Below are 49,066 nucleotides of genomic sequence, written 5' to 3'. Positions count from 1 at the left end.
GCCGCCGGGCGCGTGCGCCGGACGGCCCGCCGGTGCGGCGGCGCGCCCATCGGCCTGTTCATCGGCCTGCTCCACGGTCGGCGGCGGCGGGTGCCGCCTGTCCCGCCACCCTCCGGGCGGCCGCGGCCGGGGCGCAACCGCAGAGGGCCGATCGGGCGGGCCCGAGACTCGGCAAAGACGCTGGTCGGAGGGGCTGTGTAGGCTCAACGGTCATGGCGAGGGTGACACGGGACGATGTGGCGCGGGTGGCGGGGACGTCCACGGCGGTCGTGAGTTATGTGATCAACGACGGGCCGCGGCCGGTGGCGGCGGCGACCCGGGCGCGGGTGCTCGCGGCGGTCGAGGAGCTCGGCTACCGGCCGAACCGGGTCGCCCAGGCGATGGCCCGGCGGCGGACCGACCTGCTCGGGATGGTCGTCCCGGACGCCCGCCAGCCCTTCTTCGCCGGGCTCGCGCACGCCGTCGAGCAGGCCGCCGCCGAGCACGGCCGGCTGCTGCTGATCGGCAACTCCGACTACGCCGACGAGCGCGAGGCGCACTACATCCGCGCCTTCCTCGGGATGCAGGTGGACGGTCTGGTCCTGGTCACCCAGGACCCGGCCACCCCCGGGCTGACCGGCTTCGACGTGGCCGACGGCACCCCGGTCGTGCTGCTGCACCACCGGGCGGAGAGCACCGGCGGCGTCGCCGTGGTCGCGGACGACCAGGGCGGCGCCCGCGAGGTGGTCCGCCACCTGCTCGGGCACGGGCACGCCGAGGTGCACTGCTTCGGCGGCACCCTCGCGCTCAGCCCGCACGACCCGGTCACCGGGCGGACGGCCGGCTGGCTCGCCGCGCTGGAGGAGGCCGGGCTGCCCACCGAGGGACGGCTCACCCCGGCGCCGTTCGACCGGGTCCGGGCGCACGCCGAGGCACTCGCCCTGCTCGCCCGTCCCGACCGGCCGTCCGCCGTGTTCTGCACGACGGACGACCAGGCGATCGGCCTGCTGCGGGCCGCCGACGACCTCGGCATCCGGGTGCCGGAGGACCTCGCGGTGGCCGGCTTCGACGACATCGCCGAGGCGGTGATCGCCGGGCCCGCGCTGACCACCGTCACCACGGCGCAGGACGAGATGGCCCGGGCGGCGGTGGAACTGGTCCTCGGCGGGCCGGAGCACCGCGCCCAGGGCGCCCGCACCTTTCCGGCCCAGCTGGTGGTCCGGCGCTCCTGCGGCTGCCCGCCGGGGACGGCACGGGGCTGAGGCCGGGGGGGCGACCCCGGACCGGCCGGGCAGCGGCGCGGGGCTGGTGTCGGGGACGGCGCGGGCGCCTCAGCCTTCGAGCAGTTCGTCCGCGAGCAGGTCCATCAGCAGGTTGTCGTGCCAGGTGCCGTCCGGCCCGCGCTCGTACTGGCGCATGGTGCCGACGGTGCGGAAGCCGACCTTGGTGTAGCAGCGGATCGCGGCGAGGTTGTCCGCGGCCGGGTCGATCACCAGCCGGTGGTAGTGGTGGTCGTGCACCAGGTACCGGGCCATCGTGCGCACGGCGTCGGTGCCCAGGCCCAGGCCGTGCACCGTCGGGTCTAGGTAGAGGTCCATCCCGGCGTGCCGGTACTCGTCGTCGTTGTTGGCGTACCACTGGATGGCGCCGACCACCTTGCCGCCGAGGTCGATCGCGAAGGTCTCGGTGCCGGGCGACTCCAGGTCGTTGGCGACCTCGTCGGCCAGGTCGTCACCGCCACGCCAGCGTTCGAACACCTCGGGCGTGCCGCGGATGGCCGCCAGCGCCGGGATGTCGTCGCCGGTGGCCGGGCGGAGCGTGACCAAGGTGCCGTGCAGAATCGTCCCCATATGGGGCATGTTGGCACGGAAACCCGGCTCCGGCGAGTGTTTTCGACCCGCCGTCCGGCCCCTTCCGGCGTGCGGCCTCGGGGCCGGGGCCGCACGCGCGCGAGGCGGGTGCCCGGGCGTCAGGCGGTGGGGCGCGCCGGGTCGCCGAGCGGGCCGAGCCAGACGGCCGTGACGGCGCTGACGTAGCGGGCGCCGCAGTGGTCGCCGGGGACGACGAGCTGCGGACCGGCGGCGTCCAGCGGGGCGCCGTCCATGCTGGTGGCGAGCAGGATCTCCTGACCGCCGAAGTCCGGATCGATCTCGGCCCAGGAGACCACCGCCCGGTGGCCGTCCGCGCCGGCCACCGAGAGCAGGAAGCGCAGCCGCTGCTTGCGGCCGGAGAAGTCGATCCGGGGCCGGGCCGCGCGCAGCACGTCCAGCAGCGCCGGGCCCTCGTAGCCGTGGCGCTGCTCGCCCGCGGTCCGGCAGTCGAAGCTGACCTCGACCCGGCGGGCGGGGAGGGCTCGCAGCTGCGCCACCGTCAGCTCGGCGGGGCGGTCGAGGTGGCCGTGCAGTCGGACGGTGGGTCTCGCCGGGGTCATGGGTGCTCCCTCCTCCCGGGCCACGGCGCCGCGGCCCGGGAGGAGGAGTACCCGAGCAGCGGCCGGAGCATTCGCAGATGCGATGGATCGGGCGGACTTCCACTCGCAGGTGCGGGCCCTGGGCCCGGGTGGCGGCTGTCGGCGGGGCCGGTCCTACGGGGTCTCGTCCTGGCGCAGCCGGGCGCTGACGGCACCGAGCCCCTCGGCGAGCACCGCGAGCTGCTCGCGGCTGAGCACGTCGATCAGCAGCTCGCGCACCAGGGCGACGTGCCCGGGCGCGGCCTGGCGCAGCGCCTCGCGGCCCTGGTCGGTGAGTTCGGCGATGACGCCGCGCACGTCGCTGGGGCAGGAGCGGCGGGCGACCAGGCCGGCCCGCTCCAGCTGGGTGACCTGGTAGGTCAGGCCGCTCTTGGAGGTGACCAGCCTGTCGGCGAGCTCGGTCATCCGCAGCGAGTCGCCGGGGGCGGCGGACAGGTGCACCAGGATCTCGTACTGCTGGTGGGAGAGTCCGGAGTCGTCCTTGAGCTGGCGTTCCAGCCGCCGGTTCAGCAGGTTGCTCGCGACGACGAAGCCCCGCCAGGCGGCCGCCTCGTCCGGGTCCAGCCAGCGGGGTTCGTTCAGTGTGGACATGGGGTGAAGCCTACTCCTGTTGTTCAAATTCGAACGAAGGTGTACCGTCGGTTCCGTAAAGGTTCAAATTTGAACTACCTGTCGGACTACCTGCCGGTCGAACGGCCCCGAGGAGGACGCCATGAGCACCGCGGCCCCTGAGCGCATGCCCGCCCTGTACCTGTCGCACGGCGCGCCGCCGCTGGCCGACGACCCGGTCTGGCCGGGCGAGCTGGCCGCCTGGTCCGCCGACCTGCCCCGGCCCAAGGCCGTCCTGATGGTCTCCGCCCACTGGGAGGAGGCCCCGCTCGCCCTCGGCGCCGTCACCACCGTCCCGCTGGTCTACGACTTCTGGGGCTTCCCCGAGCACTACTACCGGGTCCGGTACGCCGCCCCCGGCGCGCCGGACCTCGCCGAGCGCGTGCGCAAGCTGCTGCGCGCCCCCGGCACGCCCGTCCAGGACATCCCCGACCGCGGGCTCGACCACGGCGCGTACGTCCCGCTGGTGGAGATGTACCCGGACGCCGACATCCCGGTGCTCCAGGTCTCGCTGCCCACCCTCGACCCGCAGCGGCTGATGGAGATCGGCCGCAAGCTCGCCCCGCTGCGCGACGAGGGCGTGCTGATCGTCGGCAGCGGCTTCTTCACCCACAACCTGCGGGCGCTCAGCAGCGACGGCCGGATCACCTCGGTGATGGCCGAGTTCGACGACTGGGGCCGGCACGCCCTGGAGGCCCACGACCTCGACGCGCTGCTCGACTTCGAGCACAAGGCCCCGGCCGGACGCCTGGCCCACCCGCGCACCGAGCACTTCGCCCCGCTGTTCGTCACCCTCGGCGCCGGCGAGGCCGACCTGGACAGCCAGCGCAGCGTCATCGACGGATTCTGGATGGGCCTGGCCAAGCGCTCGATCCAGCTGGGGTGAACCCCTCACCTTCGAACGCCCCGCCTGCCGGACCCCTCACAGGGAGCAGCAGGTGAACCGCTCGCCGATGTGCTCGGGCTGCTCGATCTCGTCCACCAGGGCGACCGCGTAGTCCGCCACCGAGATCCGGCTCTGCCCCTCGGCATCGGTGAGCAGCTGGTCCAGGCCGGTGCGGTAGCGGCCGGTCCGCTCCCCCGGGCCGATCTCGGCGGCCGGGCTGAGCACCGTCCAGCGCAGGTCGGAGACCGTCCGGTAGTAGTCCAGCGCCGCACCGTGGGCGTGCATGATCTGGAGGAGCGGCTCCGGCAGGCCCGGGGCGTCCCAGACCCGCACGCCCGGCGCGGTCTCCAGGTTGCCCGCCCCGCCGACCGCGATCAGCCTGGGGGCCGCGCCGCCCAGCGTGCGCAGGCCTTCGACCAGGGAGCGGGCGGCGGGCTCGACCAGCGCCTGGTGGCCCGGGCCGTCGCCGCCGCCGACGGCGCTCACCAGGACGTCCCGGCCGGCCGCGACCCGGGCCACGTCCGCCGGGTCCAGCACGTCCGCGCGCTCCACGGCGGCGGCCGCGCCCCGGTAACGGTCCGGGTCCCGGACCACCGCGGTGACCTCGTGCCCGCGCGCCGCCGCCTCCCTGACGACCGCGCTGCCGATGGTGCCGCCGGCTCCGATCACGGCGATTCTGGCCATGGGTACCTGCCTGGGTGCTCGCGGGTGGGGCGGCGTCGGACCGCGGGGCGCTGGATCACAGGGCGCCGGACGCCGGACGCGCCGGACAGGACCGATTATCGGACGAACTCCCGGCGCGAGCCGGGGCACTGGGCCTATCGTGTGACGCCCCGGACGCCCCGGACGCCCCGGACACCCCGTCGAAGGAGTGGTCATGCGCAACGGCGACGCCGTACGAACCGCCCTGGACGCCGCCCTGGCCGTCCTCGCCCCGCACACCGGGAACCGCGACTGGGACGCCCCCGCCGGGCTCCTGGAGTGGAGCTGCCGCGACACCGCCGTCCACATCGCCCACGACCTGCTCGCCTACGCCGGCCAGCTCGCCGCCCGCCCCCGCGACCGCTACCTGCCGCTGGACCTCACCGTCCGGCCCGAGGCCGACCCGGCCCAGGTGCTCACCGTGGTCACCGCCGCCGGACACCTCCTCGCCACCGCCCTGGACGCCGCCCCGCCCGAGCTGCGCGCCTACCACCACGGCCCCTGCGACCCGCTCGGCTTCGCCGCGATGGGCGTCGCCGAGACCCTGCTGCACACCCACGACATCACCCGCGGCCTCGGCCTGCCCTGGCAGCCGCCCGCCGAACCGTGCCGCTTCGCGCTCGACCGGCTCTTCCCGCACGCACCGCGGGAGCCGGATGCCCACCCGGCGGAGGTCCTGCTCTGGTGCACCGGGCGCGGGGAACTGAACGGCCGCCCGCGCAAGTCCTCGTGGACCTGGCGGGCGGCCATGGGCGAGTGGCCGGACTGATCCGACCGGTCAGGCGCTCCCGGTGGCGATCCGCTCGGCCTGGCTGCGCTCGATGCAGAACTCGTTGCCCTCCGGGTCCCCGAGGGTGACCCAGCCCTTGCCGTCCGGGAGGCGGTGGTCCGCCAGCACGGTCGCCCCGAGGGCGACCAGGCGCTCCACCTCCTCGTCCCGGCTGCGGTCCTGCGGCTGGAGGTCGAGGTGGACCCGGTTCTTCGCCGCCTTGCCCTCGGGCACCCGGATGAAGAGCAGCGAGGCGCCGGCGGAGTTCACCACCGCCTCCTCGTCGCACGGGTTGTCGTCCTCGCCCAGGGTGCCGTCCAGCGCCTGCGCCCAGAAGGAGGCCAGGGCGTGCGCGTCGCCGCAATCGATCGTCACATGTCGTACCAGAGATGCCATCCGCCTACTCTGACCTGCGCGGTTCGGGTTCGTCCAGCCATTTGCGGGAGTGCCGGTGGCCGTCCAGCGGAAAGGGCGGGAAGGGCGGGAGCAGTTCCACGAACGGGTAGCCGGCCTTCTCCGCGACCCGGCAGGAGGCGGGGTTGTCCACCTGGTGCAGCAGGTCGATCCGGCGCAGGCCGCCCTCGGCGAAGGTGGCGAAGGCCCAGGCGGTGAGGGCCTCCACCGCGCGCGGGGCCACCCCCCGGCCACGGGCCGGGGCCGCCGTCCAGTACCCCACCTCGGCCGTCTCCCCGCCGGGAGTGGGGTACTTGAGAGCGACGTTGGCGACGAGCTCGGCGCCGTCCAGGACGGCGAAGCTGTACCGGGTGCCCGCCGCCCGGCCCTCCTCCTGGAGGCGCAGCCAGTGCGCGGCCTCCTCGGCGTCGCCGACCGGGGTCCGGGTGAAGCGGCGCAGGGTCGCGTCCCGGTAGGCCTCGATCAGGGCCGGCGCGTCGGCGTCCTCGAAGGGGCGCAGCAGCAGGCCGTCGGCCGTCAGGGCGGCGGTCACTTGAGGCCCTCCCAGCCCCAGCGCGGGGTCGGGCCGGGATCGCCGAGGTCGGTGCCGGCCGGGGAGCCGGAGACGTCCTCGGCGATCCGGGTGCCCCAGTCGAAGTACTCCAGCACCCGGCGGCGCAGCAGTTCGTCCCCGGGCAGCTCCGCGCGGACGGCCTCGGCCATCAGCTCCATCCAGCGCAGCCGCTGCTCCTCGGTGACGGCCAGGCCCAGGTGGGCGCGGAGCAGCGCCTGGTGGCCGCCCAGTCGGTCGGTGTAGCCGGTAGGGCCGCCGAACACCTCGGCCAGCCAGACCGCGACGTGCTCGATGTGGGTGGGGGTGAAGTCGGCGAAGACCGGCGCGAGCAGGGGGTCGGCGAGGGCGCCCCGGTAGAAGGTCCGGCTGAGCCGGCGCAGGACGTCGATGCCGCCGACGGCCTCGTAGAGCGTGCCGGGCCGTTGGTCGTTCATGGCTGTGCTCCCCGTGGGTGAACCGTACGTTGCGACCTTCCTAGCAGCCGGAGGGCCCGGTCGGCGAGGCCCCGGGCCCGCTGTTCGCGCCGGGCTCGGCGGGCGGAGGCCCGGGCTCCCCCGCCCGGGCCCGGGTGGCGGGCGGGGTGGGCCCGGGTGCGCGGTGTCCTGGCGGACCGACCCGACGGCTCCGCCGTTCCCGCTTGACCCTGACGCTGACGGCAGGGTCGGAGGGTGGGCCCATGGACGACGAGAGCGGGACGCGGAGCCGGGTCGTGGTGGTCACGGGGGCCGGGACGGGGATCGGGCGGGAGACGGCGCTGGCCTTCGCCGCCGAGGGGGCGCGGGTGCTGGCGGTGGGGCGGCGGCCGGAGCCGCTGGCCGCGACGGCCGCCGCGTACCCGGCGCTGATCGAGCCGCTGGCCGCGGACGTGACCGGGCCGGGCGCGCCGGAGGAGATCGTCCGGGCGGCACTGGAGCGGTTCGGGCGGCTGGACGTGCTGGTCAACAACGCGGCGATCGTACGGAGCGGGCAGGGGATCGGCGGCTTCGACCGCGCGGGCGTCGAGGCGCTGCTGGCGACCAACCTGGTCGCCCCGGTGCTGCTCGGCCAGGCCGCGGTGCCGGCGCTGAGCGGGAGCCGGGGCGTGGTGGTCAACGTCAGCACCGCCGTCGGGCAGCGCGGCTGGCCGAGCAACTCGGTGTACGCGGCGACCAAGGCGGCGCTGGAGACGGTCACCCGCAGCTGGGCGGTGGAGCTGGCGCCGCGCGGGATCCGGGTGGTGGCGGTGGCGCCCGGGGCGATCGACACCCCGATCGGCGACCACTCCGGGTACGGCCCCGAGCAGCGGGCGGCGATCCGGACGTGGCAGATCGAGCACACCCCGCTGGGCCGGATCGGCCGCCCCGAGGAGGTCGCCTGGGCGATCACCCGACTCGCCTCGCCGCAGGCCTCGTTCGTGACCGGCGTAGTGTTGCCGGTGGACGGCGGCGCGCTGGTGGGCTGACCGGGAGGGGACGGGTGGCGGTGCGGATCGGCGAGCTGGCGGCCCGGACCGGCAGTACCGCGCGCGCTCTGCGGCACTACGAGCAGGCCGGGTTGATCGACTCCGAGCGCGCGCCGAACGGCTACCGCGAGTACGGCGAGCCGGCGGTCGTCCGGGTGCGCAACATCCGTGCGCTGGTGGCCGCCGGGCTCACCCTGGAGGACGTCCGCCCGCTGCTGGGCTGCCTGGACGGGGACGTGCTGGCGGTCCGGCCGTCCGAACAGGTGCTGGGGATCGCCCGGCGGCGGCTGGCGGTGCTGGAGCGCCGGATCGCCGCCCAGACGGAGGCCCGGGACCGGCTGGCGGCGGCGCTGGCGGCGGCCGGGGTGGTGGCGGACGGGGTGAGCGCGGACGGGTGACACCCCCGATCGGGGGTGTGCAGGGGGCGGGTGGGGGAGGACAGTGGCCCCATGCAGATTCCACTCTCCGTGATGGACTTCCTCGACCGGGCCGAGCTGGTCTACGGCGACCGGGTCGGCATCGTCGACGAGCCCGTGCAGCCGGCCGAATCCTGGGGCGAGCTGAGCTACCGCCGGGTCGCCGAACTGGCCCGGGCCCAGGCCGCCGGGCTGGACCGGCTCGGTGTCGGGCCGGGCGAGCGGGTCGCGGTCGTCTCGCACAACTCGGCCCGGCTGCTGACCTCCTTCTTCGGGGTGAGCGGGTACGGCCGGGTGCTGGTGCCGGTGAACTTCCGGCTGAAGGCCGAGGAGGTGTCGTACATCGTCGAGCAGAGCGGCGCCTCCGTGCTGCTGGTCGACCCCGAGGTCGCCGACGCCCTGGACGGGGTGGTGGCCAAGCACAAGTTCGTGCTGGGCGCGGACAGCGACGCCGTGCTGTACGACACCGACGCCACCCCGCGGCGGTACGCGGTGGACGAGAACGACACCGCCACCATCAACTACACCAGCGGAACCACCGCCCGCCCCAAGGGCGTTCAGCTCACCCACCGCAACGTCTGGCTGAACGCGACGCTGATGGCCCTGCACTACGGGGCCGGCGACCGGGACGTCTACCTGCACACCCTGCCGATGTTCCACGCCAACGGCTGGGGCCTGCCGTTCTCGCTCACCGGCCTGGGCGCCCGGCACATCGTGCTGCGCAAGGTGGACGGCGCGGAGATCCTGCGCCGGGTCGAGCGGCACGGGGTGACCTTCCTGTCCGGCGCGCCCGCCGTGGTCCAGATGGTGCTGGACGCGGCCGCCGACTGGGACGGCCCGGTGCCCGGCCGGGACCGGGTGCGGCTGGTGGTGGCCGGCGCCCCGCCGCCGACCTCGGTGATCCAGCAGGTCGAGGAGCAGCTGGGCTGGGAGTTCATGCAGCTCTACGGCCTGACCGAGACCTCCCCGGTGGTCACGGTCAACCGCTCGCGGGCCGAGTGGGACGCACTGCCGGCCGCCGAGCGGGCCGAGAAGCTGGTGCAGGCCGGCTCCCCCGCGCTCGGCACCCGGCTGCGGGTGGACGCGTCCGGCGAGGTGCTGGTGCGCTCCAACACCGTGCTGGACGGCTACTGGCAGCAGCCGGAGGCCTCGGCCGAGGCGCTGCGGGACGGCTGGTTCCACACCGGCGACGGCGGCACCCTCACGGACGGCCTGCTGACCATCTCCGACCGCAAGAAGGACGTCATCATCAGCGGCGGGGAGAACGTCTCCTCGATCGAGGTGGAGGACTGCCTGTACGACCACCCGGCGGTCGCCGAGACGGCGGTGATCGGGGTGCCGCACGAGAAGTGGGGCGAGACGGTGAAGGCGCTGGTGGTGCTCCGGGAGGGCCACGAGGCCGTCACCGAGGCCGAGTTGATCGCGCACTGCAAGCAGCGGCTGGCCGGCTACAAGTCGCCCACCACGGTGGAGTTCCGGGACGCCCTGCCGCGCACCGCCACCGGGAAGCTGCAGAAGTTCCGGCTGCGCGAGCCGTACTGGACCGGGCGGGAGCGCCGGGTCAACTGAGGCCGCGCCGGGGGCCCGTCACCCGACGAGCCCCGACTCCCGCGCCGCGAGGGCGAGTTCGGTCCGGTTGCGGACGCCGAGCTTGTGCATCGCGGACTTGAGGTAGCCCGTCACCGTGTTGCAGGTCAGGCCCAGTCGGGCGGCGATCTCCGGGTTGGTCCGGCCGGTCGCCGCCCAGCGCAGCACCTCGTGCTCGCGCGGGGTCAACGGCGGTACGGGGGCGGCCGTCCGGGGCTTGTCGAAGGGCTTGTCGAAGGGCTTTCCACAGGACTGCTCGCAGGGCTTTCCGCCGGGCCGTTCGCGGCTCCAGGCGGCGGCCCCGGCCAGTGCCCGGGTCGCCGCCTTCGCCAGCGTGCCGACCGCGGAGATCCGCACGTCCCCGAACGGGACGACGGCGCGCAGCGAGGCGTACACCACGCCGTGCACGGTGTCGCCGTCCATCAGCGGGACGGTGAGCATCGCGTACAGGTCCTCGGCGGCCACGGCCGCGTCGTAGTGGTGCGAAATGGTCGTCGCCGCGCGGTAGTCGGGCACCCAGCTGGGCGCGCGTTCGGCGAGCGCCCGGCCGCCGAGGCCGAGTCCGGCCGGGACGGGAACGTCGTGCAGCAGGTCGGCCCGGGTGCCGGCCCAGTGCCGCAGCACCATGCCCTCACTGCCGGGACGGCTGCCGGGCAGCGGCTCGGGCACGCCGACCAGGCCGACGTCGGCGCCGCACTCGGCCACCACCCGGCGGGCGAGGTCGCCGAGCACGGCGTCCCGCACCAGCTCGGCGGCGCGCGCGGCGAGTTCGGGGTCCTCGGGTCGCGCGGCGTCGGCGACGGGGTGCGCAGGATGGGGGTCCGCAGCCCTGGTCATCGCGGAATTGTCACACGCGGTGCGGCCGGTGGCGAGAGTCCTGACGTGCGTGTTTCGTGGAGTGGCGGACGCCGCCGCCGGGCCGGGCGTAGTGTGCGGCCGTAGGCTACCGGCGGGTAGCAACTGCCGTGACCGGAAAGGGAGCCGATGACCGAGCCGAACGCGCCGGGCGACGTGCTGGGCGGCCTGCTGGCGGACCTGCGGGCCGAGAGCGCGGTGCTGGACGACCTGGTCGCCGGGCTGCCGGCCGAGGAGTGGGCCCGCCCGACCCCCGCCGAGGGCTGGACGGTGGCGCACCAGATCGCCCACCTGGCCTGGACCGACGACTGGACGGCCCTGGCCGCGCGCGACCCGGAGGGCTTCGGCGCGTCGCTCGGCGGGCACTTCACCGAGCTGCTGGCGGCCGGCGCCGACCCGGTCGAGGACGGCGCCCGCGCCGGACTGTCCGCCGGGCCCGCGGCGCTCCTCGCCCGCTGGCGGGCCGGGCGGGCGGAGGTGCTGGCCGCGCTCGGCGCCGCTCCGGCCGACGTCCGGCTGCCCTGGTTCGGCCCGCCGATGAAGCCCGCCTCGATGGCGACCGCCCGGCTGATGGAGACCTGGGCGCACGGCCAGGACGTCGCGGACGCGCTCGGCGCCACCCGCGAGCCCACCGACCGGCTGCGGCACATCGCCCACCTGGGGCTGCGCACCCTGGGCTTCGCCTTCACCCTGCACGGACTGCCCGTGCCCGAGCGCCCGGTCCGGCTCGACCTGACCGCGCCCGACGGCGGGTCCTGGTCCATCGGCCCGGTCGGGGCGCGGGACGTGGTGGCCGGCCCCGCCCTGGACTTCTGCCTGCTGGTGACCCAGCGCCGGCACCGGGACGACCTCGCCCTCACCGCCACCGGGCCCGTCGCCACCGCCTGGCTCCCGATCGCCCAGGTCTTCGCCGGGGCGCCGGGCAAGGGACGGCAGCCCGGGGCGTAGGGCGGCGCACCAGGCAAGGGGGGGCGGCCCGGGGCGCGGGCGGACCGCCGGGGTTGGTTGAATGGCGCCCATGGACGACCTGCTCAACCGACTGCCCGCCATCCCCGACCTGCGCGACCGCTGCCGCGCCCTCGCCACGCTCGACGCGATCCTCAGCCCCGACGACTGGGAGGCGCGGTACCACTCCTTCGACGCCTCCTGGGACGAGGGCGAGGAGTTGGCCTCGATGCGCGACGGCGAGGGCGACGACTGGTGCCTGGTCTTCTCCCCCGTCGGCGCCTACGGGCGCGGCTTCGACCACGAGGCGCCCAACGCCCCGGAGCTGCTCGCGGCCGTGCCCGAGGAGTTCCGCCGCTTCGCCGAGGAGCCCGCCTTCGGGGACGAGGACGGGCCGACGGTCACCCGCTGCTTCTGGCGCGCCCACGAGGACGGCGCCTGGCGGGGCGCGGCCGCCGAGCGGGGCGCGGAGGGCCTCTTCGACCTGCCGCTGGACGGCTCGGCCGCCGGGTACCGGGCCTGGGCCACGGAGTACTTCGAGCCGGAGCACGAGCTGGACCTCGCCGCGATCGAGCACGTCCTGGCGCTGCGCCCGCTCACCCCGGCCGTGCTGGCGGCGCTCAACCCGGACATCGACGAGGAGGAGCTCGCCGTCGACCTCGCGGAGATCGGCTACCCCGCCGCCTGACGTATCGTCACATCTGTTGGGCAGTACGGGTACACCACTCCTTCCGGCGATGGGCCGGAGCCTTCCGGGGTGGTGGAATGCCCGCATGATCCGTACACGTGCCATGCGCACCGCACTGTCCTTCACCGCCGCCCTGCTCGCCGTCGGCGGCCTGGCCGCCGCCCCCGCCCAGGCCGCCGTCGCGGCGCCCGCCCCCGTGGTCGCCGGGGCCCAGGTCCGGGCGGCCACCCCGGCCGCCCAGCAGGTGCTCACCTTCCTGGCGGCGTACCGCGACGCCGTGGAGGGCGGGGGCGGCACCGAGAGCCCGCGGCAGGTCCGCGAGCAGTACCTCTCCCCGTACCTGAACTACCGGCTGGACCAGTGGGCGATGCGGAACGACGCCGATCCGGTGTTCCGCGCGCAGAACGTCCCGGCGAGCTGGTCGGCCCAGCAGGTCAAGGAGGAGGAGGGCTACGCCTCCGTCCGGCTGACCGAGTTCTGGAGCGGCGGGGGCAGCCAGGACGTCTGGTACACCGTCCGCCTCACCGACCTGCGGATCTTCGACCTCGGCGACCAGCCCGCCTTCTAGCCGCACCCCGACGCTTCAACGCGCGCCGCCTCACAGGCACACGCCGGCCCGCCCCGCTCAGAGGCCGATCCGGAGCGGGGTGAGCCGGGTGGCGACCAGGTTGGTCGCGCCCCGGTCGCGCTCGACGCGGCCGTGCACCAGCAGCCCGGCCCGGTCCAGGGCGGTGCGGCGCTGGGACTCCCAGACCGGACGGTTGCAGATCACGTTGATCAGCCCGGTCTCGTCCTCCAGACTGAGGAAGAGCACCCCGCCGGCCGTCGGCGGCCGCTGCCGGTGGGTGACCAGGCCGCCGACCACCACCTCCGTTCCCGGTGGCACATCCGGGAGTTGGGCGGCGCTGAGCGCGCCGCCGTGCTCCAGCCTGGCGCGCAGGTGCTGGAGCGGGTGGCTGGTGGCGGAGGTGCCGGTGGCCCACAGGTCGGCGATGGTCTCCTCGACCGGGCTCATGCCGGGCAGCTCCGGCGCCTCGGTCCCGGGGGTGGTGCCGGGGATCAGGCCGTCCGAGATCCCGGCGAACGCCCCTGCGGCCCACAGTGCCTGACGTCTCGTCAGTTCGAAGCAGTCGAATGCCCCCGCCGTCGCCAGTGCCTCCAGGGCGGGCCCGGGCAGGCCGGTGCGGCGGGCGAAGTCCTCCAGGTCGGCGTACGGCTGCCCGGCCACGATCGCCTCGGCCTGCGGGGTGCCGATGCCGCGCACCGTCTCCAGGCCGAGCCGGATCGCCGGCTGCGGGCGTCCGGCGGTCAGCGGCGGTTTCGGGGTCGGCCCCCGGTACGGCTCCAGGGTCGGCCGCGCCCCACTGGCGTTGACGTCCACCCCGCGCACCCGCACGCCGTGCCGCCGGACGTCCGCGACCAGGCTGAGCGGCGAGTAGAAGCCCATCGGCTGGTTGGCCAGCAGGGCGCAGGTGAAGGCCGCCGGGAAGTGGTGCTTCAACCAGGCGCTGGCGTACACCAGGTAGGCGAAGCTGATCGCGTGGCTCTCCGGGAAGCCGTAGTTGGAGAAGGCCTCGATCTTGCCGTAGACGTCCTCCGCCACCTCGGCCGGGATGCCGCGCTCGGCCATCCCGGTGAGCAGCCGCTCGCGCAGCCGGGCGACCCGCTCGTGCGAGCGCTTGGCGCCCATCGCCTGGCGCAGCCGGTCGGCCTCTTCCGGGGTGAACCCGGCGCAGTCGATGGCGAGTTGCATCATCTGCTCCTGGAACAGCGGCACCCCGAGGGTCTTGCCGAGGGCGTTCTCCATCAGCGGGTGCGGGCAGCCGGGCGGTTCCGCCCCGGCGCGGCGGCGCAGGTACGGGTGGACGGAGCCGCCCTGGATCGGGCCGGGGCGGATCAGCGCCACCTCGACCACCAGGTCGTAGAAGTGGTCCGGCTTGAGCCGGGGCAGGGTCGCCATCTGGGCCCGGGACTCGACCTGGAACACCCCGACGGTGTCCGCCCGGCGCAGCATCGCGTACACGCCCTTGTCGTCGTCCGGGATGGTGGCCAGGTCGTAGCGCAGGCCGTGGTGCTCCGCGACCAGGTCGCAGGCGTCGTGCAGGGCGGCGAGCATGCCCAGGCCGAGCAGGTCGATCTTCACCAGCCCGGCGCCGGCGGTGGACTCCTTGTCCCACTGGAGCACGGAGCGCCCGGGCATCCGGGCCCACTCGGTGGGGCAGATCTCGCCGATCGGCTCCTTGGTGAGCACCATGCCGCCCGAGTGGATGCCCAGGTGGCGGGGCAGGCCGTGGAGCTGGGCGGCGAGTCGGAGCACGTCGGCGGGGATGACCGCGTCCGCGCCGGGGGCGGAGCGGAAGTCGGTCTGCCGGCTGAACGCGTCCACCTGCCCCTGCGGGTAGCCGAGCACCCGGGCGGCGTCGCGGATCGCCAGCCGGGGCCGGTAGGTGATCACGTTGGCGACCTGGGCGGCGTGCTCGCGCCCGTAGCGGCGGTAGACGTACTGGATGACCTCCTCGCGGCGGCGGTTCTCGATGTCCAGGTCGATGTCGGGCGGCCCGTCCCGGGCGGTGGAGAGGAAGCGTTCGAACAGCAGCTTGTAGTGGACCGGGTCGACGGCGGTGATCCCGAGGGCGTAGCAGACCGCCGAGTTGGCGGCCGAGCCGCGGCCCTGGCACCAGATGTCCCGGCTCCGGCAGAAGTCCACGATGTCGTGCACGATCAGGAAGTAGCCGGCCAGGTCGAGGTCCTCGATCACGTCCAGCTCCTTGGCGAGCTGACGGCGGGCGGCCGCGTTGCCGGAGCCGAAGCGGGCCGGGCCGCCGGCCGCGACCAGGGCGCGCAGGTGGCCGATCTCGGTCCCGCCCGCGGGGACGGGGAAGCCGGGCAGCTCCGGGTCCAGCCGGGCGAAGTCGAAGGCGCAGGCCCGGCCGAGTTCGACGGTGGCCCGCTGCACCCCGGGGAAGCGGGCCAGCCGGCCGGCCATCTCGCGGCCCGAACGCAGGTGCGCGGTGCCGGCCGCGCTGGTCCAGCCGACCGCGTCCTGGAGGGTGCGGCGCTCGTGCAGGGCGGCGAGGCTCTGCGCGAGGCGGCCCTGGGCGGGGCCGGCGTGGTGGGCGTTGGTGGAGGCGACGACGGGGAGCCGCGCCTTCGCCGCGAGGGCGGCGAGGGCGTCGTTGCGCCGGTCGTCGCCGGGCAGCCACTGGTCGATCAGCTCGACGTGGACGTTCTCCGGGCCGAACGCCTCGGCGAGGGTGCGGAGCCTGCGCTCGGCCTCGCCCTGGTCCGGGCCGTGCCTCCCGGCGAGCGCGGCGGGGACCCGGCCGAGGCGGCAGCCGGTGAGCACCGCCCAGTGGCCGTCGTGCGCACCGGCGAGCGCCCCGAGGTCGTACACCGGGTTGCCCTTGGCGCCGCCGGCCAGCTGGGCGGCGGCGATCGCGGCGGAGAGGCGCCGGTAGCCGGCCGGGTCGCGGGCGAGGACCAGGAGGTGCTCCTCCGTCCCGCCGTCGCGGCCCGTCCCGCCGTCGCGGATCGTCAGCTCGGCGCCGAACACGGTGGCCAGGCCCGTGCCCCGGGCCGCCTCGGCGAGCCGGACGGCGGCGTACAGGCCGTCGTGGTCGGTGATCGCGAGGGTCTCCACGCCGAGCCGGACCGCCTCGGCGACCAGGTCCTCCGGGTCGCTGGCGCCGTCCAGGAAGCTGAAGGCGGAGTGGACGTGCAGTTCGGCCCAGGGGGTGGCGGGCTGCTCCGGTGCGGCGGGCTTCTCCGGTGCGGCGCGTTCGGGAGCCGGGGCGGGGCGGCGCAGCGGGACGACCGTACGGTCCGGCGCCGCGCCGGTCAGCCGGCGGTGCAGCTCGCTCCAGGGGAGCGTGGGGTGGCTGGTGAAGCCCATCGGGGGTTGCCTTCGTCGTTCTCGTGCTCGTCCTGCTCCCCCCTGCTCGCCTACTCGGCCTTCTCGGTCTTCTCGGCCTGCTCCCTTCGGCCCTGCCCTTGCGGGCCTGCTCCGTTCGGGTGCCGGGGCCGCTAGTCGTAGCCGGCCTCCAGGTACCAGGCACCCCCCTCCACGGTGAGCAGCAGCGCCCGGCCGCCCTCCACCACGACCTGGAACCGTGCCCGGCGCCGGGCCAGCGACTGGTCCCACCAGTACTCGACCGCCGGCCAGGGCCCGGTCCAACCGTCCACCCGCTCCTCCCGGCCCCGGACCACGACCAGGGCCGGCCGGGCCGACACCCCCGCCCGGCCATCCACCGTGACCGGCCGCCCGGCCCCGTCCAGCACCCGCACCGGCGCCGGCTCCCGCAGCACCACGGCGGGCCACACCTCCGGCAGCCGCCCCGGCCACGGCGCGTCGGCCGGCACCGCCGCCTCGTACGGCTCGCCCCACGGCACCTTCACCGCCTGCTCGCCCGGGCCGCGCCCGCCGGCCGGCTCGATCCGGCGCAGCCCGGCGTGGCCGAGCACCGCCTGCACCCGGGCGACCGCCCGCTCCACCCGGTCGTCCGCGACGGCCTGGCCCCACAGCGCGAGCTGGCGGCCCTGGTCCGGGGAGAGGCCGTCGGGGGCGAGCCGGAGCAGGGTGAAGCCGGTGTCCTCCCTGCCCTCCCCGTTACCGTCGCCGTCGCCGTCGCCTGTGCCGGTGAAGGTGCCGGTGAAGGTGCCCGCGCCCTGCCAGGCCTGGAGCTGCCAGCGGACCCGCTCGGCCAGCGCCGTCGCGGACAGCCGGCCCTCGTGCCGCCACAGCCGGGAGGCCGTCCGGCCGTCCGCGCAGGCCACCTCGACGGCCACCCGGCGGCAGGTCAGCCCGGCCCCGGCCAGCCGCTGGTGCAGCTGCTCGGCCAGCGCGCGGGCGACGAACACCAGCGGTTCGGCCGACGGCTCCGGCGGGTCGAAGCGCTGCTCGACGGCGAGGTCCGGCTCCTCGTCGCGGGGCACCAGCGGACGCGGCTGCAAGCCGCGGGCCAGCCGGTGCGCGACCGTCCCGGACGGGCCGAAGCGGTCCGCGACCGACTCGGCCGGCAGCGCGGCGAAGGCCCCGACGGTGGGCAGGCCGAGCCGCCCGAGCAGTTCGGCCAGCGCCTCGTCGCCCAGCGCGCTCACCGGGTACGGGGCGAGGAACTCCGCCGTCCGTCCGGCCGGGACCAGCACCCCGGCCCGGGCGGCGAGCACGGCGGCGAACAGGCCGTCGGCGACACCGACCCGGGCCCGGGGGGCGGTGGTGGCCGATGGAGGGGCGGTGGCGGCCGGTGGAGGGGTGGTGGGCTGCCGCTCTTCGACGGCCGGCGCGCCCGGAACGGCGTCCGGGACGAGCGGCTGCCCGAGGGCGTCCGCCACCGCCCTGCCGACCTTGGCGGCCAGTGCCTCCTCGCCGCCGAAGTAGCGGCCCGGGCCCTTCACCGGGATCGCGCACAGGCCCGGGCGGATCACCTCCACCCGGGGCGTGAACGCCTCCACCGCCGCGACCACCGGCTCGAAACGGCGGGTCTCCGCCTCCGGGTCGCGGTCGCGCAACTCCAGCTCCGGGCAGAGCCGTTGGGCCAGCTTGAGCCGCTGCCCCTGCCGCACCCCGGCCGCCCGGGCGCCCTCCGAGCAGGCGAGGATCCGCCCGCCCTCGGTCACCGCGACCGGGTCGTCGCCGGTGACGGCCACCACCGGCCAGTCCGGGCACCAGACCACCAGCACCCGGGGGGTCCTGTCGTCCGCCGTCCCGGATGCCATCGCTGTCTCGGCCGTCACCTCAGACCACCGCCGCCACGCGGGGTGCCATCGGCTCCGCCGCCGGTATCACCGTGGGTTCCGCCACCGGCTGCGGCTGCTCCTGGAGCGGACGCACCGCGCCGTACTCGTCCGGCAGCCAGAGCCGGGCCGTCCGGCCGCGCACCGCCGAGCCGCGGCCCTCGGCCACCACCTCCACCTGTCGGCCGACGAGTTGTCCGTGGCCGTCGCCCAGTCCGAACCAGCGCCCGGAGCGCACCGCCAGCCGCAGTGCCGCGCCCGGCCACGGTCCGGCGACCAGCAGCACGCAGCCGCTGCGCCGCAGCACCGCCGCCAGCCGGGCGGCCAGCTTCGGCGGCACCGGCCCGTCCGGGCGCAGCATGATCAGCTCGACCGCGCCGGCCAGCACCGAGACCACCTCGGCCCAGTGCGGCCCCGGGTCGTCCGCGACCAGCAGCCGGCGCAGGTCCAGCCCGTACCCCTCGGCGGCGGCCAGCCCCAGGTCCGGCAGTCCGACCGCCGCGGCCCAGCCGCCCCCGGTCTCCTTCACCCCGGCGGCGAGCGCCAGCAGCAGCCCGGTGTCCCCGCCCGCCACCGACACCGCCGTCCCCCGGCGCAGCCCGGCCTCGGGCAGCACCTCCCGGAGGGCGGACGGCACCGGCAGCAGCCCCCGCCCCGCCCTCTGCTCCCTGCCCTCCCTCTGTTGCTCCCGTTTTCCCGGCACGGCAGCCGGGGACGCCACCGGGCGGAGCACGGGGCGTGCGGTCTGCTCGGCGGTTGATTCGAAAAAAGGTTCGAAAACGGGCACACCCCCAGGATCGAACATTCGTTCGCAAAGATTCAAGTCCGATCCGTCCACCCCACCCGTCACTCTCCGCTGTCCCGCCTCGGCGGGGCCGCGCGGATCGCGGCGCGGGGCTGCGCACCTCGGCGCGGCCGCCGGAGGCTCCGGCACCGGACGGGCGACACCGTTCGTCCGACCGGACTACCGACAAACCTTCTTTCCTTGACAAATTTTTTTGTCGGATGGATGCTGGAACGGTGCTGGAAGTCGCCGTGATCGAAGAACCCGCCGCGGCCGAGGCCTCGCTGGACCCCCTGCGGTCACGCCTCCTCGCCGCCCTGACCGAGCCCGCCTCGGCCGCCATGCTGGCCGCCCGGCTGGGCCTGCCCCGGCAGAAGGTCAACTACCACCTGAAGGAACTGGAGCGGCACGGCCTCGTCGAACTCGACGAGGAACGCCGCAAGGGCAACGTCACCGAACGGGTGTACCGCGCCACCGCGGCCTCCTACGTGATCTCCCCCAGCGTCCTGGCCGCCGTGAGCCCGGACCCCGCCCGCTCCCCCGACCAGCTCTCCGCCCGCTGGCTGCTGGCGCTCGGCTCCCGGCTGGTGCAGGAGGTCGGGGCCCTGCTGACCGGAGCCTCCCGGGCCCGGCGCCGGGTCGCCAGCTTCGGCATCGACGCGCAGGTGCGGTTCGCCTCCGCCGCCGACCGGGCCGCCTTCGCCGAGGAACTGGCCCAGTCCGTGGCCACCCTCGTCAGCCGCTACCACGACGAGTCCGCCCCCGGGGGCCGCAGCCACCGGGTGATCGTCGGACTCCACCAGATCCCCGCCGCCCAGCCCGGCCCCGGGGCGGAGCAGGACGGGACCGGGGCGGAGCAGGACATGACCGGCACGGAACAGGACGGGACCGGCACGGAACAGGCCGTCACCCGGGCGGACCAGGAGGACCCACGATGACCCACCCGTTCGAGATCGAGCTGGAGACCTCCCTGCCGGCGAGCCCGGAACAGGTCTGGGAGGCGATCGCCACCGGACCGGGGATCGACTCCTGGTTCATGGGCCGCAACGAGCTGGACCCGCGCGAGGGCGGCACCGCCGTCATGGAGACCGGGGGCCACCGCGCGGAGGCGGTCGTCACCGCCTACGAGCCCGGCAAGCGCCTGGCCACCCGTACGGCCACCGGCGAGGACGGCCGGTTCATGGCCTTCGAGTACCTGATCGAGGGCCGGGACGGCGGCGCCACCGTGCTCCGCGTCGTCCACAGTGGCCTGCTCGGTGACGACTGGCAGGACGAGTACGACGCGCTGCGCCGCGGCTGGCCCTTCCACCTCCACACGCTCCGCGAGTACCTCACCCACTTCCCCGGCCGTACCGCCGTCCCCGTCTTCGCCGCCGCACCGTCGGGCGGCCGGACGGAACCGGAGGTCCGGGCCCTCCTCGCCCGCGCCCTGTCGCTGCCGCTCCCGGTCGCCGCGGGCACCCGGGTCCACGGCGAACCGGCGGGCCTGCCGCCGCTGGACGGCGAGGTGGTCTGGGCGGACGACGAGCGCTTCGAGGTCCGCACCGCCGACGGGCTCTACACCTTCCACCACGGCTCCGGCCTGGTGCTGATGTTCCACCACCTCTTCGGCCCGACTCCGGGCGGGGCCGGGGGCGAAGCCGGGACCGGGACCGGGGCCGAGGCCGAGGCCGAGGCCGCCTGGCAGCGGTGGCTGACCGGCGCCCTCACCTGACCTTTCGGGCCTTCGGGCCATCGGACCTTCAGACCTTCAGATCTCCTTGAGACCTCCTTCAGACCCGACAGAAGCAGAACCGCACGAGAACCGAGGTACCACCCATGCGCACCCTGATCAGCACCGCCTTCATCTCGCTCGACGGCGTCGTCGAGGGCCCCGGCGGCGAACCCGGCTACCGCAACTCCGGCTGGACCTTCAAGGACATCGAGTTCCTCCCCGAGGCGTTCGAGATCAAGGGGCGGGAGCAGGAGGAGGCCACCGCGATGCTGCTCGGCCGGGCCAGCTACCAGGCGTTCAGCCCGGTGTGGCCGGACATGGCGGAGTTCGCCCACTACAAGACGCTGCCGAAGTACGTCGTCTCCACCACCCTCGCCGAGGCCGACCTGGTGTCGAACTGGGGCGAGACCAGCATCCTGCGCTCGCTCGACGAGGTCGCCGCACTGAAGGAGACCGAGGGCGGCCCGATCATCGTCCACGGCAGCGCCACCCTGAACCACGCCCTCTCGGACGCCGGCCTGATCGACCGCTACCACCTGCTCGTCTTCCCGCTGCTGCTCGGCGCCGGCAAGCGCCTGTTCAGCACGACGGACAAGGACGCCCAGAAGCTGAAGCTGGTCGAGTACGGGGCCTACGGGAACGGCATCCAGAAGCAGGTCCTCGACGTGGTCCGCTGACCGCTCTCCACTCCTCCTCTCCGTCCTCCCCGTGGGAGCGTTGACGGCCCTGGACCTTCAACGCTCTTCCGTGGTGCGCCAGATGAACACCTCACTGCTCGGCTGCCGCTCCGAGAAGAGCCCCGACGGCGAGGTCCGGGCGAGGAGGCGGAGGAGGTCCGCCTCGAAGGCCGGACGGCGCTCGGCGAAGAGGTGCGGGGCCGAGGAGGAGAGCGCGAAGACGCCCGCGACCGCGTCGTCGGCCGTGCGCTCCAGCGGTCGTCCGCCCGGGACGACGATCCGCTGCGGGCCGGCGAAGCCCGCCCGGGCGAGGACGGCGGCCTCGTCGCCCGGCGTGCCGTGCGGCAGCAGCCCCTGCCCGGCGCGGCGGACCGGGCCGAGGTAGCGCCGGACCAGCCCGTCGATCGCGGCGTACGGGACCGGCGGGTGCGGCAGCCCCTCGGTGGGACGCGGTTCGCCCTTCAGGTCCGAGACGTGCGCCAGGGCGCCGCCGGGCCGCAGCATGCGCCGTACGGTCGCCGCCACCAGGTCGCGGTCCATCCAGTGGAAGGACTGGCCGAAGACCGCCAGTGTGAAGGTGCCGAGGCCCGGCGGCAGTTCCTCGGCCCGGGCCCGCACCCAGGTGGCCTTGGGCTCCTCGGCGCCCACGCGGCGCGCCTCGGCGATCATCCCGGCGTCCGGATCCACCCCGACGACCTCGTCGAACAGGTGGGCCAGCCCCAGCGCCAGCGCGCCCGGCCCGCACCCCACGTCGAGCAGCCGCCCCCGCCCGTCGAGCCCCAGCGCCCCGGCCAGCGCCTCCGCCAGTCCGGGGGCGTACGGGAGCCTGCCCCGGGTGTAGTGGGCGGCCGTTCCGGCGAACAGCGTCTCGTCCCAGGACCAGGCGTCGCCGGTCATGGCTGCTCCTCACAGGTCTGTTTCGGGTGAACAGGCTTGATCGTGGCACGGGTTGACGCCTGGTCGGGGCGGGTGGGACCGGAAATCAATGGACAGGCATCATGCGATCAACAGACTGATCCCATGACCGCTGCAGATGACAAGAACGACCTCCGGATCTACATCCAGGACGCCCGCGACGCCCTGCTCTGGAAGCTCGAAGGCCTCTCCGAGTACGACCTGCGCCGCCCGCTCACCCCCACCGGAACCAACCTGCTGGGCCTGGTCAAGCACGTCACCGGCGCCGAGGCGCTGTACTTCGGCGACACCTTCGGCCGCCCCTTCCCCGAGCCGGCCCCGGTGTGGATCACCGGCCAGACCGAGCCGAACGGCGACCTGTGGGCGCGGGCCGACGAGAGCACCGACGAGGTCATCGGGCGCTACCGGCGGGTCTGGGCGCACTCCGACGCCACCATCGAGGCCCTGCCGCTGGACGCCGTCGGCAAGGTGCCGTTCGGCGCCCGCCACGAGCAGACCCTGCACCGGGTGCTCGTCCACATGATCGCCGAGACCCACCGCCACGTCGGCCACGCCGACCTGGTCCGCGAACTCGTCGACGGCGCCACCGGCCAGCGCTCCGACGGCGCCAACACCGCCCCCGGCGACACCGACTGGTGGCGGGCCCACCACGACCGCGTGGAGCGGGCGGCCCGGGAGGCCGGCGGCCTCGCCTGAGCCGGAGAGCGCCGGGAGGGCGGCGGCCTCGCCTGAGCCGGAGAGCGCCGGGAGGACGGAGGAGCGGCCGGGGATCTCAGCCTCCGTGCCGGGCGGGCGCGCCGACGTGCCGCACGACGGCCGCCGCCCGGTCGGCGAGCGGCCCCGGGGCGATCGGGACGCACACGTACCCGAACCCGGCATAGGCCTCCCGGTGGATCCGCTCGAACCGCAGCGACTCCTCGTACGAGATGCGCCGCGCCTCGGTCGGGGTGACGAAGCCCGGGCTCTCCACGAAGAACACCTCGCGTTCGTACACCTCCTCCGCCCGGATGCGATTCAACTCCCGGGCGAGGAAAGGGGTCACGGGATGACCGAGGTACACCGCCAGGGCGTACGTGCACACCGGCGAGCGGTCGAAGAACCGCACCTCCCCCGGCCCGCCGACGGCCCCCTCCTGCCGCTGCCGCTGCAGGGAGACCACCGCGTCCACGAACGACGGGTCCGTCCACGGCTCCGGCACGCCCTGGGCCTGCCGCAGCGCGATGACGTCCGTGGCGGCCTCCTCGACCACCGGGTAGCCCGCGCACTCCAACCACCGCAGGACCGCCGTCTTCCCGGCCCCCGGGGTGCCGGTCAGCAGATAGCGCTTCATCCCCGCACTCTACGGGCCCGGGGTGGCGGGTGCGGGGCGCCGTAGGGTGTCGGACATCGGGGGCAGGGGCAGGGCACATGGGCACATGGGGGCATCCGGCGTGACGGACGAGGGACAGGGCGTGAGGACGGCCGTCCAATGCCCGGACTGCGGGGGCACCGCCGTCCGCAGCGTCGGCCAGTTCCTGCTACGCGGGCGGGAGTTGCGGTGGGACGCCGAGCGGTTCTGCCCCCAGTGCGTAGCCGTCTGCTGCGACTGGGGCCAGGAGGCCGCACCCCGGGACATCCGCGAGGCGCTGCTGACCACCCACGGACCGGCCCGGCTCCGGCTCTCCGCACCGCTCACCGACCCGGCGGCCACCCTGGCCGCGCTGCGGGTGCTCCGCGAGGGCTCGGGGCTCCCACTCCGGCAGACCCGGGAACTCCTCGACGAGCTGCGGGACTTCGGCCTGAGCGGGACGACCGTCGAGATGGCGTACTGGCGGGTGCGGCTGGCCGGACGGGGAGTCGCGGCTGAGACGGCGGACGGCTTCGGACGGGCATACCGGTACGTGGGACCGCCGGAACTGCGGCCGGGGGACGACGGCGGGACGGGCACCGGACACGGCCAACCGGTACGGACAGCAGGCGAGTTCGCCGCCTGGGCGGAGGATCGGGCGGAGCGGACGGCGGCGGAGCTCGCGGAGCCGTTCACCTTCATGGTCGGCCTCGGCGGCACACTGCGGCTCGCTCCGCGCCGTAGCGAGCATGTGGCCTGCGCGGGTGGGGAGTTGGTGCTGAGCGCCGGGGAGATCGGGTTCCGGCGTTCGCGGGACGGCTGGGAGGTCGAGACGGTCGGCAACCACTCCACCGGCTACTGCCCCGACACCACCTCCTGGCCCGCCGTCGCCGCCGCCCTCACCCTCGTCGGACTCCCGCACCCCGGCGCCTTCACCCACGCCGCGGTCTTCCGCCGCTGCCCGCGGTGCGGCAACTGCAACCTCGTCCGAGAGGAGCACTACGCCTGCGCCTTCTGCGACGCGGACCTGCCCGAGCACTGGAACGTCGACGAGGTCGCGCTGCCGTGACCCGCGCGGGCCACCGCACCCCACCGCCCCCACCCACAGCGCACCTCAGCACTGTCAGGCCGGACCGCTAGGGTCTGTGGGTCACGGGGCAGGCCGGGAAAGGGTGGGGGCACGTGAGGTGTGAGCGGGTGGCGGAGCTGCCGGGTGGGGTGGTGCACGCGGGGAGCCGGGAGTTCCTGGTGCGGGAGGGGCTGCCTGCGGCCGGGGCGTTCCTGGACTTCGAGGCGCTCCGGGGCGGGGAGCTGACGGCGCTCCCGGCGGAGGCGGAGCGGCTGTTCGTCCTCGGGGAGACGGAGTACTGCACGCCGTTCGCCGCCGGCGGCAGCCTGGTGCTGCTGGACGGGGTGACCGGTGAGGTGTTCCTGGACAACGGCGGCCCGCGCCGCGACCTGCTGGCCTCCGACCTGACCGCCCTGGCGGGCCTGGTGCGCGAGGTCGACGCGGTGGCCGAGGCGGCGCTGCGCCCTGAGGCGCTGGACGGGCGGCGCGGGCCGGCCGTCCTGGCCGAGGTGCTGGCGGGGGCCGAACGGCGGATGCGGGAGATCGATCCCGGCCTGTTCGGCGACGGCTCCGCACCGCCCCCGCACTGGGGCACCGCGCTGCTGGTGCGGGCGCTGGGCTGGGGCGCCCTGCCGGGCGGTCCGGACGGGCCCGCGTACGCGATAGCCCCGGAGCTGGTGGCGGAGCTGGCCGCGCTGACGGACGAGGACGGCGGCCCCGGCCGGGTGCACCGCTTCCGGCCCGCCGAGCTGCCCGCCGCCCTGGTCCACGAGCCGACCCGGCGGCTGCTGACCGAGGTCGGCCTGCCACTGGGCGGGGCGATGTTCGGGGTGTGCGAGGAACCGCTGGTCACCATGGGCGAGGCCTACCCCGAGTACTTCGACGGCGAGGAGGAACGCCCGTACCAGCGGGACTTCCTCGCCCTCGGGGACTGGCCGACCGACCTCACGATCGCCCTGGACGGCGCCACCGGCCGGCTGGAGCTGCCGGACTGGTACGACGACGGCCACCCCGAGGCCTACCTCAACCGCGACCTGTCCGCCCTGCTCTACGCCCTCTGGACGTACGAGCGGCTGCGCGCCGAATGGGACCGCTGGGACTACGGCCGGGCCCGGGAGACATGGTCGGTGTTCGATCCGCAGGCGCTGCTGAGCGCGGTGGTGGACCGGCTGGTGGAGGCCGTCGACCCGGAGGCGTTCGCCTCGCCCGGCTGCTCCTGGCGGCTGCTCGCCGAGGACGGCCACATGGGCGGCCTGCTCGGCTGAGCACCCAGGAGCCGTTGCCGCCGGTGGGCGACAAGCCCGGTCGGCCGCCGCCGTGGACGGCGGCAACGGCCAGGAACGGACGTGTCACCTCCACGCGTTGGACCGACATGGTGATGATGGCGGGTCTGCTCCTCATGGCAGTACTGGTGATCGTGCCCTTCACACTGGCCTCGATCCGGCATCTCGTGGTGCGATCGGGCAGCCCGCGATGGTTGTGCCGCCGTCTGACTACTCGGACGCGAACGAGCGGACTCGGCCTTGGCGCCACCGCGACCGAGGAGTTGCACGCCTTCTTCAATGCCAACAAGCGCGTGCAGATCGAGCAGCGGCGGACTCAACTGGTCCTACGGGACGACGACCACGCCGGCGCCCCGCCTCGCCTGGGTGTCGACTTGGGCGCCGGCACCGCAGTCGTCCGACAGCAGCGGTAGTTCACCCTCCTTCTCCTTGCGCCCGACGCTTGCTGGAGCCTGCCGAACTCGCGGACGAGCCCTGGGCAGCGGCCTGGGGAGCTGTTCCTGGACGATGACGCGCTCGCCCTCGCCGTTGGGTTCCTCGAAGGCGGCGAAGTGGCGTTCCAGGAGGTCATCGGAGACGGTGATGCTGTTCACCGCAGGCCCAACACCGAACTCGTGCTCACCCGACGGGCCACCTGCCGGTCACCCGGTGGCCGATCCGCCGGGCCGGTACGCCCCGAACCCAGTCGCTCCCAAGGCCGTGAGCTCCCCACCACCCGGCGGTCACGGCGGACCGCGCCACTCCTGCTTCACCGTCCGGGAGAGCGCTTGGGGTCAGCGGGTGGCACGTCGGTCCGGGCGTAGGCTGGGCCGATTCGATCACTCGCGAAGGCGTCGAAAGGACCGGTGGGGGATGCGCGGCGACACGGAGGAGCTCTACCGGGCGTTCGCGGAGCGGGAGGCGCGCGGGAACTCGCCGATCTACCAGGAACTGGCCGAAGGCGTCGCCGGGGACGGGGAGTTGCGCGCACTGCTGGACGGGCTTCCGGCCGTGAAGCGGCAGCCGAACCTGCTGTTCGGCGCGGTCCGGCACCTGGGTGGGCCGGTGACGGAGGGCTGGCCGGCTTTCCGTGACTGGACGGCGGAGCGGTGGGCCGAGGTCTCGGCGACGATGCTGGAGCGGCGGACGCAGACCAACGAGGCGGGCCGCTGCGCCACCCTGCTGCCGCTGCTGGCCGCGCTGCCGCAGCCGCTCGCCCTGATCGAGGTGGGCGCCTCGGCCGGGCTCTGCCTGTACCCGGACCGGTATCGGTACCGGTACCTGGCCGGGGACCGGGACAAGGACGGGCGGCGGGACGGGGACGGGCAGGGGGACGGACATGAGCGTGGGGCCGGTGCCCCGGTCGCCGAGTTCGGCGCCGCCGCGAGCCCGGTGACGCTGGACTGCGTGGTGAGCGGGCCGGTGCCGCTCCCAAACTCCCTGCGGGAACGGCTGCCCGAGGTGGTGTGGCGGGCCGGGATCGACCTCAATCCGTTGGACGTGCGGGCCGAGGAGGACATGCGCTGGCTGGAGTCGCTGGTCTGGCCCGAGCAGACCCACCGGCTGGAACGGCTGCGCGGCGCCGTCCGGGTCGCCCGGGCCGAACCGCCGCTGCTGGTGCGCGGCGATCTCAACGCGACGGTACGGGAGTTGGTCGCACAGGCCCCGGCGGGGGCGACGCCGGTGGTGTTCCACAGCGCGGTGCTCGCGTACCTGCCGCCGGAGGAGCGGGAGGAGTTCGCGGCGACGATGCGTGAACTGCCCGGGCACTGGATCTCCAACGAGGCGGTCTCGGTGCTGCCGGCCGTCGCCCGACGCCTCCCCCGCCCGGCGGCCGTCGCCGGGCTGTTCGCGCTCGCCCTGGACGAGCGGCCGGTGGCCTTCACCGGACCGCACGGTCAGTCCCTGGACTGGTTCGGCGAGGCCTGAGCGGCCGTACGACAACGTGCGGGCAGCGTGGAAGTCCCGGGCTTGAAGCTGCCGCAGCGGCAGCTTCTACCGTCGTGACCAGGGCCGGAGAACCGGCCCTGGTCCACGCGAACGTGGGACGTGGAAACGAGGGAGGCAACCATGGCCTGGCCCATCGCCGAGGTGGCCCGGATGTCCGGTGTGACGGCCAGGACCCTGCGGCACTACGACGAGATCGGGCTGCTGCCCCCGGCCTGGATCGGCTCCAACGGCCACCGCTACTACGAGGAGCGGCAGCTGCTCCAGCTGCAACAGATCCTGGTACTGCGGGCACTGGGCGTGGGGCTGACCGAGATCGCCCGGATCCTGAGCGATCAGGTGGACGAGCTGGAGGCCTTGCGGGGCCACCGCCGGCGGCTGGTCGCCGAGCGCGACCGGCTCGACGCCCTGGCTGCCACCGTTTCCCGCACGATCGCCGACCTGGAACGCTCCCAGAAGGACGGCACACCCATGACCATCAACCGCCCCGAGAACCTGTTCGAGGGCATCCAGCCCGACGACGTCGACGCGAGCCTGCGCGACTTCCCCGAGCACGCCGAGGCGGCCCGGCGCGCGACCGCCGCGATGACCCCGGCCGAGATCGAGGCCGGGCAGCGCGAGCGGACCGCCCGCATGATCCGCCTGGCGGAGCTGAAGGCGGCCGGCCACCCGGCCGACGCCGAGGCCGTGCAGAGCACGGTCGAGGAGGAGTACCGGCTGCTCCACGACTTCCGGTCCGTCTCGACCGAGGAGTACCTGGCGATCGCCCGCTCCTGCACCGAGAACGAGCAGTGGAGCGCCGCGTACGAGGCCATCGCCCCGGGCCTGGCCGCTTACCAGCGTGCTGCCATGGAGGCGTACGCAGCGGCACGGCTGTCCTGATCCGGGCCTGATCCGGGCCTGGTCCGGGCCTGGTCCGGGCCTGGTCCGGGTGATCGGACGGCCTGGGTCGGCCCTGCCCGGCCCGGCCCTGTCTGGGAGCCTTACGGGGGGTTCCCAGACGGGGCCGGGTACCGGGTTTTGTTTCCTCTCCTGGCCCTCCCCCGCGTCGTCACTCCGTCCGCAGCGCCGTGACCGTCCTGGTGCGGGCCGCCCAGGTGGCCGGGAGGACGGCTCCGAGCAGGGCCAGCACCAGGCCGCCGAGTATCAGCGGCCCCACCACCGACGGGGCGAACACGGCGAGGTCGGCGTCCGGCACCCCGATTCCGGCGGCCCGTGCCATCGCGGGCATCACCCGGTGGTGCACCAGGATGCCGATCGGGACCCCGATCACCCCGGCCGCCAGCCCGCTGCCGCAGACCGAGGTGAGCACCATGCCGACGGTCTGCCGGGGTGACATCCCGAGCGCCTTGAGCACCCCGAGGTCGTGCACCCGCTCCCGGGTGTCCAGCAGCACGGTGTTGAGCACCCCGAGTCCCGCCACCACGGAGAGCAGCAGCGTGAGCGTGCCCGCCAGGGTGTTCATCGCCAGCACCACGATGCTGAGGTGCTCCTCTCCGGGGTCGGCGCTCAGGCCCAGCGGCTTCACGGCCTGGTCCAGCCCGTCGGCGTAGGACTGCGCATCGGTGCCCGGGGTGAGGTCGATGTGGAAGGTGAGCGCCTCGGCGTGGATCGCGCCGCCGAGCGGCGCCAGCGTGGACCGGTCCGTGAACACCAGGTCGTTGGTGGTCAGGACCTCGCCGGTGATCTTCGCCGAGGTGCTGTGTCCGTGGTCGGTGAGGGTGACGGTGTCACCGACCTTCGCCTGGGTGGCCCGCAGGGTGGCGGCGGCCACCACGACCTCGCCGGGGCCGTGGAACCAGCGGCCGGAGACCAGTTGGAAGCCGCTCCAGGAGGTGTCGCCGCTGAACGCGACCACTTCGGAGCGCCCGGTGCTGCCGGCCAGGGCGACCGGGGTCGGGACGGTGCTGTACCAGGCCCGGGTGCCCGGGCGGGAGTCGACGGCCCTGGCCACGGCCGCCTCGTCCACGTGGTCGGCGGACGGCGCGGCGCCGTCGAACGGGGTCTGGACCACCACCTTGCCCGCGCGGTCGGCCGCCAGACCGTCCTGGATCGAGCCCAGCGAGAGCGTCAGGCCGACGCAGAGGGTGACCCCGACCGTGCCGAGCACCACGGCGGCCCCGGTGGTCGCCGAGCGGCCCGGCCGGTTGAGCGGGGAGGCCAGCCCGAGGCTGAGCGCCCGTGGCACCGGCAGCCGGCCGATCAGGTCCTGCGCCCGGGACACCGGGCCCACCGCCCCCGCCCCGCCGACCGTGCCGCGGGCGGCTGCCCGCTTGGCGCCCGGCGCCGTCCGGCCGACCGCGAGCGCCTCCACCGTCCGCAGCCGCCCGGCCCGCAGCGCCGGTACCAGCGCGGTGCCCGCCACCGCCCCCAGGGCCGCCACCGCGACCACGACGTCCACCCAGACCGGGATGCCGAGCAGCCCGCCGCGCAGGGCCTTGTGAGCCAGCCCGAGGACCGGTACGGACAGCAGGTTGCCGAGGAGCACACCGAGCGCCGTGCCGACCCCGGCGGGTATCAGCGCCTGGCCGACGTAGGCGCGCGCCACCTGGGCCGGGGTGAAGCCCAGGGACTTGAGGATGCCGATCCGCCGGGTGGCGGCGCTGACGGCGCCGCTGACCACGACTCCGATGATCAGCACCGACATGGCCAGGCCGAGCACCCCGAAGGCCGTGACGAACGGGACGAAGGTCGAGGCCGTCCGGTTCGCCTCCTCCTGGGCGGGCCGGTAGGAGGTGGCCCTGGCGAGCGCCCCGCCCGGGACCGCGGCGGCCAGTGCGGCACGGTCGGCCTCCACCTCGGCGTCGCCGCCGGCGTGGGCGAAGCGGTAGAGGTACTGGACGGAGGGCTCCGTGCCGGGCGCCGTCAGCCCGGCCACCTGCTCCGGGGCGACCCAGCCGTCCGCGCTCCAGGAGACCGAGGCCGCCAGGCCGACGACCTTGAGCGTCGGGTGCCCCGGCAGCTCCGGGAACTCCATGCTGTCGCCGACCGCCAGCGGCGAGTGCCCGTCCAGGAACACCACCTCGCCGGGGCCGGCGACCCAGCGGCCCCTGGTGATCCGCAGGCCGTCCAGCGGGCCGTCCTGGGCGCGGCCGACCAGCGTCATCGGCGGCAGCGGGCTCCCGGCCGGCGGGATCCGGGTATCGGGGCCGGAGCGCGGCTGGACGGCGACCGCCTGGTAGGGGCCAGCCGAGGCTGTCACGCCGGGCGCGTGGGCCGTCGCGGCGAGCTGGGCGGGGCTCGCCCTGGCCTGGTCGTACAGCACGTTGAGGTGGGCGCCGCGCTGGTCGGCGAAGGAGCGCTGGTACGGGCCCTGGGCGGCGACCAGCAGCCCGAGCGCGAGGATGCACGCCGTCACGGACACCATCGTGGTGAGCACCATCACCAGGGTCTGCACCCGCCGGCGGCCGACCCCGGCGCGTACCACCTTGCCGAGCGCGCTCATCGGCCACCGCCCGGTGCCGGCACGGCCGCCGTGTCCCGGACCAGCCGGCCGTCGAGCAGTTCGATCGTCCGGTCGGCGCAGGCCTCCGCGAGCGCGGTGTCATGGGTGACCAGCAGGATCGTCTGGCCCTCCGCGTTGAGCCCGCGCAGCAGGTCGCGGACGTCGGCGGCCGAGGCGGTGTCCAGCGCCCCGGTGGGCTCGTCGGCCAGCAGCAGCGGCGGACGGTTCATCAGCGCCCGGGCGACCGCGACCCGCTGGCGCTCCCCGCCGGAGAGCCGGCCGGGGAAGGCCTTGGCGTGCCGGGCCACCCCCAGCCTCTCCAGCAGCTCCCCGGCCCGGGCCCGCGCCTGCTCCCGCCGCATCCCGGCCAGCTGGGCCGGGAGCAGCACGTTGTCCTCCGCGGTCAGGTCGTCCAGCAGGTTGAAGAACTGGAACACCATGCCGATCCGCGCCCGCCGGTACTCGGCCAGCGCGGCCTCGCCGAGCCGGTGCACGGCGACGCCGTCCACCTCCACCTCGCCCTCGCTCGGGCGGTCGAGGCCGGCGATCAGGTTCAGCAGGGTGGACTTGCCGCTGCCCGAACGGCCGAGCACGGCCAGTGCCTCGCCGGCCCGGACCTCCAGGTCGAGCCCGGCCAGGGCGGGACGGGCGGCGTCGGATCGGTCGTACGTCTTGCTGACGCCGCGGATCCGGATGATCGGCGCGTTCACGGGCCCTCCACTGTTCGGCGTCCGGCCCCGGGAAGCCCGGGCCGGCTGACGGAACATCACGCTACGAATCGGCGGCGGGGTGCCGACAGCCGTCTGGACGGCCTCTGCGGGGTGTATCCAGATACACCCCGAACTGGGTGTTCAGGCCTAGAGCACCAGGGGCCCCGGCCGGGCAGACTGACCCAGCGAAAGATCGGAACCGGGGTCCGCGGGGCCCCGGAACGACAGCTTCGGAACCGCGGCTTCGGGCCGCGGCACCGCGGTCTCCGGGCGGGGCCGCGCAAGGGAGAGGGGGCGCGTCATGGACGCGGGAGTGCTGAACGGACTGGCCCTGCGGGTCGGCCGGGCGTGTGCGGACGGGGTGCGCGCCTGGTACGCGGTGACGCTGGCCGTGACGGGGTTCCTCGCGCTGCTGGCGGGGCCGGTCCTGCTGGCCACCGCGCTGTTCGGTCCGGACGAGCCCGGGGGCTTCACCCCGGGCGGGCCGCTGATCCTGGCGGTGCCGATGGCGCCGGTCGCCCTGTGGGCGCTCTGCTGGGCCACCGGGGGCGGCGGCCGGGCGGTCGGCGCCGCGCTGTTCGCTCCGGGGACGATAGCGCTGATGGCGGCCCACCTCTACGGCGGTGCGGCGCCGGGCGGCCGGTCCGGTTCGGTCTGGCTGGCGCCCGCACTGCTGGTGCTCGGGCTGTTCGGCGCCCGCTGGATCGCGACGGAGAGCAGGCGCACCGTCGGGAAGTGGAGCGGGCGGCCGATACCGGTGCCGTACCGCCGGCCGGTCCGCGCCGGGGCCTGGCCGCGGCTGCGGGCCGGCGGCTGGCTCACCGACCCGGCGACCTGGCGGGACTTCGCCTGGACGCTGCTCACCGGCGCCACCGTGCTGCTCACCGCCGCGATCGTCGTGCTGACCCCGGTCGCCCTGGAGGTCTTCGGCCGGAACGGACCGTTCTTCGCCCTGGGCGTCGTCTACTCGATGGGCCTGACCATCGCCCCGTTGGCCGTCCTGTGGGCCGCCCCGCCGGCCCTGCGGATCCACGAGAAGGCCGCCCGGGCCCTGCTCGGGCCCTCCCGCCGGGCCGAGCTGGCCCGCCAGGTCAGCCATCTCGCGCGGACCAGGGCGGACACCATCGACGCCGGCGCGGCCGAGCTGCGCCGGATCGAGCGGGACCTGCACGACGGGGCGCAGGCCCGGCTGGTCGCACTGGGCATGCTGCTGACCGTGGCCGAGCAGCTGAAGGACGACCCGGACGCCCTCGGGCCGCTGCTGGCCGAGGCCCGGCTGTCCTCGGTGAAGGCGCTGGGCGAGCTGCGGGACCTGGTCCGCGGGATCCACCCCCCGGTGCTCGCCGACCGCGGCCTGGCCGACGCGGTGCGGGCGACGGCGCTGGACCTGCCGCTGCCGGTCGGCTTCACCGGCGGCCTGCCCGGCCGGGCTCCCGCCCCGGTGGAGTCGGCCGCCTACTTCGCGGTGACGGAGCTGCTGGCCAACGTGGTGAAGCACGCCGGGGCCTCGCGGGTGTGGATCGAGATAGGGCACAGTGACGGGCTGCTGCGGATATCGGTCACCGACGACGGGCGCGGCGGCGCCGAGCCGTCCCGGGGGACCGGCCTCAGCGGAACCGAACGCCGACTGGCCGCCTTCGACGGGGTGCTCGCGATCAGCAGCCCGCCCGGTGGGCCGACCATCGTGAACCTGGAGATCCCGTGCGCGTTGTCATCGCCGAAGACCTCTTCCTCCTCCGGGACGGACTGACCCGGCTGCTGGAGGCCAACGGCATGAAGGTCACCGCGGCGGTGGAGGACGGCGAGCAGCTGCTCGCCGCGGTGGCCGCGGACCGGCCCGACATCGCCGTGGTGGACGTCCGGCTGCCGCCGAGCTTCACCGACGAGGGCCTGCGGGCGGCGCTGGCGGCCCGTCAGGCCCACCCGGGCCTGCCCGTCCTGGTGCTGTCGCAATTCGTGGAGCAGCTGTACGCCCGCGAGCTGCTGGCCGGCAGCACCGGCGGGATCGGCTACCTGCTCAAGGACCGGGTGATGGACGGCACCCAGTTCATCGACGCCGTGCGGCGGGTCGCCCAGGGCGGCACCGCGATGGATCCGGAGGTGATCACCCGGCTGCTCACCCACAACTCCTCGGCCGGCCCGGTCTCCACGCTCTCCCCGCGCGAGCGGCAGGTGCTCGGACTGATGGCGGAGGGCCGGTCCAATGCGGCGATCGCCCAGCAGCTGGTGATCACCGAGCGGGCCGTCGCCAAGCACACCGCGTCGATCTTCGTCCGGCTCGACCTCCAGCCCTCCGACGACGACAACCGCCGGGTCCTGGCCGTCCTGGCCTACCTCAACAACTCCTGAACGGCTCCCGATCGACTCCCGAAAGGAGCCGCCACCGCCCACACTCCGGCACCACCGTCCCACAACTTGATAGATCACCGACAAATGGCGAGTGGCCCTCCGCTGCAGGGGGCTCGCCTGCCGCAGAACGGGTCAATTAGGCTGGTGGGGTGCTCATCCTTGTTCGCCGCCGCCACGTGGACCTGCTCCGCGTGACGACCATGTCCTGTCGACGCTCCGGCTGAACCTCGCGCCACCACCCTCAACGGCGACCCCTGCCCGGCCGCCACCACCTCCCGGCCCCGGAGCACCCGCCGCACCAGGCACAGCTCCGGCCGCCCCCGGTCGACCACCGGGACCAGCCGGGACGAGACCCAGCGGATGTCACACATGACGCAGCAGTACACGCCCATATCCGAGACCGGCACCGGCACCGGCTCCCCCTCGGCGCAGGCCCCCTCGGCGGACGCCCTCCCGGTGATCGACCTCTCGCTCGCCGACGGCAGCCCGGACGACCGCCGCCGCCTGCACGACGAGCTCCGCGCCGCGGCCACCGGCGTCGGGTTCTTCCAGCTGGTCGGCCACGGCGTCACCCCGGAGGAGACGGCCGCGCTCGCCCGAGCCATGCGCGCCTTCTTCGCCCTCCCCGAGGCCGACCGGCTCGCCGTGAGCAACCTCAACTCCCCCCACTACCGGGGCTACACCCGCACCGGCGACGAGCGCACCGGCGGCAGCCAGGACTGGCGCGACCAGCTGGACATCGGCGCCGAGCTGCCCCCGCACGTCCCCGGCAGCGGCGAGCCCCCGTACTGGTGGCTGGAGGGGCCCAACCAGTGGCCCGAGGCCCTCCCCGAGCTGCGCACCGCCGCACTCGGCTGGATCGACCACCTCGGCGCGGTCGCCCGCCGCCTGCTGCACGAACTCCTCGCCGCGATCGGCGCCCGCCCCGACTTCTACGACGAGGCCTTCGCCGGCCACCCCCACCTGCGCCTCAAGCTGGTCCGCTACCCCGGCACCGCCCCGGACGGCGCCGGCCAGGGCGTCGGCGCCCACAAGGACTACGGCTTCATCACCCTGCTGCTGCAGGACACCGTCGGCGGCCTCCAGGTCGAGCGCGCGGACGGCACCTTCCTCGAGGTCCCGCCGGTCGACGGCGCCTTCGTCGTCAACCTCGGCGAGCTGCTGGAGGTGGCCACGGACGGTTACCTCAAGGCCACCAACCACCGCGTGGTGAGCCCGGTCGGCGCCCGCGAGCGCTTCTCGGTGCCGTTCTTCTACAACCCGCGCCTCGACGCCCACATCGAGCCGCTGGACTTCCCGCTCGCCCACCACGCCCCCGGCGCCACCGCCGACCCGGCCAACCCGCTCTTCGCCGACTTCGGCCTCAACGAGTGGAAGGGCTACACCAGGGCCCACCCCGAGGTCACCCGCCGCCACCACGCCGCCCTCGCCTGACCCTCGGGTACCGCCGCAACCCCGACGCCCCCACTCCCGACACCCCTGCCCGAAGCCGGTCCCCCGGCGGACGGCAGGGGCGTCGGCGTCAGCGCCCCCACGCGTCCGCACGCGCCCGCACGCGCCCGCACTCCCGCACACCCCCGCCGCCCGCCTGCCGCCCGCCCGCCGCCCGCCGCCCGCCGCCCGCCGCCCGCATCGGTGGACCGGCCCGCCCACCACTGTCACACTGCTGCTGTCACAGCAGGAGTGTGCCAGCGCGGGAGGCGGCGGATGGGGGAGCACGGCGGGGTGGGGGGCGGAGTGCGGCTGACGGTGGACGAGCTGGCGGCGCGGGCCGGGGTGACGGTGCGGACGGTGCGGTTCTACGGGACGAAGGGGCTGCTGCCGCCGCCGGAGCTGGGGCCGCGGCGGGTGGGTCTGTACGGGGCGGCTCACCTGGACCGGCTGGAGCTGATCGAGGAGTTGCAGCGGCAGGGCCTGACGCTGGCCGCGATCGAGCGGTACCTGGCGCGGTTGCCGGAGGACAGTACGCCGCTGGACCTGGCGATCCACCGTGCGCTGGTGGCGTCGTGGACGCCGGAGACCCCGGAGGAGGTCACCCGGGCGCAGCTGGAGCGGCGGGCCGGGCGGGGTCTGACGGAGGGGCAGGTCGAGCGGCTCGCCGCGATGGGGGCGCTGGAGCGGACGCGGGATCCGGAGGTGTTCCGGGTGGATCCCGGGCTGCTGCCGCTGGGCGTGCGGATCCTGGACGTGCCGATCCCATTGGAGACGCTGCTGGCCGCCCGGGCGGTGGTGCTGGAGCACAGCCGGGCGACGGCACGGGAGTTGCAACGGCTGTTCCGCGAGACGGTGTGGAAGCCGTACCGGGAGAGCGAGCCCGCGCCCGCCGAGCTGGCCCGGATGCGGGCGCTGACGGACCACATCCAGCCGATGGTGGCGCAGGCGCTGGTCACGGCCTTCCAGCGCTCGCTGCGGGAGGAACTGGGCGAGGAGCTGAGCCGGGAGTCGGGCCAGGAATCGAGCCTGGAGTCGGGCCTGGAACCCGGGTGAGGCCGTACGGGCCACGGCCTCACCCAGGTCCGAGCAGGTCAGCAGATCGGTAGGCCGACAGGCCAGCAGGCCGACCGGTCAGTCCGTGAAGGTCCGCCCCTCGGCCGCGACCCGCTCCAGCAGCGCCGGCGGCGCGAACCGCTCGCCGTACGCGGCGGCGAGTTCGCGGGCGCGGGCCGCGAAGCCGGCCGGGCCGCCCTCGTACCCGTTGATGTACTGGAACACGCCGCCCGTCCAGGCCGGGAAGCCGATGCCGAGGATCGAGCCCACGTTGGCGTCGGCGACCGAGGTCAGCACGCCCTCCTCCAGGCAGCGCACCGAGTCGAGCGCCTCGCTGAACAGCATCCGCTCCTTGAGGTCCTCGAACGAAACGTCATCCGGAGCACCAGCGGGAGCGCCACCCGAGGCATCCGCGGAAGCACCGGCCGGAGCACCGGCCGGAGCACCGGAGAAGTGCTCCAGCAGCCCCGGCCAGAGCCGCCCGCGCCTGCCGTCCTCGCCGTACTCGTAGAAGCCCGCCCCGCCGCTGCGCCCCGGGCGGCCGAACTCGTCGACCATCCGGTCGACCACCGCGTCCGCCGGGTGCGGTGTCCAGCTGCCGCCGACGGCCTCCACCGAGCGCCGGTACTCGTCGCGGATCTTGCGCGGCAGGGTGAGGGTCAGCTCGTCCATCAGGGAGAGCACCTTGGCGGGGTAGCCGGCCTGGGCGGCGGCCTGTTCGATGCTGGACGGGTGGATGCCCTCGCCGACCATGGCGACGCCCTCGTTGAGGAACTGGCCGATCACCCGCGAGGTGAAGAAGCCGCGGGAGTCGTTGACCACGATCGGGGTACGGTCGATCTGCCGGACCAGGTCGAAGGCGCGGGCCAGCGCCTCGTCGCCGGTGCGCGGGCCGCGGATGATCTCGACCAGGCGCATCTTGTCGACCGGCGAGAAGAAGTGCAGCCCGATGAAGTCGCCCTGGCGCTCGACGCCTTCGGCGAGCAGGCCGATCGGCAGGGTGGACGTGTTGGAGCAGAGCAGCGTGTCGGGGCCGACCACGCCCTCGATCTCCTGGAACACCTTGTGCTTGAGCTCGGTGTTCTCGAAGACCGCCTCGATCACCACGTCGCAGCCGGCCAGGTCGGCGGCCTCGGCGGTGGGGGTGATCCGGGCCAGCAGCTCGTCGCGGTCGGCCTCGGTGGAGCGCCCGCGCGCGACGGCCTTGTTCAACAGCCCCTCGGAGTAGGCCTTTCCGCGCTCGGCGGCCTCGATGCCGACGTCCTTGAGCACGACCTCGATGCCGGCCTTGGCGCAGGCGTAGGCGATGCCCGCGCCCATCATCCCGGCGCCGAGCACCGCGACCTTGCGGACCGGCCGCTTCTCGACGTGCTTCGGGCGCCCGGCGCCGGAGTTGACCGCCTGCATGTCGAAGAACAGCGCCTGGATCATGTTCTTGCTGGTCTGCCCGCAGGCCAGTTCGGTGAAGTAGCGGGCCTCGATCGTCATCGCGGTGTCGACGTCCACCTGGGCGCTCTCCACCGCGGCGGCCAGGACGTTGCGCGGGGCCGGGTAGGGCGCGCCGTTGAGCTGCTTGCGCAGGTTGGCCGGGAAGGCGGGCAGGTTGGCGGCGAAGGCCGGGGTGGCCGGGGTGCCGCCGGGGATCTTGTACCCCTTGACGTCCCAGGGCTGGACGGCGGTCGGGTTGGCCTCGATCCAGGCCTTCGCGCGGGCGGTCAACTCCTCCGGGGTGTCCACCAGTTCGTGCACCAGTCCGTGCTCCAGCGCCTGCGCCGGGCGGTACTGGCGGCCCTGGAGGAGGAACTTCAGCAGGGCGTCGGTGATGCCGAACAGCCGGACCGTACGGACCACTCCGCCGCCGCCCGGCAGCAGGCCGAGGGTGACCTCGGGCAGGCCGATCCGGCTGGCCGGGGTGTCGAGCGCGATCCGGTGGTGGCAGGCGAGGGCGAGCTCCAGGCCGCCGCCGAGCGCGCTGCCGTTGACGGCGGCGACGACCGGCTTGCCGAGGGTCTCCAGGGTGCGCAGCGCGCGCTTGATCCGCATCGACTTCTCGAAGACGGCCTCGGCGTCCTCGGGTCGGGCGGCGGAGAGCATCCGCAGGTCTCCCCCGGCGAAGAAGGTCTTCTTGCCGGAGGCGATCACCACGCCGCGCAGCGCGTCCGCGGCGGCCAGGGCGGCGAGCCGCCCGACGACGGTCTCGAAGTCGGCGGTGAAGGCCTCGTTCATGGTGTTGACGGACTGGGTGGGGTCGTCGAGGACGAGGGTGACCACGCCGTCCTGGTCCTGCTCCCAGCGGATGGTGGTGGTGTCGCTCATCAAGTTCTCCAGGTCTACCGGTCTGCAGAGGGAGGTACCACGCGCAGCGTGTCCCACGAAGGGAGGCGGCGGGCGACGCGTGGACTCAGATGCGCTCGACGATGGTGGCGATGCCCATGCCGCCGCCCACGCAGAGGGTGATCAGGCCGTACCGCAGGTCGCGCCGCTCCAGTTCGTCGACCACGGTGCCGAGCAGCATCGCGCCGGTGGCGCCGAGCGGGTGGCCGAGCGCGATCGCGCCGCCGTTGACGTTCACCTGGTCGTGGCGGAAGCCGAGTTCGCGGATGAAGCGGAGCGCGACCGCGGCGAAGGCCTCGTTGATCTCGACCAGGTCGATGTCGGCGGCGGTGAGCCCGGCCTTGGCGAGCGCCTTGCGGGTGGCCGGGGCGGGGCCGGTGAGCATGATGGTCGGCTCGGAGCCGGAGACGGCGGCGGAGACGATCCGGGCGCGCGGCCGCAGCCCGTACCGCTCGCCGACCTCGCGGTTGCCGATGGCCACCAGCGCGGCGCCGTCCACGATGCCGGAGGAGTTGCCCGCGTGGTGGACGTGGTCGATGGCCTCGACCCAGTGGTACTTCTGGAGGGCGACGGCGTCGAAGCCGCCGGCCTCGCCGATGCCGGCGAAGGACGGCTTGAGGCCGGCCAGGGTCTCGACGGTGGTGCCGGGGCGGATGAACTCGTCACGCTCCAGCACGACCAGGCCGTTGCGGTCGCGGACCGGGACGACCGAGCGGTCGAACAGGCCGTCCGCCTGGGCCTTGGCGGCGCGGGCCTGGGACTCGGCGGCGAAGGCGTCCACGTCGGTGCGGGAGAAGCCCTCGATGGTGGCGATGAGGTCGGCGCCGATGCCCTGCGGGGCGAAGTCGGTCTCGTACGCGGTCATCGGGTCGGCGAACCAGGCGCCGCCGTCGGAGGCCATCTTCACCCGGGACATCGACTCCACGCCGCCGGCCAGGACCAGGTCCTCCCAGCCGGAACGGACCTTGGCGGCGGCCAGGTTGACGGCTTCCAGGCCGGAGGCGCAGAAGCGGTTCTCCTGGACGCCGGCGACGGTGTCGGGCAGGCCGGCCGCGATGGCCGCGATCCGGGCGATGTCGGAGCCCTGGTCGCCGACCGGGCTGACCACGCCGAGCACGATGTCGTCGATCGCGGCCGGGTCCAACCCGGGGTAGCGGCCGCGCAGTTCGTGGATCAGGCCGACGACCAGGTCGATCGGCTTGGTGCCGTGCAGCGAGCCGGTGGCCTTGCCCCGGCCGCGCGGGGTGCGGATCGCGTCGTAGACGTACGCTTCGGTGGTCACGGTGGGAACGCCTTTCAGCGGGTTTTCGGGGCGGGGGGGGTGTTCGGAGCGGGGGCCCTGGGGGCTCGGAAGGGCGGAGGCGCTCAGCCGAGGATGGAGCGGCCGACGATCTCCTTCATGATCTCGGTGGTACCGCCGTAGATGGTCTGGATGCGGCCGTCGGTGAACGCCCGGGCGACCGGGAACTCGCTCATGTAGCCGTAGCCGCCGTGCAGTTGGAGGCAGCGGTCGGCGGTGCGCTTCTGCAGTTCGGTGGCCCACCACTTGGCCATCGAGGCGTCCGCCGGGGTGAGCGCCCAGCGGTTGTGCTCGGTGATGCAGCGGTCCACGAAGGCGCGGGTGATGGCGCACTCGGTGGCCAGCTCGGCGATCTCGAAGCGGACGTGCTGGAGCCTGGCGAGCGGACGGCCGAAGGCCTCGCGCTGCTTGACGTAGTCGGTGGTGATCTCGACCAGGTACTCGGCGCCGGCGATCGCCGCGGCGGCGATGGTGAGCCGCTCCTGGGCGAGGTTCTGCATCAGGTGGACGAAGCCGCCGTTGAGCTCGCCGATCAGGTTCTCCTTCGGCATCCGGACGTCCTCGAAGAACAACTCGGCGGTGTCCTGGGCCTTCTGGCCGATCTTGTCGAGGTTGCGGCCGCGCTCGAAACCGGGCGTGCCGCGCTCGACGGCCAGCAGGCTCAGCCCGTGGGCGCCGCCCTCGGGGGTGGTGCGGGCGACCACGATCACCAGGTCGGCGAGGATGCCGTTGGAGATGAAGGTCTTGGCGCCGTTGAGCAGGAAGTGGTCCCCCTGGTCGACCGCCTGGGTGCGGATGCCCTGGAGGTCGGAGCCGGTGCCGGGCTCGGTCATCGCGATCGCGGTGATCAGCTCGCCCGAGCAGAAGCCGGGCAGCCAGCGGCGCTTCTGCTCCTCGGTGGCGAGCGAGGTGAGGTACGGGCCGATGATGTCGTTGTGCAGGCCGATCGCCAGTCCGGACGCGCCGGCCCGGGCGAACTCCTCGGCCAGTACGGCGGCGTAGCGGAAGTCCGGGGTGCCGCCACCGCCGTACTCCTCGGGGACGGCCAGGCCGAGCAGGCCCTGGCGGCCGGCCGCGAGCCAGGCGGAGCGGTCGACGATGCCGGCCTTCTCCCAGCGGTCGTAGTGCGGCAGCACCTCCTTGGCCAGGAAGGCCCGCACGGTGGCCCGGAAGTCGTCGTGCTGCTCGGTGAAGATCTCGCGCTGCAACGCTACTCTCCTTGCTCTGCCGTGGAGTTGGGGAAGGTGCCGCCGGTCCCTGGGGCCGGTACGTCAGGATCGAGGGCGGGGACGCCCCAGTCGCGGGCCACCTCGGCGGTGTCCGAGCCCGGCCGGGCCGGCGGGCGGCGCAGGGCGCCCGGGGTGGCGGAGAAGCGCGGGGCGGGGGCCGGCTGGGTGACGCCGTCCGCCTCGACGTACGTCCCGCGCGCCGACAGGTGGGCGTCCGCCGATGCCTGACGCATCGTCAGGACAGGCTCCACGCAGGCGTCGGAGCCCGCGAAGACGGCCTCCCACTCGGCCCTGGTCCGGGTGGCGAAGCGGGCGGCGATCAGGGCGCGCAGTTCGGGCCAGCGGGCCGGGTCGTACTGGCCGGGCGCGTCCGGGCCCAGCTCCAGCAGCCGGGCGAACTCCGCGTAGAAGCGCGGCTCCAGCGCGCCGACGGCCAGGTGACCGCCGTCGGCCGCCCGGTACACCGCGTAGAAGGGCGCGCCGCCGTCCAGCAGGTTGACGCCCCGGCGGTCCTGCCAGTGGCCGGCCGCGAGCAGGCCCCACAGCATGGAGCCGAGGTGCGCCGCGCCGTCCACGATCGCGGCGTCGACCACCTGCCCGGCGCCGGTGGCGCGGGCGTGGTGCAGCCCGGCGAGCAGGCCGACGACCAGGTAGAGCGAGCCGCCCGCGTAGTCGCCCAGCAGGTTGGCCGGGATGCCGGGGGCCTTCTCGGCCCCGCCCGGCGCCGCCACCATCCCGAGCACCCCGGCGACCGCCGCGTACCCGAGGTCGTGCCCGGCCGTCGCCGCCCGGGGGCCGTGCTGCCCCCAGCCGGTCATCCGCCCGTACACCAGCGCCGGGTTGCGTGCCAGGCACGCCTCGGGGCCGACCCCGAGCCGCTCCGCGACGCCCGGCCGGTAGCCCTCGATCAGCAGGTCCGCCCGCTCGACCAGGTCCAGCACCCGCCCGGGGCCCTCCGGGGACTTCAGGTCGATCAGCACCGAACGCTTGTTGCGGTTGCTGAGGTCGTACGCCGGGTCCGTACCGAGCGGCGACGGCTCCGGCCGGTCCACCCGCACCACGTCCGCCCCGAGGTCCCCCAGCAGCATCGCCGCGAACGGCCCCGGCCCGATCCCGGCGAGCTCCACCACCCGCACACCCGCCAACGGCCCCCCGGCCTCCGGCGCCCTGCTCGCGTCACCCACTGGCTGCTGAACCCTTCCCGACGGGTTTGACAGTAAAGCTGTCACACTCGGGATGATAGGCAAGCGACCCGCCGGTAACAAGACCTCCACGCCCGCGCCGAGCCGCCAATTCCCCCTCGACCCAGGCCCGGTGAACCCGGCCACTCCCCGCGCCCACGGAATCACGGAGGGTGGGTCGGTGCACTGACGGAGGCTCCCTGTACGGTCGTCATGCCGCAGGGGAGCGGCCGCTTTGCCGATTGGGGAGGATTCCGCGCACATGGGTAACCCGAACTTCGTCACCGGACCGGTCGCACCGGCCAAGGACCCGATACCGGGCCCGGCGTCCACGTACGCGTCGAAGTCGCCGTACTCCAATCCGGCCCCGCCCAACGGTGTCAACCCCGTACTGATCCCGCCCGCCCTCGGCACCACCCAGCTGGACACCCCGCACGAACTCAACGCCTCGGCCGGAATAGCGCGGCAGATCGCCACCGACCTCGACAGCGCCAACGGCAAGGCCGGCCCCGGCGCGCACAGCCTCACCGAGTACGCGAGCACCGCGTCGACCAAGATCCGGGGCTTCTCCTTCGGCGGTGCCCTCACCGGCAGCACCGAACGGTGGCTGCAGCAGTGCAAGACCCTGCACGACAAGCTCGGCAGCACCGCCGCGAACCTCGACAAGACCCAACGGTTCTACGGCGACAACGAGGCCAGGACCGCCGCCGACCTCGGCGCGACCCGCTAGCCAGGAGAGGGGAAAGCACAGATGGTGTCCTTCAAGGAACTGCACGAGGCCGACTTCTCCGGGGTCAGCGACGCCGCGGAGGCCTGGGCCGGCGTGGCCAAGGCCCTCACCGCTCTGGACGGCCGGGTCACCAAGGACCTCACCAGCACCGCCCAGCGGGCCGGCTGGAAGGGAGATGCCGCCGACGCGGCGACGACGGCCATGCAGGGCATGGACGGCGACTTCAAGCAGGCCTCTGCCGTCGCCACCGCCCTCGCCGCGATCATGAAGACCGCCGCCGAGGACTTCACCGCCGCCCGGCGCGACCTCGACACGGCCATCCATGACGCGCAAACCGAGAACATGACCGTCTCCGCAGACGGCCAGGTCAACTGGACCCTGCCGAAGGAGGCTCGGAACGACACCGATGGCGAGAAGCTGGCCCAGGGGCTGAGGGCCAAGGCGGAGGCCATCGCGGCCCGGTTGACGAAGGCCGTCGAGAAGGCCGCCGCCGCAGACCAACGGGCAAGCGTCGCGCTCCAGGGCGACATCGGTACCAGCACCACGTCCTTCAACCCCACCCCCTACGGTGGCGGCCCGGTCGCCGACGCCAACCGGGCCAAGGACCTCATGGCCAAGGCCGGCAGCCTCTCCGACGACCAGCTCAAGCAGCTGCAGGCCCTCATGGCCGCCAATGCGGAGAACAAGGACTTCTCCACCACCCTGCTCAACGGCCTCAACTACGGCGGAAAGACCGGCCCCGACGCCCTGCTGGAGTACAGCAAGGTCTATGACGGCCTCGCCCACGGCAACCACAACGCCGCGGGCTACCAGGACGTCTACGCCGGGCTGTCAACCGTGCTCGCCACCGCCACCCGCGACGGCGGAATGGGCAAGGCCTGGGAGGACGGGCTGCTGGCCGCCGCCCGCCGCCCCGGGGGGTCCGCGGCGGGATACAACGACAACTACCCGGCCCTGACTGCGCTGATGGGAGCCGGCGGCAAGTACGACAAGGCGTTCCTGTCCAAGGTCGGCAATGACCTGGTCGATTTCGAGCGCAACAGCAAGGCCAAGGGCGAGGAACTCTGGGGCCCGAACTGGAACGGCCGGGCCAACCAGACCGATCCGATGGGCGGCCTGATGAATGCGTTCAGCCACAACCCCGAGGCGTCGAAGGAGTTCTTCGATCCCGGCAAGAGCAAGAACCTGGACTACCTGCTGCACGAGCGGAAGTGGCCTTTCCAAGGGGGCGAACAGAACATCCCCGCCGACTTCACCCCGTCCCGTACCGCGTTCGGCTACGCCCTGGAAGCGGCCACGACCGGTCGGGACCCGCACAGCGACCAACCGGTCGTCCGCCCGCACGACAAGGTCATGTCGCAGATCATGGACGAGACGATGAAGTCGTTCGCCGGCAACGGCCCCGGAGACAAGACGTCCCTTCCGGCCGGACTCCGCCGACCGATGGCCGACATGATCGCCGACTACTCAGCGGACGTGCACGAGATCCTCGGGAAGCAGAAGCTGCACGGACCGTCCCAACCCGATGGGCTCACCGTCACCCGTGAGCAGCTCCTGCGACTTGTCCGGGGCTCCGCCGAGGACCCGGAGTCTCTCGCCGTCATCAAGCATGCCGAGACCCAGGAGATCGCCCGCCGTCTGAACGAGTTCGACCGTGACGCTGCAATGCCTGGCCGGACAGGCCATGCGACGCCCGAACTGGAGTCCTTCGTTCACAACGCCGCCTCGGCACTCGGCGCGCTCGATGCGGTGTACGCCGACGCCGCCGTCGACCACGCGGACTCCGAGAAGGGGACCAATAACTGGCAGGCGAAGATGAACTACCACCTGCTCGGCACGCCCGTGAATTTGATTCCGGGGGTGGGCGACATCGCACAGCGCTACGTCGACATCGGAACAGCCAAATACGCCGATGCCGCCAACGCGGCAATCACTGGAAAGCTCGAAGGCAATGTGAGCTCCCATTTCTCAGCGGGACGGCAACAGTTGGACGAGATGATCACTTACAAGATGGTCATGTCAGGATACGGGTCCGACGCCCTGGACCGTGACGGCAGTGTTCCACGCCAGCTCCAGGAAAAGGCAGGAAATGCCTACAACTCCAGTGTCAACGACACCTATCGCACCGTATTCGGCAAGGCGTGAGCACCGTGGGAACCAATGGCAGGGCCGGACGCTCCGACGACACCACAGGGCTTGCCGACAGAGTCGATGTCGTGCTCGAACGGCGGGGTTTCACCACCCACGGGCTGCGGGTGCGCCTGGCGGCGGTGCTGATAGCGCTCTCCCTCGTCCCGATCGGAGCGCTGGGCTTCGCGCTCTACCGGCTGACGAACCTCGGCGGGCCGGACAGCGTGTGCGACGGGGCCGCCACGTCGGACCAAGTGCACGACCTCCTGGGCTCCGGACGAATCAGCGAGCACAGGAAGGGGTACGCGGCGGCGGAGAGCTCCCCGGGGAACAGTTGCTCTGCCTCGGTCCGCTCCGGCCTGTTCGAAACGACCGAGAAAACCGTGCGGTTCACCGTCGTCCGCAACTCCAAGGATGGCCCAGGCGTGTTGGCCGCCTCTGATGCCCGGCTGTTCTCCGGCAACCGGAGCGGTTCGGTGACGCCGGACGCGGCATGGGCAGTACTCCCCGAGGGGTGTGAGAAGGGCCTGCGCGCCGAGATCCGAACCAGCGAGACGGGTCACGACGAAGCCAGAGCCCGTCTGGCCGTGACGTTCGCGGCCGCGGCTGCCGAGGCACGCAAATGCGGGGACCGGAGACCGGCAGCGCCGGAGAACCTGTCAGCGAAGGGGGCCGAGACGGCCCCGGACTGGGCCAATCTCTGCGGCCTGCCCGGATTCGCGCCCGCGAAGAACCCCGAGGCGCAGCTCGACGTCTCTCAGCAGGCCACTACCGCGTTCGCCCCGATCTGGTCCTGCACGATCGGCAGCGGCCCGATGCACAACAGCTGGTCAAAGTACTTCGCAATCACAACCGAGCCACAGACCACCGCCCTGACCCAAAAGGACGGCAAGGAGGTGTCCGCCATCGGGCGGGCCCGTTGGGTCGCCGGCGGCACGCTCGTCGTCATCTGCCACGGCAAGGACGTCTTCTTCACTCTGAACGGCGACTACCAGACGCCTTCCATGTTCCCCGACCAGGACGATCTGGCCCGCAAGTTCCTCACAGCCGGGGGAAACGCGATCGGCTGCGAGCCGATCCTGTGACGCCTCCCGCGGGCGGCCGGGTCGCGACCGGCCGCCCGCGGCGGCAAACAGGGATCCAGTCGGTCGAGCAACACGCAGGGGGAAACACATCGTGGACAACAAGGACGACGACAGGCCTGACGGCTCCACCGCAGGCCTGGCCGGGCGCGTCGATGCGGCGCCCGGCCGACGGGGGTTCACCACCCGGCCGCTGCGGGTGCAGGCGTTGGTTGCCATGACGGGGGTGGTGGCGGTCACGGCCGGGGCGGGATTTTTTCTGGCGGACAACCTGACCAATATGTCCGGGCCGGACGTCGTGTGCGACGGCGCGGTGAGCGCGGACGAGGTGAACGACGCGCTCGGGTGGGGCAAGGTCAGCGCCACGATGTACGGCGACGGGAAGCTGGACACCCCCGGCGCGTCCTGTGCGGCGATGGTGAGCAACGGGATCTTCGGCAACGACCGGTTCGCCGTCATCGAGCTCCCCAAGGCCGGAGACCTCGCCAGGTTCAAATACGACGCGGAGTCCCAGCTGTTCGCCGCCTCGGCGAACGGAGGCGCGGCCGGCGCCGTGCACAAGTCGTCGTACGGCTTCGCACTGCTCCCGAAGGACTGCGCCAACGGGCAGCGGGCCACCGTCAAGTCCCGGTCCTCCGACGCCCGGAAGCTCGCCGGGCTCGCCACCGCGGTGGCCAACCACGTCGCGGCACAACAGGGTTGCGGCGGGGCACCGCTCCCCGCACCGCGCGAGCTCACCCCGGCGGGTGCGGACCGCCCCCTCAACCGCGACGCCGTCTGCGGCCTGCCGGGGCTGACGATGCCCGACACTCCCGGTGGCCCCGTCTATCAGGAGACCGTGACCAACGCGACCGATCCGCTGTGGGCCTGCAGGATCCACTCGGACGCGGACCTCAGGTCCGCGATCACCTTCTCCATCGGCACCGATCCGCGCCTCGTCCAGCCGTGGACCCTCGACCCCGGCCCGGCCTTCGGCCGAGCCCACTGGGTCGGGCAACACGAAGTCATGGCGACATGCCAGGGACGGCCCACCCGCTTCCGGTTCGAAGTGGACGGTTTCCGGGACCTCATCGGCAAGACGACCTGGGAACAGTTCCTCACCGCCGGTGCCAAGGCGATCGACTGCGAGCCGATCCTCTGACACCTCCCGCGGGCGGCCGGTTCGCGACCAGCCGCCCGCGGAGGCACGCGTGATTCCGGCCGACCGAGCAACACACAGGGGACAGCACATCGTGGAAACGAAGGACGACGACAAGCCCGACGGCTCCGCCACGGGCCTCGCCCGGCGCGTCGATGCGGCGCTCGACCGGCAGGGGTTCACCACGCGGGGGCTGCGGGTACGGCTGGCGGTCGTCCTCGTGGCGTTCTCCCTCGTTCCGGTAGGGGCGGCGGGGTTCGGGCTGTACCGGCTGACGAACCTCGGCGGGCCGGGCAGTGTGTGCGACGGGGCGGTCACCGCGGACCAGGTGCACCACCTGTTGGGGTCGGGGCGGATCAGTGAGAGCAAGGGTCGCTACTCCGCCACGGAGAACTACACCGGGAACACTTGCACCGCCAGGGTCACTTCCGGCCTGTTCCAGACCTCCACGGCGGTCGCGCAGTTCACCATCACCCACAACACCGATGACGGTCCGGGCGCGTTGGCCTCCTCGGACGCCCGGCTGTTCTCCGGTGACTCTGCCGGTTCGGTGACGCCGGACGTCGCATGGGCCGTACTTCCCGAGGGGTGCGAGAAGGGCGTTCGAGCCGAGGTCCGCACCAGTGAGACCGGCCAGGACGAGACCAGGGCCCGGCTGGCCGTAGCCCTCGCCAACGACGTGGCCAAGGCGCGCGGATGCGGCAACGGGGTGCCCCCGGCACCGGCGAGCCTGTCGGAGAAGGGCATCGATTCGGACCCGGACTGGGCCAACCTCTGCGGCCTGCCGGGGTTCGCACCCGCGAAGAACCCCGAGGCCCGGTGGCGCATGCCACAGCAGGTCACCACCGCCACCGCCCCGATCTGGTCCTGCACGATCGGCGGGGACCCGCGACGCGATAGCCGGGTGCAGCAGTTCGCGATCACCACCGAGCCGCAGACAACCGCCCTGGGTCGGAAGAACGGTACGGCCTCCGATCTGGGTCGGGCCCAGTGGGTGGCCGGCGGAACGCTCGTCACGAGCTGTCAGGGCAAGGACGTCTTCTTCACCGTCACCGGCGGGTACTCCTCTCAGCTTGAGAAGCGCTACCTCTTCCCCGACCAGGACGACCTGGTGCGCCAGTTCCTCACCGCCGGTGGCAAGGCGATCGGTTGTGAGCCGATCCTGTGACGCCTCCCCTCCTGCGGGCGGCCGGTTGATGACCGGCCGCC

Annotated in this window: 47 protein-coding genes; 27 read left to right on the top strand and 20 right to left on the bottom strand. The window is 73.9% G+C overall.

The window, feature by feature from the left end; translation table 11 throughout:
* Positions 1–212 precede the first annotated feature (212 nt).
* Positions 213–1,241, top strand: coding sequence for a LacI family DNA-binding transcriptional regulator (locus tag ACWDCZ_RS22790; RefSeq protein ID WP_387966369.1), 1,029 nt, complete (start codon positions 213–215; stop codon positions 1,239–1,241).
* 69 nt (positions 1,242–1,310) lie between these two features.
* Here ACWDCZ_RS22790 and ACWDCZ_RS22785 read toward each other — a convergent pair whose 3' ends face one another.
* From ACWDCZ_RS22785 to ACWDCZ_RS22775, 3 genes are all read right to left on the bottom strand, one after another.
* On the bottom strand, positions 1,311–1,829 hold the full coding sequence (locus tag ACWDCZ_RS22785; protein ID WP_049654760.1) for a GNAT family N-acetyltransferase: 519 nt from the start codon (positions 1,827–1,829) through the stop codon (positions 1,311–1,313).
* 119 nt (positions 1,830–1,948) lie between these two features.
* A complete protein-coding gene (locus tag ACWDCZ_RS22780) occupies positions 1,949–2,410 on the bottom strand; it encodes a molybdopterin-dependent oxidoreductase (protein WP_387819278.1) in 462 nt (153 codons plus the stop codon).
* A gap of 153 nt (positions 2,411–2,563) precedes the next feature.
* Entirely contained in the window at positions 2,564–3,031 is a 468-nt protein-coding gene (locus tag ACWDCZ_RS22775) for a MarR family winged helix-turn-helix transcriptional regulator (RefSeq protein ID WP_074002590.1), read from the bottom strand.
* Between the two features lie 130 nt (positions 3,032–3,161).
* On the opposite strand from ACWDCZ_RS22775, the gene ACWDCZ_RS22770 reads away from it, so the two are divergent.
* On the top strand, positions 3,162–3,944 hold the full coding sequence (locus ACWDCZ_RS22770) for a dioxygenase family protein (protein WP_449816823.1): 783 nt from the start codon (positions 3,162–3,164) through the stop codon (positions 3,942–3,944).
* A gap of 36 nt (positions 3,945–3,980) precedes the next feature.
* Here the strand turns inward: ACWDCZ_RS22770 and ACWDCZ_RS22765 are convergent, their stop codons facing one another.
* A complete protein-coding gene (locus ACWDCZ_RS22765; protein WP_049654755.1) occupies positions 3,981–4,628 on the bottom strand; it encodes an NAD(P)-dependent oxidoreductase in 648 nt (215 codons plus the stop codon).
* 193 nt (positions 4,629–4,821) lie between these two features.
* Between ACWDCZ_RS22765 and ACWDCZ_RS22760 the strand changes: the two genes are divergently transcribed.
* Positions 4,822–5,415, top strand: a complete 594-nt coding sequence (locus tag ACWDCZ_RS22760) for a maleylpyruvate isomerase N-terminal domain-containing protein (protein WP_449816822.1) — start codon at positions 4,822–4,824, stop codon at positions 5,413–5,415.
* A gap of 9 nt (positions 5,416–5,424) precedes the next feature.
* On the opposite strand, the gene ACWDCZ_RS22755 is transcribed toward ACWDCZ_RS22760, so the two are convergent.
* From ACWDCZ_RS22755 to ACWDCZ_RS22745, 3 genes are read right to left on the bottom strand one after another with little or no spacing between them, the layout of a single operon-like run.
* Positions 5,425–5,811, bottom strand: coding sequence for a VOC family protein (locus tag ACWDCZ_RS22755; RefSeq protein ID WP_049654752.1), 387 nt, complete (start codon positions 5,809–5,811; stop codon positions 5,425–5,427).
* A gap of 4 nt (positions 5,812–5,815) precedes the next feature.
* Entirely contained in the window at positions 5,816–6,361 is a 546-nt protein-coding gene (locus ACWDCZ_RS22750) for a GNAT family N-acetyltransferase (RefSeq protein ID WP_241852856.1), read from the bottom strand.
* A complete protein-coding gene (locus ACWDCZ_RS22745) occupies positions 6,358–6,816 on the bottom strand; it encodes a group II truncated hemoglobin (RefSeq protein WP_049654748.1) in 459 nt (152 codons plus the stop codon). Before ACWDCZ_RS22745 ends, ACWDCZ_RS22750 begins: the two co-directional genes overlap by 4 nt.
* 242 nt (positions 6,817–7,058) lie before the next feature.
* Here ACWDCZ_RS22745 and ACWDCZ_RS22740 point away from each other — a divergent pair, with 242 nt between their 5' ends.
* Genes ACWDCZ_RS22740 through ACWDCZ_RS22730 form a run of 3 tightly spaced genes read left to right on the top strand, consistent with a single transcriptional unit; the run spans position 7,059 to position 9,808 of the window.
* Positions 7,059–7,823: an SDR family NAD(P)-dependent oxidoreductase gene (locus ACWDCZ_RS22740; protein WP_388048642.1), complete on the top strand. Its 765-nt coding sequence runs from the start codon at positions 7,059–7,061 to the stop codon at positions 7,821–7,823.
* A gap of 20 nt (positions 7,824–7,843) precedes the next feature.
* A complete protein-coding gene (locus ACWDCZ_RS22735) occupies positions 7,844–8,221 on the top strand; it encodes a MerR family transcriptional regulator (protein ID WP_449816825.1) in 378 nt (125 codons plus the stop codon).
* Positions 8,222–8,272: 51 nt separating this feature from the next.
* The gene (locus ACWDCZ_RS22730; protein WP_380774969.1) at positions 8,273–9,808 is read left to right on the top strand and encodes an AMP-binding protein; all 1,536 of its coding nucleotides are present in this window, start codon (positions 8,273–8,275) and stop codon (positions 9,806–9,808) included.
* 18 nt (positions 9,809–9,826) lie between these two features.
* On the opposite strand, the gene ACWDCZ_RS22725 is transcribed toward ACWDCZ_RS22730, so the two are convergent.
* Positions 9,827–10,663, bottom strand: coding sequence for a LuxR C-terminal-related transcriptional regulator (locus ACWDCZ_RS22725; RefSeq protein ID WP_375875219.1), 837 nt, complete (start codon positions 10,661–10,663; stop codon positions 9,827–9,829).
* Between the two features lie 147 nt (positions 10,664–10,810).
* On the opposite strand from ACWDCZ_RS22725, the gene ACWDCZ_RS22720 reads away from it, so the two are divergent.
* From ACWDCZ_RS22720 to ACWDCZ_RS22710, 3 genes are all read left to right on the top strand, one after another.
* Positions 10,811–11,629 (top strand): TIGR03084 family metal-binding protein, encoded by an 819-nt coding sequence (locus ACWDCZ_RS22720; protein ID WP_449816821.1) that lies wholly within the window; start codon positions 10,811–10,813, stop codon positions 11,627–11,629.
* Positions 11,630–11,699: 70 nt separating this feature from the next.
* Complete coding sequence (locus tag ACWDCZ_RS22715) at positions 11,700–12,314, top strand: hypothetical protein (protein ID WP_449816820.1); 615 nt, start codon at positions 11,700–11,702, stop codon at positions 12,312–12,314.
* 85 nt (positions 12,315–12,399) lie between these two features.
* Positions 12,400–12,882, top strand: a complete 483-nt coding sequence (locus ACWDCZ_RS22710) for a hypothetical protein (protein WP_449816819.1) — start codon at positions 12,400–12,402, stop codon at positions 12,880–12,882.
* Positions 12,883–12,939: 57 nt separating this feature from the next.
* Here ACWDCZ_RS22710 and ACWDCZ_RS22705 read toward each other — a convergent pair whose 3' ends face one another.
* The 3 genes from ACWDCZ_RS22705 to ACWDCZ_RS22695 form a co-directional block, all read right to left on the bottom strand.
* Positions 12,940–16,206 (bottom strand): error-prone DNA polymerase, encoded by a 3,267-nt coding sequence (locus tag ACWDCZ_RS22705; RefSeq protein ID WP_449816818.1) that lies wholly within the window; start codon positions 16,204–16,206, stop codon positions 12,940–12,942.
* Between the two features lie 131 nt (positions 16,207–16,337).
* Positions 16,338–18,047, bottom strand: a complete 1,710-nt coding sequence (locus ACWDCZ_RS22700; RefSeq protein WP_449816817.1) for a DNA polymerase Y family protein — start codon at positions 18,045–18,047, stop codon at positions 16,338–16,340.
* Position 18,048: 1 nt separating this feature from the next.
* Positions 18,049–18,684 carry a hypothetical protein gene (locus ACWDCZ_RS22695; protein WP_079272076.1) on the bottom strand — a complete coding sequence of 212 codons (636 nt, stop codon included), beginning with the start codon at positions 18,682–18,684 and terminating at the stop codon, positions 18,049–18,051.
* A gap of 383 nt (positions 18,685–19,067) precedes the next feature.
* On the opposite strand from ACWDCZ_RS22695, the gene ACWDCZ_RS22690 reads away from it, so the two are divergent.
* The 3 genes from ACWDCZ_RS22690 (at position 19,068) to ACWDCZ_RS22680 (ending at position 21,222) form a co-directional block, all read left to right on the top strand.
* On the top strand, positions 19,068–19,769 hold the full coding sequence (locus ACWDCZ_RS22690; protein ID WP_387966381.1) for an ArsR/SmtB family transcription factor: 702 nt from the start codon (positions 19,068–19,070) through the stop codon (positions 19,767–19,769).
* Positions 19,766–20,545 (top strand): SRPBCC family protein, encoded by a 780-nt coding sequence (locus ACWDCZ_RS22685; RefSeq protein ID WP_449816816.1) that lies wholly within the window; start codon positions 19,766–19,768, stop codon positions 20,543–20,545. The genes ACWDCZ_RS22690 and ACWDCZ_RS22685 overlap by 4 nt, the downstream gene beginning before the upstream one ends.
* A 104-nt stretch (positions 20,546–20,649) precedes the next feature.
* Positions 20,650–21,222 (top strand): dihydrofolate reductase family protein, encoded by a 573-nt coding sequence (locus ACWDCZ_RS22680; protein ID WP_049653782.1) that lies wholly within the window; start codon positions 20,650–20,652, stop codon positions 21,220–21,222.
* Between the two features lie 57 nt (positions 21,223–21,279).
* Here the strand turns inward: ACWDCZ_RS22680 and ACWDCZ_RS22675 are convergent, their stop codons facing one another.
* The gene (locus ACWDCZ_RS22675) at positions 21,280–22,119 is read right to left on the bottom strand and encodes a class I SAM-dependent methyltransferase (protein ID WP_449816815.1); all 840 of its coding nucleotides are present in this window, start codon (positions 22,117–22,119) and stop codon (positions 21,280–21,282) included.
* Positions 22,120–22,242: 123 nt separating this feature from the next.
* Between ACWDCZ_RS22675 and ACWDCZ_RS22670 the strand changes: the two genes are divergently transcribed.
* Entirely contained in the window at positions 22,243–22,833 is a 591-nt protein-coding gene (locus tag ACWDCZ_RS22670; RefSeq protein ID WP_449816814.1) for a DinB family protein, read from the top strand.
* Positions 22,834–22,909: 76 nt separating this feature from the next.
* Here the strand turns inward: ACWDCZ_RS22670 and ACWDCZ_RS22665 are convergent, their stop codons facing one another.
* The gene (locus ACWDCZ_RS22665) at positions 22,910–23,467 is read right to left on the bottom strand and encodes an ATP/GTP-binding protein (protein WP_074002257.1); all 558 of its coding nucleotides are present in this window, start codon (positions 23,465–23,467) and stop codon (positions 22,910–22,912) included.
* 100 nt (positions 23,468–23,567) lie between these two features.
* Between ACWDCZ_RS22665 and ACWDCZ_RS22660 the strand changes: the two genes are divergently transcribed.
* The 3 genes from ACWDCZ_RS22660 to ACWDCZ_RS22650 all read left to right on the top strand — a co-directional run bounded on the left by ACWDCZ_RS22660 (position 23,568) and on the right by ACWDCZ_RS22650 (position 26,229).
* Positions 23,568–24,533 carry a hypothetical protein gene (locus ACWDCZ_RS22660; RefSeq protein WP_449816813.1) on the top strand — a complete coding sequence of 322 codons (966 nt, stop codon included), beginning with the start codon at positions 23,568–23,570 and terminating at the stop codon, positions 24,531–24,533.
* Positions 24,534–24,661: 128 nt separating this feature from the next.
* A complete protein-coding gene (locus ACWDCZ_RS22655; RefSeq protein ID WP_449816812.1) occupies positions 24,662–25,798 on the top strand; it encodes an SUKH-4 family immunity protein in 1,137 nt (378 codons plus the stop codon).
* A gap of 107 nt (positions 25,799–25,905) precedes the next feature.
* Positions 25,906–26,229, top strand: a complete 324-nt coding sequence (locus ACWDCZ_RS22650) for a DUF6191 domain-containing protein (RefSeq protein ID WP_449816824.1) — start codon at positions 25,906–25,908, stop codon at positions 26,227–26,229.
* Here the strand turns inward: ACWDCZ_RS22650 and ACWDCZ_RS22645 are convergent.
* Positions 26,143–26,409: a hypothetical protein gene (locus ACWDCZ_RS22645; RefSeq protein ID WP_449816826.1), complete on the bottom strand. Its 267-nt coding sequence runs from the start codon at positions 26,407–26,409 to the stop codon at positions 26,143–26,145. The two genes, ACWDCZ_RS22650 and ACWDCZ_RS22645, sit on opposite strands and share 87 nt — an antisense overlap.
* A gap of 259 nt (positions 26,410–26,668) precedes the next feature.
* Here ACWDCZ_RS22645 and ACWDCZ_RS22640 point away from each other — a divergent pair, with 259 nt between their 5' ends.
* Together ACWDCZ_RS22640 and ACWDCZ_RS22635 are read left to right on the top strand one after the other, a co-directional pair.
* Positions 26,669–27,724: a DUF2332 domain-containing protein gene (locus tag ACWDCZ_RS22640; RefSeq protein ID WP_449816811.1), complete on the top strand. Its 1,056-nt coding sequence runs from the start codon at positions 26,669–26,671 to the stop codon at positions 27,722–27,724.
* Positions 27,725–27,865: 141 nt separating this feature from the next.
* Positions 27,866–28,624, top strand: coding sequence for a MerR family transcriptional regulator (locus ACWDCZ_RS22635; protein ID WP_375875231.1), 759 nt, complete (start codon positions 27,866–27,868; stop codon positions 28,622–28,624).
* Positions 28,625–28,793: 169 nt separating this feature from the next.
* On the opposite strand, the gene ACWDCZ_RS22630 is transcribed toward ACWDCZ_RS22635, so the two are convergent.
* A complete protein-coding gene (locus tag ACWDCZ_RS22630) occupies positions 28,794–31,187 on the bottom strand; it encodes an FtsX-like permease family protein (RefSeq protein ID WP_449816810.1) in 2,394 nt (797 codons plus the stop codon).
* Complete coding sequence (locus ACWDCZ_RS22625) at positions 31,184–31,897, bottom strand: ABC transporter ATP-binding protein (protein WP_234348522.1); 714 nt, start codon at positions 31,895–31,897, stop codon at positions 31,184–31,186. The genes ACWDCZ_RS22630 and ACWDCZ_RS22625 overlap by 4 nt, the downstream gene beginning before the upstream one ends.
* A gap of 301 nt (positions 31,898–32,198) precedes the next feature.
* Between ACWDCZ_RS22625 and ACWDCZ_RS22620 the strand changes: the two genes are divergently transcribed.
* The 4 genes from ACWDCZ_RS22620 to ACWDCZ_RS22605 all read left to right on the top strand — a co-directional run bounded on the left by ACWDCZ_RS22620 (position 32,199) and on the right by ACWDCZ_RS22605 (position 36,733).
* Positions 32,199–33,647: a sensor histidine kinase gene (locus tag ACWDCZ_RS22620; protein WP_241852852.1), complete on the top strand. Its 1,449-nt coding sequence runs from the start codon at positions 32,199–32,201 to the stop codon at positions 33,645–33,647.
* Positions 33,599–34,246 (top strand): response regulator, encoded by a 648-nt coding sequence (locus ACWDCZ_RS22615; protein ID WP_049655241.1) that lies wholly within the window; start codon positions 33,599–33,601, stop codon positions 34,244–34,246. Before ACWDCZ_RS22620 ends, ACWDCZ_RS22615 begins: the two co-directional genes overlap by 49 nt.
* A 369-nt stretch (positions 34,247–34,615) precedes the next feature.
* Positions 34,616–35,680 (top strand): isopenicillin N synthase family dioxygenase, encoded by a 1,065-nt coding sequence (locus ACWDCZ_RS22610; protein ID WP_449816809.1) that lies wholly within the window; start codon positions 34,616–34,618, stop codon positions 35,678–35,680.
* Positions 35,681–35,953: 273 nt separating this feature from the next.
* Entirely contained in the window at positions 35,954–36,733 is a 780-nt protein-coding gene (locus tag ACWDCZ_RS22605; protein WP_416874986.1) for a MerR family transcriptional regulator, read from the top strand.
* A 78-nt stretch (positions 36,734–36,811) separates the two neighbouring features.
* On the opposite strand, the gene ACWDCZ_RS22600 is transcribed toward ACWDCZ_RS22605, so the two are convergent.
* From ACWDCZ_RS22600 to ACWDCZ_RS22585, 4 genes are all read right to left on the bottom strand, one after another.
* On the bottom strand, positions 36,812–39,049 hold the full coding sequence (locus tag ACWDCZ_RS22600; RefSeq protein WP_449816808.1) for a 3-hydroxyacyl-CoA dehydrogenase NAD-binding domain-containing protein: 2,238 nt from the start codon (positions 39,047–39,049) through the stop codon (positions 36,812–36,814).
* Between the two features lie 85 nt (positions 39,050–39,134).
* Positions 39,135–40,349 carry an acetyl-CoA C-acetyltransferase gene (locus ACWDCZ_RS22595; protein ID WP_074002249.1) on the bottom strand — a complete coding sequence of 405 codons (1,215 nt, stop codon included), beginning with the start codon at positions 40,347–40,349 and terminating at the stop codon, positions 39,135–39,137.
* 83 nt (positions 40,350–40,432) lie between these two features.
* Positions 40,433–41,575: an acyl-CoA dehydrogenase family protein gene (locus ACWDCZ_RS22590; protein WP_449816807.1), complete on the bottom strand. Its 1,143-nt coding sequence runs from the start codon at positions 41,573–41,575 to the stop codon at positions 40,433–40,435.
* Positions 41,576–41,577: 2 nt separating this feature from the next.
* Positions 41,578–42,780, bottom strand: a complete 1,203-nt coding sequence (locus tag ACWDCZ_RS22585) for a CaiB/BaiF CoA transferase family protein (protein WP_449816806.1) — start codon at positions 42,778–42,780, stop codon at positions 41,578–41,580.
* 259 nt (positions 42,781–43,039) lie between these two features.
* On the opposite strand from ACWDCZ_RS22585, the gene ACWDCZ_RS22580 reads away from it, so the two are divergent.
* The 5 genes from ACWDCZ_RS22580 to ACWDCZ_RS22560 all read left to right on the top strand — a co-directional run bounded on the left by ACWDCZ_RS22580 (position 43,040) and on the right by ACWDCZ_RS22560 (position 49,025).
* A complete protein-coding gene (locus tag ACWDCZ_RS22580) occupies positions 43,040–43,507 on the top strand; it encodes a hypothetical protein (protein ID WP_449816805.1) in 468 nt (155 codons plus the stop codon).
* A 21-nt stretch (positions 43,508–43,528) separates the two neighbouring features.
* Positions 43,529–45,652 (top strand): hypothetical protein, encoded by a 2,124-nt coding sequence (locus tag ACWDCZ_RS22575; protein WP_449816804.1) that lies wholly within the window; start codon positions 43,529–43,531, stop codon positions 45,650–45,652.
* Positions 45,649–46,722 carry a hypothetical protein gene (locus tag ACWDCZ_RS22570; protein WP_449816803.1) on the top strand — a complete coding sequence of 358 codons (1,074 nt, stop codon included), beginning with the start codon at positions 45,649–45,651 and terminating at the stop codon, positions 46,720–46,722. The genes ACWDCZ_RS22575 and ACWDCZ_RS22570 overlap by 4 nt, the downstream gene beginning before the upstream one ends.
* Before the next feature lie 91 nt (positions 46,723–46,813).
* Positions 46,814–47,860 (top strand): hypothetical protein, encoded by a 1,047-nt coding sequence (locus ACWDCZ_RS22565; protein ID WP_449816802.1) that lies wholly within the window; start codon positions 46,814–46,816, stop codon positions 47,858–47,860.
* 91 nt (positions 47,861–47,951) lie between these two features.
* The gene (locus ACWDCZ_RS22560) at positions 47,952–49,025 is read left to right on the top strand and encodes a hypothetical protein (protein ID WP_449816801.1); all 1,074 of its coding nucleotides are present in this window, start codon (positions 47,952–47,954) and stop codon (positions 49,023–49,025) included.
* Positions 49,026–49,066 lie beyond the last annotated feature (41 nt).

Source organism: Kitasatospora sp. NPDC001225 (assembly GCF_053597855.1).
Note: the sequence above shows the minus strand (reverse complement) of the source record. Positions and strands in the feature narration are given on the sequence as shown.

What these genes read in the sequence shown, in the direction of transcription:
- ACWDCZ_RS22610 (WP_449816809.1), top strand. Translation starts at nt 34,616, where the DNA reads ATGACGCAGCAGTACACGCCCATATCCGAGACCGGCACCGGCACCGGC.
- ACWDCZ_RS22640 (WP_449816811.1), top strand. Translation starts at nt 26,669, where the DNA reads ATGCGCGGCGACACGGAGGAGCTCTACCGGGCGTTCGCGGAGCGGGAG.
- ACWDCZ_RS22765 (WP_049654755.1), bottom strand. Translation starts at nt 4,628, where the DNA reads ATGGCCAGAATCGCCGTGATCGGAGCCGGCGGCACCATCGGCAGCGCG.
- ACWDCZ_RS22770 (WP_449816823.1), top strand. Translation starts at nt 3,162, where the DNA reads ATGAGCACCGCGGCCCCTGAGCGCATGCCCGCCCTGTACCTGTCGCAC.
- ACWDCZ_RS22580 (WP_449816805.1), top strand. Translation starts at nt 43,040, where the DNA reads ATGGGTAACCCGAACTTCGTCACCGGACCGGTCGCACCGGCCAAGGAC.
- ACWDCZ_RS22650 (WP_449816824.1), top strand. Translation starts at nt 25,906, where the DNA reads ATGGTGATGATGGCGGGTCTGCTCCTCATGGCAGTACTGGTGATCGTG.
- ACWDCZ_RS22665 (WP_074002257.1), bottom strand. Translation starts at nt 23,467, where the DNA reads ATGAAGCGCTATCTGCTGACCGGCACCCCGGGGGCCGGGAAGACGGCG.
- ACWDCZ_RS22785 (WP_049654760.1), bottom strand. Translation starts at nt 1,829, where the DNA reads ATGGGGACGATTCTGCACGGCACCTTGGTCACGCTCCGCCCGGCCACC.
- ACWDCZ_RS22760 (WP_449816822.1), top strand. Translation starts at nt 4,822, where the DNA reads ATGCGCAACGGCGACGCCGTACGAACCGCCCTGGACGCCGCCCTGGCC.
- ACWDCZ_RS22680 (WP_049653782.1), top strand. Translation starts at nt 20,650, where the DNA reads ATGCGCACCCTGATCAGCACCGCCTTCATCTCGCTCGACGGCGTCGTC.
- ACWDCZ_RS22720 (WP_449816821.1), top strand. Translation starts at nt 10,811, where the DNA reads ATGACCGAGCCGAACGCGCCGGGCGACGTGCTGGGCGGCCTGCTGGCG.
- ACWDCZ_RS22630 (WP_449816810.1), bottom strand. Translation starts at nt 31,187, where the DNA reads ATGAGCGCGCTCGGCAAGGTGGTACGCGCCGGGGTCGGCCGCCGGCGG.
- ACWDCZ_RS22575 (WP_449816804.1), top strand. Translation starts at nt 43,529, where the DNA reads ATGGTGTCCTTCAAGGAACTGCACGAGGCCGACTTCTCCGGGGTCAGC.
- ACWDCZ_RS22620 (WP_241852852.1), top strand. Translation starts at nt 32,199, where the DNA reads ATGGACGCGGGAGTGCTGAACGGACTGGCCCTGCGGGTCGGCCGGGCG.
- ACWDCZ_RS22730 (WP_380774969.1), top strand. Translation starts at nt 8,273, where the DNA reads ATGCAGATTCCACTCTCCGTGATGGACTTCCTCGACCGGGCCGAGCTG.
- ACWDCZ_RS22605 (WP_416874986.1), top strand. Translation starts at nt 35,954, where the DNA reads ATGGGGGAGCACGGCGGGGTGGGGGGCGGAGTGCGGCTGACGGTGGAC.
- ACWDCZ_RS22675 (WP_449816815.1), bottom strand. Translation starts at nt 22,119, where the DNA reads ATGACCGGCGACGCCTGGTCCTGGGACGAGACGCTGTTCGCCGGAACG.
- ACWDCZ_RS22600 (WP_449816808.1), bottom strand. Translation starts at nt 39,049, where the DNA reads ATGAGCGACACCACCACCATCCGCTGGGAGCAGGACCAGGACGGCGTG.
- ACWDCZ_RS22670 (WP_449816814.1), top strand. Translation starts at nt 22,243, where the DNA reads ATGACCGCTGCAGATGACAAGAACGACCTCCGGATCTACATCCAGGAC.
- ACWDCZ_RS22705 (WP_449816818.1), bottom strand. Translation starts at nt 16,206, where the DNA reads ATGGGCTTCACCAGCCACCCCACGCTCCCCTGGAGCGAGCTGCACCGC.
- ACWDCZ_RS22710 (WP_449816819.1), top strand. Translation starts at nt 12,400, where the DNA reads ATGATCCGTACACGTGCCATGCGCACCGCACTGTCCTTCACCGCCGCC.
- ACWDCZ_RS22715 (WP_449816820.1), top strand. Translation starts at nt 11,700, where the DNA reads ATGGACGACCTGCTCAACCGACTGCCCGCCATCCCCGACCTGCGCGAC.
- ACWDCZ_RS22740 (WP_388048642.1), top strand. Translation starts at nt 7,059, where the DNA reads ATGGACGACGAGAGCGGGACGCGGAGCCGGGTCGTGGTGGTCACGGGG.
- ACWDCZ_RS22725 (WP_375875219.1), bottom strand. Translation starts at nt 10,663, where the DNA reads ATGACCAGGGCTGCGGACCCCCATCCTGCGCACCCCGTCGCCGACGCC.
- ACWDCZ_RS22685 (WP_449816816.1), top strand. Translation starts at nt 19,766, where the DNA reads ATGACCCACCCGTTCGAGATCGAGCTGGAGACCTCCCTGCCGGCGAGC.
- ACWDCZ_RS22790 (WP_387966369.1), top strand. Translation starts at nt 213, where the DNA reads ATGGCGAGGGTGACACGGGACGATGTGGCGCGGGTGGCGGGGACGTCC.
- ACWDCZ_RS22755 (WP_049654752.1), bottom strand. Translation starts at nt 5,811, where the DNA reads ATGGCATCTCTGGTACGACATGTGACGATCGATTGCGGCGACGCGCAC.
- ACWDCZ_RS22635 (WP_375875231.1), top strand. Translation starts at nt 27,866, where the DNA reads ATGGCCTGGCCCATCGCCGAGGTGGCCCGGATGTCCGGTGTGACGGCC.
- ACWDCZ_RS22745 (WP_049654748.1), bottom strand. Translation starts at nt 6,816, where the DNA reads ATGAACGACCAACGGCCCGGCACGCTCTACGAGGCCGTCGGCGGCATC.
- ACWDCZ_RS22780 (WP_387819278.1), bottom strand. Translation starts at nt 2,410, where the DNA reads ATGACCCCGGCGAGACCCACCGTCCGACTGCACGGCCACCTCGACCGC.